The 57,671-nt window shown below is 35.3% G+C and carries 47 protein-coding genes (2 of these 47 running past the window's edge); 23 read left to right on the top strand and 24 right to left on the bottom strand.

Annotated elements, in window-relative coordinates; all coding sequences use genetic code 11:
- The 5 genes from J2Y60_RS04525 to ade form a co-directional block, all read right to left on the bottom strand.
- Positions 1–741 carry the 5' end (the start) of a GMC family oxidoreductase gene (locus J2Y60_RS04525; protein WP_309913907.1) on the bottom strand. It extends 975 nt beyond the left edge of the window, so only the first 741 of its 1,716 coding nucleotides appear in the window; the start codon lies at positions 739–741; its stop codon lies off the left edge, out of view.
- Positions 742–843: 102 nt separating this feature from the next.
- The gene (locus J2Y60_RS04520) at positions 844–1,701 is read right to left on the bottom strand and encodes a BT_3044 domain-containing protein (RefSeq protein WP_309913904.1); all 858 of its coding nucleotides are present in this window, start codon (positions 1,699–1,701) and stop codon (positions 844–846) included.
- A 74-nt stretch (positions 1,702–1,775) separates the two neighbouring features.
- On the bottom strand, positions 1,776–3,245 hold the full coding sequence (locus tag J2Y60_RS04515) for a SusD/RagB family nutrient-binding outer membrane lipoprotein (RefSeq protein WP_309913900.1): 1,470 nt from the start codon (positions 3,243–3,245) through the stop codon (positions 1,776–1,778).
- A gap of 64 nt (positions 3,246–3,309) precedes the next feature.
- On the bottom strand, positions 3,310–6,480 hold the full coding sequence (locus J2Y60_RS04510) for a SusC/RagA family TonB-linked outer membrane protein (protein WP_309913897.1): 3,171 nt from the start codon (positions 6,478–6,480) through the stop codon (positions 3,310–3,312).
- 233 nt (positions 6,481–6,713) lie between these two features.
- Positions 6,714–8,363 (bottom strand): adenine deaminase, encoded by a 1,650-nt coding sequence (gene ade, locus J2Y60_RS04505; RefSeq protein ID WP_309913894.1) that lies wholly within the window; start codon positions 8,361–8,363, stop codon positions 6,714–6,716.
- Positions 8,364–8,570: 207 nt separating this feature from the next.
- Between ade and cmk the strand changes: the two genes are divergently transcribed.
- The 4 genes from cmk to J2Y60_RS04485 all read left to right on the top strand — a co-directional run bounded on the left by cmk (position 8,571) and on the right by J2Y60_RS04485 (position 15,372).
- Positions 8,571–9,254, top strand: coding sequence for a (d)CMP kinase (gene cmk, locus J2Y60_RS04500; RefSeq protein WP_309913892.1), 684 nt, complete (start codon positions 8,571–8,573; stop codon positions 9,252–9,254).
- A gap of 31 nt (positions 9,255–9,285) precedes the next feature.
- The gene (locus J2Y60_RS04495) at positions 9,286–10,344 is read left to right on the top strand and encodes an FAD-binding oxidoreductase (RefSeq protein ID WP_309913889.1); all 1,059 of its coding nucleotides are present in this window, start codon (positions 9,286–9,288) and stop codon (positions 10,342–10,344) included.
- Between the two features lie 106 nt (positions 10,345–10,450).
- Entirely contained in the window at positions 10,451–13,705 is a 3,255-nt protein-coding gene (locus J2Y60_RS04490) for a hypothetical protein (RefSeq protein WP_309913887.1), read from the top strand.
- A gap of 17 nt (positions 13,706–13,722) precedes the next feature.
- Positions 13,723–15,372, top strand: a complete 1,650-nt coding sequence (locus tag J2Y60_RS04485; RefSeq protein ID WP_309913884.1) for a CotH kinase family protein — start codon at positions 13,723–13,725, stop codon at positions 15,370–15,372.
- A gap of 10 nt (positions 15,373–15,382) precedes the next feature.
- Here the strand turns inward: J2Y60_RS04485 and J2Y60_RS04480 are convergent, their stop codons facing one another.
- The 4 genes from J2Y60_RS04480 to J2Y60_RS04465 form a co-directional block, all read right to left on the bottom strand.
- Positions 15,383–15,895, bottom strand: a complete 513-nt coding sequence (locus J2Y60_RS04480) for a hypothetical protein (protein ID WP_309913880.1) — start codon at positions 15,893–15,895, stop codon at positions 15,383–15,385.
- A gap of 76 nt (positions 15,896–15,971) precedes the next feature.
- A complete protein-coding gene (locus J2Y60_RS04475) occupies positions 15,972–16,709 on the bottom strand; it encodes an intradiol ring-cleavage dioxygenase (RefSeq protein ID WP_309913877.1) in 738 nt (245 codons plus the stop codon).
- A gap of 71 nt (positions 16,710–16,780) precedes the next feature.
- On the bottom strand, positions 16,781–17,482 hold the full coding sequence (locus tag J2Y60_RS04470; protein ID WP_309913873.1) for a hypothetical protein: 702 nt from the start codon (positions 17,480–17,482) through the stop codon (positions 16,781–16,783).
- A gap of 89 nt (positions 17,483–17,571) precedes the next feature.
- The gene (locus J2Y60_RS04465) at positions 17,572–17,994 is read right to left on the bottom strand and encodes a (4Fe-4S)-binding protein (RefSeq protein ID WP_309913870.1); all 423 of its coding nucleotides are present in this window, start codon (positions 17,992–17,994) and stop codon (positions 17,572–17,574) included.
- Positions 17,995–18,092: 98 nt separating this feature from the next.
- On the opposite strand from J2Y60_RS04465, the gene J2Y60_RS04460 reads away from it, so the two are divergent.
- From J2Y60_RS04460 to J2Y60_RS04405, 12 genes are all read left to right on the top strand, one after another.
- Positions 18,093–19,367: a glutamate-5-semialdehyde dehydrogenase gene (locus tag J2Y60_RS04460; RefSeq protein ID WP_309913868.1), complete on the top strand. Its 1,275-nt coding sequence runs from the start codon at positions 18,093–18,095 to the stop codon at positions 19,365–19,367.
- 71 nt (positions 19,368–19,438) lie between these two features.
- On the top strand, positions 19,439–20,218 hold the full coding sequence (locus tag J2Y60_RS04455; protein ID WP_309913864.1) for an RMD1 family protein: 780 nt from the start codon (positions 19,439–19,441) through the stop codon (positions 20,216–20,218).
- A 168-nt stretch (positions 20,219–20,386) separates the two neighbouring features.
- Positions 20,387–21,010: a porin family protein gene (locus J2Y60_RS04450; RefSeq protein ID WP_309913861.1), complete on the top strand. Its 624-nt coding sequence runs from the start codon at positions 20,387–20,389 to the stop codon at positions 21,008–21,010.
- 104 nt (positions 21,011–21,114) lie between these two features.
- Entirely contained in the window at positions 21,115–21,702 is a 588-nt protein-coding gene (locus tag J2Y60_RS04445) for a porin family protein (protein WP_309913859.1), read from the top strand.
- Between the two features lie 179 nt (positions 21,703–21,881).
- The gene (locus tag J2Y60_RS04440) at positions 21,882–23,603 is read left to right on the top strand and encodes a DNA polymerase III subunit gamma/tau (protein WP_309913856.1); all 1,722 of its coding nucleotides are present in this window, start codon (positions 21,882–21,884) and stop codon (positions 23,601–23,603) included.
- A 60-nt stretch (positions 23,604–23,663) separates the two neighbouring features.
- Entirely contained in the window at positions 23,664–24,752 is a 1,089-nt protein-coding gene (locus J2Y60_RS04435) for an MBL fold metallo-hydrolase (protein WP_309913852.1), read from the top strand.
- Between the two features lie 133 nt (positions 24,753–24,885).
- Positions 24,886–25,269: a BlaI/MecI/CopY family transcriptional regulator gene (locus J2Y60_RS04430; protein ID WP_309913847.1), complete on the top strand. Its 384-nt coding sequence runs from the start codon at positions 24,886–24,888 to the stop codon at positions 25,267–25,269.
- Between the two features lie 177 nt (positions 25,270–25,446).
- Positions 25,447–25,941, top strand: a complete 495-nt coding sequence (locus J2Y60_RS04425; protein WP_309913844.1) for a biopolymer transporter ExbD — start codon at positions 25,447–25,449, stop codon at positions 25,939–25,941.
- Between the two features lie 52 nt (positions 25,942–25,993).
- Complete coding sequence (locus tag J2Y60_RS04420; RefSeq protein WP_309913842.1) at positions 25,994–27,646, top strand: TonB family protein; 1,653 nt, start codon at positions 25,994–25,996, stop codon at positions 27,644–27,646.
- 98 nt (positions 27,647–27,744) lie between these two features.
- Positions 27,745–28,353 (top strand): energy transducer TonB, encoded by a 609-nt coding sequence (locus J2Y60_RS04415; protein WP_309913840.1) that lies wholly within the window; start codon positions 27,745–27,747, stop codon positions 28,351–28,353.
- 87 nt (positions 28,354–28,440) lie between these two features.
- The gene (locus tag J2Y60_RS04410; RefSeq protein ID WP_309913837.1) at positions 28,441–29,277 is read left to right on the top strand and encodes an energy transducer TonB; all 837 of its coding nucleotides are present in this window, start codon (positions 28,441–28,443) and stop codon (positions 29,275–29,277) included.
- Positions 29,278–29,505: 228 nt separating this feature from the next.
- Positions 29,506–29,808: an isoamylase early set domain-containing protein gene (locus J2Y60_RS04405; protein ID WP_309913835.1), complete on the top strand. Its 303-nt coding sequence runs from the start codon at positions 29,506–29,508 to the stop codon at positions 29,806–29,808.
- A gap of 208 nt (positions 29,809–30,016) precedes the next feature.
- Here the strand turns inward: J2Y60_RS04405 and J2Y60_RS04400 are convergent, their stop codons facing one another.
- Together J2Y60_RS04400 and J2Y60_RS04395 are read right to left on the bottom strand one after the other, a co-directional pair.
- The gene (locus J2Y60_RS04400; protein WP_309913833.1) at positions 30,017–31,126 is read right to left on the bottom strand and encodes a heparan-alpha-glucosaminide N-acetyltransferase domain-containing protein; all 1,110 of its coding nucleotides are present in this window, start codon (positions 31,124–31,126) and stop codon (positions 30,017–30,019) included.
- Positions 31,127–31,161: 35 nt separating this feature from the next.
- Positions 31,162–32,118 carry an alpha/beta fold hydrolase gene (locus J2Y60_RS04395; RefSeq protein WP_309913830.1) on the bottom strand — a complete coding sequence of 319 codons (957 nt, stop codon included), beginning with the start codon at positions 32,116–32,118 and terminating at the stop codon, positions 31,162–31,164.
- 280 nt (positions 32,119–32,398) lie between these two features.
- On the opposite strand from J2Y60_RS04395, the gene J2Y60_RS04390 reads away from it, so the two are divergent.
- Both J2Y60_RS04390 and J2Y60_RS04385 read left to right on the top strand, forming a co-directional pair.
- Positions 32,399–33,118, top strand: a complete 720-nt coding sequence (locus J2Y60_RS04390; RefSeq protein ID WP_309913827.1) for a methyltransferase — start codon at positions 32,399–32,401, stop codon at positions 33,116–33,118.
- A gap of 50 nt (positions 33,119–33,168) precedes the next feature.
- Positions 33,169–34,119 (top strand): glycosyltransferase family 2 protein, encoded by a 951-nt coding sequence (locus J2Y60_RS04385; protein ID WP_309913824.1) that lies wholly within the window; start codon positions 33,169–33,171, stop codon positions 34,117–34,119.
- Between the two features lie 467 nt (positions 34,120–34,586).
- Here the strand turns inward: J2Y60_RS04385 and J2Y60_RS04380 are convergent, their stop codons facing one another.
- Entirely contained in the window at positions 34,587–34,811 is a 225-nt protein-coding gene (locus J2Y60_RS04380) for a helix-turn-helix transcriptional regulator (RefSeq protein WP_309913822.1), read from the bottom strand.
- Between the two features lie 858 nt (positions 34,812–35,669).
- On the opposite strand from J2Y60_RS04380, the gene J2Y60_RS04375 reads away from it, so the two are divergent.
- The gene (locus J2Y60_RS04375) at positions 35,670–36,353 is read left to right on the top strand and encodes a PAS domain-containing protein (protein WP_309913820.1); all 684 of its coding nucleotides are present in this window, start codon (positions 35,670–35,672) and stop codon (positions 36,351–36,353) included.
- 65 nt (positions 36,354–36,418) lie between these two features.
- Here the strand turns inward: J2Y60_RS04375 and J2Y60_RS04370 are convergent, their stop codons facing one another.
- From J2Y60_RS04370 to J2Y60_RS04320, 11 genes are all read right to left on the bottom strand, one after another.
- The gene (locus J2Y60_RS04370; RefSeq protein WP_309913817.1) at positions 36,419–37,222 is read right to left on the bottom strand and encodes a polysaccharide deacetylase family protein; all 804 of its coding nucleotides are present in this window, start codon (positions 37,220–37,222) and stop codon (positions 36,419–36,421) included.
- 74 nt (positions 37,223–37,296) lie between these two features.
- The gene (locus tag J2Y60_RS04365) at positions 37,297–38,136 is read right to left on the bottom strand and encodes a hypothetical protein (RefSeq protein ID WP_309913813.1); all 840 of its coding nucleotides are present in this window, start codon (positions 38,134–38,136) and stop codon (positions 37,297–37,299) included.
- 114 nt (positions 38,137–38,250) lie between these two features.
- Complete coding sequence (locus J2Y60_RS04360) at positions 38,251–38,688, bottom strand: GNAT family N-acetyltransferase (RefSeq protein WP_309913811.1); 438 nt, start codon at positions 38,686–38,688, stop codon at positions 38,251–38,253.
- 216 nt (positions 38,689–38,904) lie between these two features.
- Positions 38,905–39,693, bottom strand: coding sequence for a hypothetical protein (locus tag J2Y60_RS04355; RefSeq protein WP_309913808.1), 789 nt, complete (start codon positions 39,691–39,693; stop codon positions 38,905–38,907).
- Between the two features lie 426 nt (positions 39,694–40,119).
- The gene (locus J2Y60_RS04350; protein ID WP_309913805.1) at positions 40,120–41,700 is read right to left on the bottom strand and encodes a DUF1501 domain-containing protein; all 1,581 of its coding nucleotides are present in this window, start codon (positions 41,698–41,700) and stop codon (positions 40,120–40,122) included.
- 65 nt (positions 41,701–41,765) lie between these two features.
- Positions 41,766–43,328 carry a DUF1800 domain-containing protein gene (locus J2Y60_RS04345; RefSeq protein ID WP_309913802.1) on the bottom strand — a complete coding sequence of 521 codons (1,563 nt, stop codon included), beginning with the start codon at positions 43,326–43,328 and terminating at the stop codon, positions 41,766–41,768.
- Between the two features lie 320 nt (positions 43,329–43,648).
- A complete protein-coding gene (locus J2Y60_RS04340; RefSeq protein ID WP_309913799.1) occupies positions 43,649–44,497 on the bottom strand; it encodes a prephenate dehydrogenase in 849 nt (282 codons plus the stop codon).
- Positions 44,498–44,647: 150 nt separating this feature from the next.
- Positions 44,648–45,820 (bottom strand): aminotransferase class I/II-fold pyridoxal phosphate-dependent enzyme, encoded by a 1,173-nt coding sequence (locus J2Y60_RS04335; protein ID WP_309913796.1) that lies wholly within the window; start codon positions 45,818–45,820, stop codon positions 44,648–44,650.
- A 263-nt stretch (positions 45,821–46,083) separates the two neighbouring features.
- A complete protein-coding gene (locus tag J2Y60_RS04330) occupies positions 46,084–47,097 on the bottom strand; it encodes a hypothetical protein (RefSeq protein ID WP_309913793.1) in 1,014 nt (337 codons plus the stop codon).
- A 335-nt stretch (positions 47,098–47,432) separates the two neighbouring features.
- Complete coding sequence (locus tag J2Y60_RS04325; protein ID WP_309913790.1) at positions 47,433–47,882, bottom strand: regulatory protein RecX; 450 nt, start codon at positions 47,880–47,882, stop codon at positions 47,433–47,435.
- A gap of 141 nt (positions 47,883–48,023) precedes the next feature.
- Entirely contained in the window at positions 48,024–48,233 is a 210-nt protein-coding gene (locus J2Y60_RS04320; RefSeq protein ID WP_309913787.1) for a hypothetical protein, read from the bottom strand.
- A 164-nt stretch (positions 48,234–48,397) separates the two neighbouring features.
- On the opposite strand from J2Y60_RS04320, the gene J2Y60_RS04315 reads away from it, so the two are divergent.
- Positions 48,398–50,467 carry a S9 family peptidase gene (locus J2Y60_RS04315; RefSeq protein WP_309913784.1) on the top strand — a complete coding sequence of 690 codons (2,070 nt, stop codon included), beginning with the start codon at positions 48,398–48,400 and terminating at the stop codon, positions 50,465–50,467.
- A gap of 60 nt (positions 50,468–50,527) precedes the next feature.
- Positions 50,528–51,331 (top strand): SDR family oxidoreductase, encoded by an 804-nt coding sequence (locus tag J2Y60_RS04310; protein WP_309913781.1) that lies wholly within the window; start codon positions 50,528–50,530, stop codon positions 51,329–51,331.
- Positions 51,332–51,591: 260 nt separating this feature from the next.
- On the opposite strand, the gene J2Y60_RS04305 is transcribed toward J2Y60_RS04310, so the two are convergent.
- On the bottom strand, positions 51,592–52,923 hold the full coding sequence (locus J2Y60_RS04305; protein WP_409014207.1) for an amidohydrolase: 1,332 nt from the start codon (positions 52,921–52,923) through the stop codon (positions 51,592–51,594).
- 407 nt (positions 52,924–53,330) lie between these two features.
- Here J2Y60_RS04305 and J2Y60_RS04300 point away from each other — a divergent pair, with 407 nt between their 5' ends.
- Both J2Y60_RS04300 and J2Y60_RS04295 read left to right on the top strand, forming a co-directional pair.
- Entirely contained in the window at positions 53,331–56,384 is a 3,054-nt protein-coding gene (locus tag J2Y60_RS04300; RefSeq protein ID WP_309913779.1) for a TonB-dependent receptor, read from the top strand.
- Between the two features lie 50 nt (positions 56,385–56,434).
- Positions 56,435–57,671: the 5' portion of a RagB/SusD family nutrient uptake outer membrane protein gene (locus tag J2Y60_RS04295; protein WP_309913776.1), read on the top strand. Its footprint extends 191 nt past the window's final position; 1,237 of the gene's 1,428 nt are visible here — the first part of the coding sequence; its start codon is at positions 56,435–56,437; its stop codon lies beyond the right edge, outside the window.

Raw genomic sequence — 57,671 nt, 5'->3', positions numbered from 1 at the left:
AAAATATCCACCAAAAGGGCAACCACGATAACATAAATGTCGAGCCTGACATTGACCACGCCCTTGTGCCAAATGAATTGGATTGGGTTTAGTAAGATGTGCACAACGCCCAATAATTACTTGGCGATTAGTATAATTTTCTTTTACACTTTTCTGAATATGCTTCTCTAAACAATTTAATTCCCAAGCAGGTAGGAATTCACCATCAGGCAAGCTCTTGATGCCATCTTTATTGCCACTAATCCCTACAAATTTCTCCACTTTGCTATACCACGGAGCAATATCTTTATAACGAATAGGCCAATCTACAGCGAAACCATCACGAGCAGGTCCTTCAAATTCATAGTCACTCCAGCGTTGTGTTTGTCTTGCCCATAGCAAAGATTTTCCGCCTACTTGGTACCCTCTAATCCAGTCAAAAGGTTTTTCTTGGATATACGGATGCTCTTTATCTTTCACAAAGAAATGTTGAGTCGCTTCATCAAAAGCATAGCAACGGTCTGCGATAGGGTTTTCGCTGACCATTTCCTGAGTTAGTTTACCATGATGTGGTAAATCCCAAGGGTCAGTCATTGCAGTTGGGTAGTCTTGGATATGTTTTACATCTCGTCCACGTTCCAATACAAGCGTTTTCAAACCTGCCTCACACAATTCCTTTGCAGCATATCCACCGCTGATTCCAGAGCCAATTACTATGGCATCGTACGTTATTTTTTTTGAAGCTATTCCGTTTAGATACATTATAAGCTGGTTGATTTTATACGTCAATTTAGCATAAAAATGATGAAATGCCATAAAAAAAGGGTCGCTGTTGGGCGACCCTTTTTTGTAAAATACAAAAAATTATTTTTTCTTAATTACTTCAGATATGACACGTGTTCCAACATTATATTGATAATTCAATGTAAATGTTTTAGTTGTAGGGTCATATTTATTTACGCCTGTTTGCTCAAAAGGACCAGCCAAAGTAGCAGCAGTTCCTTGAGGAATAATTGTTACAGTGTTATCTTTATTCACTTTCAACCACATGGTATATCCTAAATCTGCAAATTCAGTTTCAGAAGTAGATTTATCAATAGTCTTTAAGGTTTTATCTCTGTCAATATCACGTGGTGATGATGGGTGAGAAAAATATCCTGTAGAGTGATAAGCACCATCATACTTGTTAGGAGTACCACCAACAAAGATGTTCATAAATCCTAAGTTTGAGCTGATTTTAACACCGCTTGCATCTGCAATACCAACTGGAATTACATATTCTTTAGAGAAATCAAGTGTTTTAGGAAGTTTCACTCGTACTTTTAACGTATCATCTCTTTTACCCGCTTTAATCACTACAGGGTTTACAAATGTGTAAGCAGAAGTAGGCAAAGCCTCGTAAGGGTCATCCCCAGCCGCTACTCTTTTAGCATTGGTTGATTTTAAGAAATCAGTTGCAGCGGTAGTAACTCCAATTGTTAATGATAAATCTTTATCTAAAGGATTAACAGAGCCTAAATTAACCAAGTATTTTACCTCAACTAATGTATCAATTTTAAATAGTCCTGTTTGTAAAGATCCACCTGCATTTCCAAAAATACTAACTATTGGTTCTGCTCCGACACCATTGATGATGTCTGTATAGCCTTTGTCCTCTAAACAACTGCTTAGCCCGATAATTGAAGCGAAAAGTATCAGACCTGTTTTTATTATTCTTTTCATTTTGTAATTGCTAATGTTATAATTGAGTAAATGTGACCACTTGAGTAATAATTCACTCAAATTTTCAAATTAATTTATTTCTTAGCCCAGAAGATTTTGTTATCAAATTGACTAGTAACATTTTGTGCTGCCACGTTATCTGCATTTGTTGCAATTTCAGAAGTTGGATAGAACAAACGAGCTGGAGCTTTCGCTTGTACAGCTTTAGTAGCCAAAGGTACTTTAGGGAAACCTGTTCTACGGAATTCACTCCATGCTTCAAAACCTGTCAAACTAAACATTGCAACCCATTTCTGAGTAATAATAGCCTCAATCTTATCTGGGGAATTAGCCCAGTTTGCATTTACAATGCTAGACCCATAATAACCCGCCGCATCAGCAGCTGTTAAACCAGCAGCAGTAAAGGCTTCAGTGATACCAGCTTCATAGGTAGCTTTAGCATCGCCAGTCATAAAACCTCTTTGAATAGCTTCTGCTTGTAAAAAGAAACTCTCGGCGGCCGTCATTAAAACCATTGGTTGATCAAACGACTTGATAATAGCCGGGCCAAACCATGAACGTTTAGGGAAAAGATTGGCATCGTTTCCATCTCCAAGTGGCACACCAACATAAATACCAGCATTGTTTTTAGCAGCCAAACGTGGTAAGCGTGGGTCTTTCAACACATCTTGAATAGTAGTAATAAAAAAGTCTGAACAAACATAAGCTTGTTTAGCACCAGCATCACTACCTGCAGCATTTTGCACGTAGTTTTCCCAGAATGGATTAAGCTTACCTGCTGTTTTCAAATAACCAGGCGTTGAAGTTACAGTAGCACCAGCACCTAGGAAACCAGCACCTTCAGCAACTACTTTTGCAATTTCAGTTTTTAAATCTTTGCCGGTTACATTGGTTTGACGCATTAAAATTCTCAATCTAAGCGTATTAGCAAATTTTCTCCATTTAGTCAAATCACCTTTAAAAACGATGTCTTGGCCAGCAGGGCTTGGGTTATCTCCAGAAATGGCTACTTTCAAATCAGTAGATGCGGCATCTAATAATGTAATTAAACCATTATAAACTGCTTGGGCATCATCATATTTCGGACGAATTGACGCAGTACCTTTCAAAGCATCGCTGAAAGGAATATTCCCATAAGCATCAACTAATATCTGATAGTTGTATGCCATCATTACTTTAGCAATTCCTGAAACAGCTTTCCATTTCTGAGCATCTGCTTTATCTACAATATACTTGTAGTCAGTTAAGTTATCATAGCAACTGTTCCAAACGCCTGTACCATAAGTAGCACCGTAGTCAAATTGACGTTCTTCAATAAACCCTGAATAACTACCCGACGGAGCCCAGTATCCTCCGAAGAAATTACCGATTTGGTTGTGCGTTAATCTACCAGCTGTCGTATTTAATGCGTTGGATAATACTAGTTCTGGTGTTGAAGATACCGCCTGATTTGGGTTATCGTTAATATCTAGATAATCACCTGTACAACCTCCTAAAAATAAAAGAGCCGTTGCGGTAAGGATTGAATATATTTTTCTTTTCATCTTGAATTTCTATTTAACGTAAAATATTTATCTGAATGACAAGTATTTAACTTAATATTTTGATTTAGAATCCTAAATTAACCGTAAAACCATAAGTACGAGTTGGAGGTGTCTGTCCTGTGTTATTCAAACCAACTGCATTTGTAGTTGTATTAGCAAATTCAGGGTCTGTGTAAACGTTTTCTTTAGGAAGCAAAGTAATTAAGTTACGACCTACTAAACCAACTGAAGCACTTTTAATAAATTTAGTACTTGCTAAGATGTTCTTTGGTACATCATAAGTTATAGCAATTTCACGAAGTTTCCAGAATGCAGCACTTGTTACGAAGTTTTCACCATAACGACGAAGGTTACTATCCCAAGCTCCTAAACCACCATCTTTTACAGTAACTGTAGTATTAGGTGTATATGAACCATCAGCATTTTGAATTACTGAGTTAGGGAATACAAAACGTTCGCGACCGTAAACTGCAGTAGCCTCAGCAACACCTGTAAACCACATTGTACTTGCTAAACCATGATACACATAGTTTCCGCCACGGTATTCAGCCACAGCATTAAATCCAAATCCTTTATATCTCAAACTTGTTGTTAATCCTAATCTGTATTTAGGGTTAGTCTGACCAATAGTTTTCAAACCAGTAGCAACTGATGGATAACCAGTTTCAGAGTTTACGATAACACGACCTTGTGGATCACGCTTATAAGCAATTGCTTTAATTAATGGATATTGCTCTCCTACTGTTGCAAATACTTGTCCTAAAGAAGCATCACTTGTTAAACCATAATAGTTAGAAAGATTCAATTCGTTAATACCTTGGTATAACTCAAGGACTTTGTTATCTACTTGGCTAAAGTTAATGTTGAAATCCCATTTGAAACCATTTGCCAATTTAATTGGAGTAGTTTTCAAATCTAATTCAAACCCTGTATTTTGCATTGTCCCAGCATTAATCAAAGCTCCGTTATAACCAGTAGCTTGTGAAGTAGAAATAGTAACTGTCTGACCTGTAGTTTTCTGAGTATAGTAAGCTACTTCTAAATTCACTCTATTATTTAAGAAACCAAATTCTCCACCTACTTCATATGAAGTTGTAAATTCAGGTGTTAAGTTCGGATCTGGCAATGTATTACCTACTGAATAACCAGCTAAGCTACCATAAGGGAAGTTACCTGTTCCAAATGTTGTTTGAAGTGCATAAGGACCAACATTGATACCCCCTACTTTAGTAGCAGCTCCTCTAAGTTTAGCAAAACTCAAGAATGTTAATTCTTTCATTGCTGGAATAGCTTCAGTTAATACTAAAGAAACGTCAGCACCTGGATAGAAGAATGAACGGTTTTGTTTGCTTAATAATGAAGACCAGTCGTTACGACCTGATACGTGTAATGAAAGGAAATTATTGTAAGTAATAGACAAATCACCATAAGCACCGAACAAACGGTTTTTAAAGTCACTTTCACCAGCACCTGCTTCACCAATACGGTTACCTACGTTATATAAACCTGGTACAACTAATGAATTGGCACCTGTACTTACGTTTTTGATAGTAGTTTCTTTATTATTGATACCAGCGATAAATACTCCAGAAAATTTACCTATTTTCTTATCAACCGTTAAGAAGAAGTCAGAGCTTAAACGCGTTTCGCTTGAATTATAATCAAAGGCATTTCCATTCAAATCATTTTGAGCTTCTGAGAAATCTGCTACGCTTTTAGCATAAGCACTATATTTGAATTTTTCTTGGTAATATTTACCGTTGTAATCTTTTTTGGTAATACCTACACGACCCAAGAAACTTAACCAAGAAGTAGCTTTATAAGCAAGTTCAACGTTACCTGTTAAGTTAGTATTAACTTCTTTTCTACGGTTTACATCTTTGAAGAAGAAAGGCGAGTAGAAATAAGCATTATAATAGTTATTTGGATTCGCATAGTTTAATGAACCATCTGCATTTTTAAAATCTCTCCAATTTCTATATTGATCAAGAGGTACTTGTCCACCTGTGTTTAAGATATTGTTATAAAAATCTGAAGTAGTGAAATCAATCGTGTTAGTAGTATAACCAATGTTGAAAGCACCTTTAAACTTACCGTACTCGTGCGAAGCATTTGTACGAATAGTAGTTTGATTTTTCACATCGCCCGGAACAATCGCTTTAGTATTGTTTTGTTGAGCAGAAATAAAGAAAGTACTTGATTTATCTCCCACAGAAAGAGATACTGCACTTTGAGTTGTAACACCTTTATCGTAAGATTTTAATTTTGAATCCTTTTTGTAAGAATAAGGAGTTTTTTGAATTGTTCCATCTTCTAAAGGCATACCTAAGTCAACACTTGTACCTGATTGCATACCACCTGGACTAACAAGTACTGAACCTGAAGTATATTCTGGGCCATAAGATTGGTTTTCAAAAGGGATATAAGTACGGCTATAAGATTCTGTACCACTACCAAATCTTTCTTGTAACTTAGGCATGAAGCTAATTTCTTCGATATAAGTAGTATTAGATACTGAAATTTTTGGAGCTCCAGCAGAACCTTTCTTTGTAGTAATAATTAAAGCACCGTTTGATGCATCAGAACCATAAAGAGCAGCAGCGTTAGCACCTTTCAATACAGTTACATCATCAATATCATTTGGGTTTAAGTAATTCAATACATCTGAAGGCGCAACTGTACCATCTACTACAATAAGTGCCTCGTTATTTCCTAATAATGAACGGTTACCACGCAAAACAACACGGTTTGAAGGGTTAACACCATTATTAACAGTATTGATTTGAAGACCTGACACCTTACCTTGTAAAGCACTTGCTACAGATACTGCTTTAGCTTGATTAAGCTCTCCACCTTTCACACTTGTTGTACTATAGCCTAAAGATTCTTTTTGACGAGAAACCCCTAAAGCAGTAATTACTACTTCTTGAAGTTGTGATGTATTTGCCCCTAGTGCAACATTAATAGTGGTTTGTCCACCCACAGCGACTGTTTTAGAGTCGAAACCTACAAAAGAAAAGGTTAGAGATGCTGTATTACTTACACTGATTTTAAAAACACCTTCAGCATTTGTAGTAGTACCTCTTGAAGTCCCTTTGACAGTAATGCTAACTCCTGGTAATGGAGAACCATCTTCTGTTGCTGTCACTTTTCCTGTAATTAACCTATCTTGAGCATAGGTTTGCCCGATTAAAGCCAACAGAAACACGGAGGTAATGAGTAGAAATTTTCTCATTTCTTTGATTAGTTTTGGTTGATTAAAAAATAAATATATTACAAACAAATATGTAATCGATTTCAATTTACCCTAAACATAATTGGGTATTTTTATGATACCTAAAAAAACGAGAAATGCTTGGAACATGGCATATTTTATTACCATTGATCCTTAAAAGAAGCAAAGAGAAATGTTTTTTTAGTTTTGGTTGATGATGCAATAACCTTAATTAGATTATTACAATGTTAAAATTAGTTAATTTTTTCAATAAACAAGCTAGTTAGTGAAAAATTTTCTCCATCGAATAATCCAATGTCTGATAATTTAATATTGGGTATCACTAAAAGTGCCATAAACGATAGACTCATAAAGGGTGAATTCAATGTACATCCTAAATCTTTTGCAAATTTGTCAATCGCAGAATATTCTTTGGCAACTAAATAACCATCTTCCCCTGTCATAATGCCCGCTATCGGCAATTTAAGTAACATTTTGGTCTTATTTTCGCTAATTGCGGCTACTCCCCCCTGTGCTTCAATAAGCATATTTACTACTGTTACAATCGACTCGTCGTCTACTCCTACTACTATAATATTATGAGAGTCATGAGCCACAGAAGATCCTATTGCACCTTGTTTTAATCCAAAATTTTTAATAAATCCAATGGCTGGAGGAGCATCATGATAACGATTAACAACTGTAATTTTTAAAATATCATTTATTAAATCTGACACAACCATATCGTCTTTGACCATAGCTGGGTATTCAGACTTCAAAGTAATCAATTGTCCATCCAATACTTCTATTACTTTAATAGTTTCCGTTTTAGCCTTTACTTGAAATTGTTCAATTGTTTTAAAGTTGCAATCAAAGTGATTTACAATATTACTGGGTAAATCAGGAATCTTTGAAAAACCATTTTCTGCAACAATTTCTCCAGAAATGTACGTTGCTAGTACCTTAAAACTCTCTAGGTTTTCTACTACCACAAAATCGGCATTATCGCCTTCTTGTAATAAGCCCACTGGTAAATTATAATGTTTTACAGGATTCACACAAGCCACCTGTAAAATTTCAAATAATAGTGTGGGGAATTTCTGCAAGGCTCTTAACACAAGTAAATTAATATGTCCCTCCACTAAATTATCAGGATGTTTATCATCCGAACAAAACATTAGTTCATTATAATACTCGGGCAGTAGTTCGATTAAGGCATCAAAGTTTTTTGCTGCAGAGCCTTCTCTTATTAGTATTTTCATACCATATTTTAGCTTGTCCAAGGCTTCATCTGCCGTAAAGCACTCATGGTCTGTCTGGCAACCAGCTTCAATGTATTTCTTGGCAGCCTCGCCCCTCAAACCTGGTGCATGCCCATCTACGGGCTTGTGATAGGCTTTTGCTAAGGCAATTTTAGCGAGCATATCTGCATCTCCATTCAATACTCCCGGAAAGTTCATTACTTCTGCTAAGTAGCCTATTTCTTCATATTGTTGAAAGAGTTCTTCTATATCGGTTGGTGTGATGGTTGCCCCTGCTGTTTCAAAAACCGTTGCAGGTACACAAGATGGTGCACCAAAGCAAAATTTGAAGGGCGTTTGTCTTGCATTGTGAATCATGTATTCTACACCAGCTTTACCCAACACGTTGCCAATTTCATGTGGGTCTGAAACAGTTGAAACTGTTCCATGAACTACTGCCAATCGGGCAAATTGTACGGGTGTAAGCATCGAACTTTCTACATGAACATGGGCATCTACAAAACCAGGCAAAATATATGGAGCATTATCGTCTATGTTCTCTGCTAGTATTTCTATTTTATTAATGTTGCCATTTTGCACTTCGATACTTCCATATTTTATCGTTTTATCAAAAATGTTGATGATATTTCCTTTTACTTGCATGATTTATATTTTTTTGAAAGTCAATTGTTTAACCTAAAATGAATTTTATTCGAAATTTTAATCTATATATTTAAACATTCAGAAGCCATCTGTACTGCCCATTTAAGTATCTTTGTTTATATTTAAATGTTGTTCTATTGAATTTTTCTAGCGAATAAAGCTATTTATATTATCATTTTATTGTTTTATCCTCAAAATTATCTTTCAATGAAAAAAGTTATTATTGCTCTTGATGGGCATTCGAGCTGTGGAAAAAGTACCACTGCAAAGCGAGTTGCTGCTAAATTAGGGTATGCTTTTATTGATACAGGGGCGATGTACCGTGCAGTTAGTCTTTATTTTCATGAAAATCATGTTACGTTAACTAATCCAAAAGAAGTAGAAAAGGCACTTGCTGATATTCATATTAGTTTTCAATTTAATGAACATAGAGGTGCAAGTGATGTTTATCTGAATGGCTTGAATGTTGAGGAGGAAATCAGGAAAATGTATATTTCTGAAATGGTATCAGAAACCAGTGCGATTACTTTAGTAAGAAAAGCAATGGTGGCTCAACAACAACAAATGGCTAAGCATCGTGGTGTAGTAATGGATGGAAGAGACATTGGCACTAAAGTCTTCCCTGATGCTGAAGTAAAAGTATTCATGACAGCCGACCCTGTAATTCGTGCGGAAAGAAGACAAAAAGAATTGCTTGATAAAGGAGAATTGGTTGATTTGGATGAAATCATTGATAATTTAAAGAAAAGAGATATTCTGGATTCTACCCGTGCCGAAGGGCCATTGGTGCAAGCTGAAGATGCTGTGTTGATGGATACTTCTTTTATGACATTGGAAGAACAAGTGAATTTTGTATTACAATTACACCAAAACGTATTAGAAAGGCTTTAAGTTAGTTGCCCGTTCAATACTATTATATCTTATGAGTAAAGAATCCGCTGAAACAGATTTTATAATTGTTGGACAAGGTCTGGCAGGCTCTTTATTAGCTTACTTACTTCTTCAAAGAGGGAAAAAAGTGCAGATTTTTGATGCACCCGAAATTCCATCTTCGTCAAGGGTGGCCGCTGGTATTTTCAACCCTGTTACTGGTAGAAAATTAGTTAAAACTTGGATGGCGGATGAATTATTCCCATTTCTTGAACAATTTTATCTTGAATTAGAAGATGTCTTACAAGTAAAGTTTTTTCATCAGGTGCCTATTTATCGCCCATTTCCTAACGAAGAAGTACAAGAATATTTTAAGAGTGATAAAGTACCCGAAGATTTCGCTGATTTTGCTACTATTGAATTTGAAAACATCGCCTACCAAGACCTTGTCAATAGTCAGTTAGGAGGAGTAACTACCAAACAATCTGGCTGGGTAGATCTAAAAATATTATTAGATGCATTCAGAGATTTTTTTAGGCAAAAGGGTGTCCTTTTTCAAGAAAACTTTAATCCTGAAAGTGCATTGTCTAATAATTGTAAGACTATTTTTTGTGAAGGTTTTCAAGCCAGATCAAATCCTTATTTCAATTACCTTCCTTTCAATCCCGTAAAAGGCGAAGTGTTAGAAGTAACCATTGAAGATATAACATTAGATAACATTATTAATCAAGGGGCTTTTGTGGTTCCTTTATCACAAAATACGTTCAGGCTCGGAGCAACTTATAGCTGGCACGAGCTTGATTTTATACCAACACATCAAGGTAAAGAAGATTTGTTAATGAAGTATCATAAACTAATGAAGCCAAATTTAGAAGTAATCGGTCATTTGGCGGGTGTACGTCCTGCTACTAAAGACCGTCGCCCATTTATAGGAATCCATCCAGATTTTCCACAAATAGGGATTTTCAATGGTTTAGGCTCAAAAGGGGTATCACTTGCGCCCTATTTTGCTACCCAGTTTACAGAATTTTTACTCTTTGGAAAAGAACTTTCTCCAGAAGTCAATATAAATCGTTTTACTTCGTTATATTTAAGAGCTGGGAATTCGTGATTGCTTATTCGTTGTTTATTAGGGAATTGGCTTAAAATGCATTTCCCTCTTTCATATAGCAGTGGTTAATATACGAAGAAACGCCCTTTAACTTCGTCCTAAAACAATGAGAAAACTATTACCAATAATATTTATTCTGACTACTTTTTGTTCATTAGCTCAGAATTTTTTACCTACACAAGAACCTTTCGGTAAAAACCGTATTCAATACCGTCCGTTCAAATGGAAGGTACTGGCTTCGCAAAATTTTGAAATTTATTTTTACGAAGGGGGGCAGCAGACCGCTACTTTGGCCGTTCAATTGGCTGAATCAGAATTCGATAGAATTACTGAAATTCTAGGCTATTCGCCATTTACAAAAACAAAGATTTTTGTGTATAATGCCACACAAGACCTCAATCAAAGTAACGTGGGGCTAAACCTTTCAAGCGAAAGAGAGATTCGTGAGGAAAATTTGGCAAAATCGAGAATCGAAATCGCGTATTCTGGCAATGCCGAGAGCTTCAAAAAGCATATTACCAAAGAAGTAGCCCATGTTTTTGTCCATGATATGCTATATGGTGGAAGTATCAAAGAATCTTTACAAAACTCTTTGTTGCTAAGTGTGCCTGAATGGTATATGAGTGGCATTACAGCCTATATTTCTGAAGGATGGAATACCGAAGTAGACACTTATATGCGTGATGCTATCAACAATAAATATTTAAAAAGACCCAACTTAGCGAGTGGCAGAGAGGCTGAACTAGTAGGACAGTCTATCTGGACTTATATTGCTGAAAAATATGGAAAGGATAATATTGCCAATATTCTGAACTTAACCAGAATCATTAGGAATGAACAAACATCGATTTCTAGTACTATTGGTGTTCCTTTTTCTAGATTTTTGAAAGATTGGCGTGAATATTATTCAGTGATGAATGATGCTATCAATAATAGTAACTATCAGGCGCTGAAATACGATTTAAAAATAGACGAAAGCAAATTCAATAGTTTTGATAAAATCAGCAAGTTCAAGATAAGCCCAGACGGCGCTTTTATTGCTTATTCAAGAAATGAGCTGGGCAAATCGAGTATAGAAATACTGGATGTAAAAACTAAAAAGAAAGCCTTGTTGCTTACGGCGGGCTATAAAACACTTAAGCAGTCTGTAGATTATAATACGCCTTTGCTTTCATGGACAAAAGGCGGGTCGTTGGCTGTTATTTATGAGAACCAAGGCGATGTGGTACTAAGTGTATTTACAGATATTACAGAGAAAGATTTGACAGGTAAGTTTTTTACCAGAAAAGTATTGAGTGATTTTGACCAAGTTCAAGATTTTGATATTTCTGATAATGGTAGCACTGTAGTACTTAGTGCCATCAGTAAAGGACAAAACGATTTGTTCCTTTATGACATTCCGAGAGGGAAAGTACAGCAATTAACAAATGACTTGTATGATGATTTAAGTCCACAATTTGTAGGCAATGCGGGTAAGATTATTTTTACCTCAAACCGATTGAAAGATTCTTTAGATATTGATAAGGGAACCTATAAGCAAGTTAATAATCATTTCAACTTATTTTTACACGAAGGCAAGCCAAAGCAAGAAACGGTAAAGCGTTTGGTTGATTCACTAGGAACGATTACCAGACCTATCGTATCAGACGGAAGTACGGTGTATTTCTTAAGTGATGAGCGTGGTATCAAAAATATTTATCGTTTAACTGCTGGAGATTCTACCGTAACGCAAGTAAGTAATTTCAGAAATAACATTGAAGATTTCGACTATACAGCAAGCACTAATAGCTTGATATACAAATTTTTAGAAAAAAATCAGGATATTATCGCCTATCAGGCACAAGCTGATTTTAGTCCTAAAACTAATGTTCCATACACGCTTAGAAATGTAAGGCTTTATGGCATCAATCAGGCGGCTTATAATCCTGTAAAACCCGCTACGCCATCATCAACACCAACTACTGAAACAGCAAATACTGCTGTTAAAACTCCGAAATTAATACTTGATAAAGGAGAAATAGATACAAACGATTATACGTTTGATATTACTTCTGTTCCAAAAAATTCAGGACAAAATAGTACTGAGGCACCGAAAAATGATAAAAGAAATAAGGTAGAGAAAATCATTTTAGCGAAGCAAAATCGTAAAGAAAATATTAAAATAAAGGCTCCGACAGATTATAACAACCCTTTTGTTGTTAATAATACCGACCTTGACTTTATGGTTGACCCGCTTCCGCAAAGAGGCTTTGGATTGAAAGGAACCATCAATATGAATGACTTGCTTGAAAACCACCATCTTCAAGGAGGGATATTTATTACGCCAAATTTGAAAAACTCTGATTTATGGGGTGAATATTCGTATTTAGCGAATAGAATAGATTATAGTGTAAGATTTGACCGTCGTTCAATTTCAGAAGAAACATCAACGACTATTAATAAATATCATTTTAATAGAATTTCAGTAGCAGCTTCCTATCCTATTAATACTAATACCCGCATTACGGCAACGCCTTCATTTACCACAAACAGGTTTTTGAATTTGGCAGATTTGACGACTCCCGATGGTTTCTCTTCTTATTTAGGCGGTAAAATTGAACTTGTTTACGACAATACCATCAGTCACGGCGTAAATATGTTGGAAGGAACTAGGTTTAGAGCCCGAATTGAACATTATACTGGTCTAGCCAATTCTATGGATGGGTATAATAGAATCTATCTCGATTTACGTCATTATCTAAAACTAGGGAAAGGCACTATTATCGCTGCAAGATTGTCGGGAGGACATTCTTTTGGAAACTCTCCGAAACAAACTGTAATGGGAGGTATGGATAACTGGCTTGGTATTCAGTATCAAGATAGAAGTGGTGATACTAAAAATCCTTTTAATCCTTTAACTGCCAATACAAAAGAGCCACAAATCGATAATAAAGATATATTTTTATTAGACTATGCTACTTCATTGCGTGGCTTTAACATCAACAAGTTATCAGGAACAAGTCACTTATTATTTAATTTTGAGGTAAGATTACCTATTGCTAAATATTTATACAGTGGACCGATTTATAATAATTTCTTCAAAAATCTTCAGTTAACTGGCTTCACTGATGTGGGTTCAGCTTGGACAGGTGCTAGTCCATTCTCTAGAAGAAATGGTTTTAATACCATCGTAAAAGGGCCTTCTACTAACCCATTTCAAGCAACAGTAACGGATTTTCGTAATCCATTCTTGGTTGGCTATGGTGTAGGTGCAAGAACTACCATACTAGGATATTTTGTAAAGTATGACTTGGGCTGGGGGTTAGATAATAAAGAGATACAAAGTCCAATTTCTTATATAACTTTGGGATATGATTTTTAAAATATCCTAAAGTTTATATGAATAAGTCAATTTGTGTATTATCTATTTTATTATCGTTTAGTTTCTATTCAGGGAATAGTCAAATTTTGACTACTTCAAATCTTCCTATTTTAAAAGTCAATACCAAAGGAAGAAATATTGTTGACGAACCCAAAATATTAGCGACAATGCAGCTAATTCATAATGACAAAGGGGGGGAAAACAATGTAAATGATATTCCTAATGTTTACAACGGACTTATTGGTATCGAACTAAGGGGGTCTTCTTCTCAAGACCTTTTCCCTAAAAAACCTTATGGCTTTGAAACTTGGGCGGATACCACTGGCAAAAGTCGTAAAATTAGTTTTCTCAATTTTCCCGAAGAATCAGATTGGGTGCTTAACGCCACTTATAATGATAAGACGTTGATGCGTGATGTATTGACGTATGACTTAGTCAATAAAATGGGTAGATATGCTACACGTACTCGTTACTGCGAAATGCTGGTGAATAATGACTATCAAGGTTTGTACATTTTGATGGAAAAAATCAAAAGAGATAAAAATCGGGTTGATATTTCTAGCTTAAAAATAACCGATAATACTGGCGACGATGTGACGGGAGGCTATATTTTGAAATTAGATAAAACTTCTGGCTCTCCTTCTAAAAACTGGACTAACAATACTACCACTCCTTTCGGGAACTACAAAACATTCTTTCAGGTAGAATATCCAAAATATGCGGATATTAGCCAACCTCAATTCGACTATATCCAAAAATATGTCAATGATTTTGAAGCAGCTTTGCTAGCACCAGATTTTAAGAGTCCACAAGCAAAATGGCGTGAAATGTGCGATTTAGATACGTTTATCGACTATTTCTTGATTACTGAATTTGTCAAAAATGTAGATGGATACAGATTAAGCACATTTTTCTATAAAGAAAAAATCACAAAAGGTGGTAAATTGAAAATGGGACCTGCGTGGGACTACAATCTAGCCTTTGGCAATGCTGATTATTATGATGGCTATAAATCTACGGGCTGGCAATACAAGGTTAACGAAATCGCTTTGCCCAAAGGTGATATATACCCTGCTCCCTTTTGGTGGCAACAATTAGCGCAGGATTCTATCTTCAAAACCAAAACAGTAAAACGTTGGGAAGCACTTCGTAAAACTACCTTCAATACTGAAAACATTAATAAATGGATTGATTCTACTGCCAGTGGGTTAGAGCCAGCCATGAAAAGAAATTTCAATAAATGGCCTAATGTTTTGGGTAAGTATGTATGGCCCAATTATTACGTAGGTTCTACTTATCAGGATGAAGTCAATTGGCTAAAAGAATGGATTAGAATACGGACTATGTGGTTGGATACACAATTTCAAACATTTGCCTTGACATTAGGCAATGAAAATATGGCAGAAAGAGAGCAACCTATTAGAGTATTCCCCAATCCGATAGAAAGTCAAACGACGATTGATTATCAGGTATTTAAGAAAGGGAATGTTTCAATCATTTTGTATGACATCAACGGTAAAACAATAAAAACCTTAGTAAATGAAATACAGACAAGTAATACTTATCAGCTATCGGTGAGCTTAGAAAACCTTTCTGCTGGCACTTATATATTGAATTATTTAATAGACGGCATCCCTGTTGAAAGAGTGAAATTGTTAAAAAAATAAACAGTTACTTTTAACTTGGCTTATAAAAAGCGACTGATAAACGAGGTTGTAATTTAAACAACATGGTAGATAGTCCTTCGCTAATATTTTGAAGATTTTCATCTAAAGAAATCAAATAGTGACCATCCCAAATATCAATTAAAGAAACCAAAGGAGTATAAAACGTGATGCCTATTTCATGCGCCTTGATGTCTTTAATACTGGAATCGATAATATCCATTTGGTAGTTATTGAAGGGCATAAAGTTATTACCAAGGTTATCAGCCAAGTGATATATTTTACCCTTCCATTGTAGGATATAGGGATGCGCTGCCATGCTTACCAAAAAATGTAGTTTTTCAGCACTTTCGTCTTTACTAAGTATTTCTTTGAAGGTAAGTAGCGGCTCATTTTTATTATTATAAAGCTGAGATTGCATCAAAAATTCTTGATAGGTACTTTCCCAAACATATTTTTCCCATGCAGTACGCGAATGTTGATTAATAACAATTCTAAACGCAAATCTTACTTGTCCTTGTGGCATTATATGTTATAATTTAAAAAAGAGGTCTGGAAAGTATTATCCAAAACCTCTTTCATGAATATGAATAGTTGATTGCCTAAGCCTTTACATAAATCGTATGAACCAATACATATCCATCTGCTACACTGCCTGTCACTGTTGACATTTCATTAGTAAAACCATCTCCAAAAACATTATCTGTAGCATTTTTAGTATCAGCTTGTCCATGACTGGCATAAACGCCTTGTGCATATACTACTGCACTAATATTCTCAGGAAATGCAATTTGTGTAACCAATAATGATGTACCCGATGCATTATATACATGGACATGAATATGTGGCGCTCTTCCTGAATACCAGCCCGGATAGATACTTTTGAAACTAGCCACACCTGTACTATCAGTGGTTTGTCTTCCTCTTAAAAAATGTACAGAAGTATAATTCGTTTTTTGCATACCCGTTCCTCCGTATTCTGAATACTCACCTGCGGCATCACAATGCCAAATATCTGTAATAGCGTTGGCTAAAATATTACAGCTATTGTTTACATTTCTGATGACAATATTGATGGTCAGGGGGGTACCTGTTCTGTCCGAAGTAATGTCTTTAGTAACTAGCGTAGCAGGAGACTTTGTAGGAAAAGGGCCTTCTGTCTCAGAGTTTGTGACTGAACAACTTGACGGTGTAACAGTAGTATCTACAGTACCACTTGTGGTTGTAGTAGTTGTATTAGCAACTATATCATCTTCTTTACAGGCTGTTATTAAGGGAACGGCTATCGCTACGGCACCTAAAGAGCCAAAGCTTTTTCTTAAAAAATCTATTCTTTTCATTTGATCAACATTTTAGGGGGTTCATCACAGAATACACCATTTAAGAAAGCTTTATTGGCTAGCCTAAAAAATTAATTTAATCGGACTTCCATCAATAAGATAATTGCATTGTTTGAAAGAGCCTCAAATTCTATCTTGGTATCAATAGCTAAGTTCCATAAAGCCAGTCCATCTTTCTTTTCTAAAAGCCTGTTTTGTACTTCAAAAGCACCTTCAATTACGAAAGCAAACAAGCCATTGCTAGGATTTTCCAATTGATAAACTCCCTCATTGCGTCCATCATATTGACCAATGGACATTGGGATAGTGGTAGACCCAAAACTTAATAATTGATTTTTATTTTCAAGCGAAAGATTAATAATATCATTTGTATTAGCTAGTGAATCAATATTGCTAATGCTTATTTGTAGTTGTAAAAAATTGATTGATTGATCAGGATAAGGGTTATCAAGGATAACTACATCGCCCATCTTTCTTGTAAGTATCATCACTTGCCCAGCAACAATATATTCTGTCTCTTGATGACCTCTGATAGCTAAGCCACCAACAATAGGAAGAAGGATTAAGACAGCATCTTCTTTTGGAAAGAAAATAAAATCCGTCTGTTCTGGCTCAAGCACTTCATCATTCAATACTTTTAAGTTTCCAAAAGGAATGCTACCTTTCTCAGCATACGGCTCATCATTGAACGTATGAAATCTTCTGAAATTTGTTCCAATCGTAAGTCCTCTTTTTTCTGCAAGAAATATCCTAGCTTCGTTTTGTTCTAGCATGATTAATGAAACGTTATTTATCTTTCTTCAACAGAGAATACATCAAACTTGACACGCATATTGCTTTTGAAATGATACGTCTTGTTTAACTAACCTTCAAAAGCAATTTTCGCATGTGCACCATCACAATAAGGCTTATTGCTCGACCCTCCACAACGACAAAAGGCAGTTGTTTGGCTTTTCATGGATTCATTGCCCTCGTTATCTTTTACGGTTAAGTTTCCATAAACTAACAATGGTCCGTTTGGTAGTACTTCTACTAACGTAGTTACTGTAGATTGGTTTTCTTGTTTACCTTCATCATTCATAAAGTAGCTTAAAGCACTCGAAGGGCAAGCTTTTACTTGTTCAACAATAGTATTAGTATCTTCATTTTCTAATGTTACCCACGGACGTTTCCTAGGATTAAAAACAGTAGGCAAGCTTTTGAAGCAAATGGTAGAATGGATACATTTTGAAGGTTGCCAAACCACGGTTACTTCTCCATTTGAATATTTCTTCTTGATTTCCATGAATATATTGGGCTTTGTTCAAACGATATTACAAAAAATCCTGATACATTCTAAAAACTTTGCGAACTTTACACAGAATTTTGTTAATCAGAAAAACAATGGAACTTGAAACTTTAGCCCTTCCAAAAACAATCATTCCGATTTTAGAGAAAACCCATGCGGCATCTGGAGAAATGAGACGTTTGACGGATGAAAAGAAAAAAGCAATTCTGGAGCGTTTGGCAGTGGTTTTATTAGAAAACAAAGCTCAAATCATCGCTGAAAACTTAAAAGATTTAATCCGTATGGATTTATCTGACCCTAAGTATGACCGACTGGTATTAAACGAAAGTCGTATTGAAGCCTTGTCAGAAAGCATAAGAGAAATAGCGGTACTCCCCGACCCTTCAGGTGCAACTTTATTAGAAAAAACCTTAGATAACGGTTTAAAAATCAAAAAAATAGCTGTTCCGATGGGTGTAATCGGAGTTATTTATGAAGCACGCCCTAATGTAACGGTTGATGTAACGGCACTGTGTATTCGTTCTGGGAATGCGGTGGTATTACGTGGCGGTTCAGATGCTTTTGATACTAATTCATACTTGTTGAGCTTAATTCATCAAGTTTTAAAAGAATTTAATATCAATCCAGCTTGTATTACGCTCTTACCAACCGACAGAGAATTGGTAAAAGAATTATTGACAGCTACTCGTTTTGTGGATTTAATTATTCCGCGAGGTTCAGCCTCTTTGATTCAATTTGTGCGTAAAAATTCGTTAGTACCTACCATCGAAACGGGTGCGGGTGTTTGTCATACTTATGTAGAAAGCTCGGCAGATTTAGCAAAAGCCAAAGAAATTGTAGCCAATGCTAAAATATCAAGACCATCGGTTTGTAATTCATTAGAGACCATTATTATTGATGAAGCCATCGCTCCTACTTTTCTACCTTTAATTGTTCAGGATTTTGCTAAAGCTGAAGTAGAGATTTTTGCAGATGAAGTATCTTTCGAAGTATTGTCAAAAAGCAATTATCCTTATTTACAAAAAGCCCAAGACGATGATTTTGGGAAAGAATTTACTGATTTTAAATGCTCTATCAAAACTGTAAAAAATATTGAGGAGGCATTAATCCATATTCGTAAACATTCTACGCGCCATTCAGAGGCTATTCTAACTACTAATGAAAAGCTTGCTGAACTATTTACTACTGAAGTAGATGCCGCTGCGGTTTACACCAATGCATCTACCCGTTTTACTGATGGCGGACAGTTTGGATTGGGTGCTGAAATTGGAATCTCAACTCAAAAATTACATGCTCGTGGGCCGTTTGCTTTAGAAAAATTAGTGACTGAGAAATGGGTGATTACAGGTGACGGACAAGTAAGATGGTAGTGTTTATATAAATTGGTATTTCGAAGAAAATAAATAAAGGGGTGGCTCGTCCATCCCATCTCGTTATCATTATGAAAATTGAAGCCTACCAAGTATCAGAAGTAATCAATTTAAAAAAGTTTAGAAACGAATATACCAACGAACCTTTGTTGTTTAATAATTCTGAACTTTTTTATAAACAAGAAGAAAATAAATACTGCTATTTACTAAGTTATGGTGTGGTTGTATTTGGCGGATTTAATGATTTAGAGAAAAGTGCGTTTCTGAAATTTGTAAAAACTTTTGCCGAAGACCTTGTCACCGCAAAGTTTGAAGAAAACTTTCACCTTCAAATGGAGGCTCAAACAGCCCTTATTCTTCGTCATAATTCTATTACTATTCCCGAAATTACCGAAGATTCAATTAGAATTGTAATGCTTAATATCGGGCAATCTGTAGCCTTAGATTATTATGAATTTTTGACGTTAGAAATCTTTCAGGATTCACAAAAATTCACTGATGAGCTTGAACAAACGGGTACGTTCAGTCATTCAAAAAAGGATTTATTGAAATTTATCGGCAGAACACTCAACATTAAGAATAGTATTATCGATAATCTCTACATTTTTGATGCGCCAGATATTGTGTGGGAAAATGAAGATTTAGAACGTATAGACAAGGGGTTAAAAAGAAATCTTGATTTAAAAATGCGTTATCAAGATATTGACTACAAACTAAAGATTGTTCAGGAAAACCTAAAGCTCTTCACAGATTTATTACAAAACCGAGAAAGCACGCGATTAGAATGGATTGTAATCATCTTGATTCTGATAGAAGTTTTTGACATTTTGGTAAAAAAGTTTTTTGATTGAGTTACCGTATAATAAAAAACAAGCGAAATAATACACTAATAATCAACTTGTTAAGAAAAATAATTACTTTTTTACAACGTAATTTATTTGTAGATTACTTTTTCTACTTTACCTTTGTACAGTATTATAAATTATTTTACACTCGTACATTTAAAATAACCCACACAAATGAAAAAAACGTTTCTACTCATCCTAAGCTTAATCGCTTTCTCTTACGCCTCTAAAGCTCAAACTCGTTTTGGTATTAAAGCCGGTGGTAATTTAGCTAATGCTTCAGTTTCTTCTAGAGGTGTTTCATTCGATTCAAAGTCAATCACATCTTTTCATGTTGGAGCTGTTATAGAAGCTCAATTAGCTGATAGATTATTTCTTGAACCTAACTTGTTATTTTCTCAAAAAGGCTTTAATCTAGATATAGCAGGATTGGTATCTCAAAAAGCTACATATAGTTACCTTGAACTTCCTATAAATGTAGTATATGAAGTCGTAGATTATTTAACGATTGGTGCTGGTCCATATTTAGGGTATGGATTAAGTGGTACAGCTGTTGTAACGGATAAAACTACTAATCCTAATGAAGTAAACTCACAAGATATAAAATTTGGAGAAAATGGTGATTTGAAACACTTAGATTATGGTCTAAATTTCACTGCTGGTTATGAAGTAATTGATGGTTTAAGAATAAGCGCTAATTACTCATTAGGTCTTAACAACATTGATAACACCAATTCTTTAAATATAAAAAATAATGTAATTGGTATTTCAGTTACTAAGTTTTTCGGAACTAGATAATTCTAATAATTTTATATTCGAAAAGCTCAGCAAATTTGATTTTGCTGAGCTTTTTGAATATAAAGGCATTAATTATTTTTAAATCCTCTCAATTAATCATTATAATGATCAATAAATTTTTATTAATAATACTTCTTATTACCTGCATATTTACTTCAAAAGCCCAAACCAGAATCGGTATTAAAGGCGGAGCTAATATAGCCAATGTTTACGTGACTTCAGGAAATGAATCAAGCTCTGGAGACGCTATCACTACTTTTCATATTGGTGCTTTATTAGAAAGTAGATTTACTGATAAAATTCTTTTTCAGCCTAATCTTTTATTTTCACAGAAAGGTTTTTCTGAAAAGCCAACTACCGATAAAGCTACTGTAAATTATATTGAACTTCCAGTAAATCTCTTGTATGAAATAAGTAGGAATCTCACTTTTGGAGGTGGAATATATGGTGCCTATGCTATCAATGGAAAAGGAACATTAAATGGTAAAAGCTATGATTATGATTTTAGTAAAGGCAAAGCAAACCGTTTTGATTTAGGCATAAACCTAATCGTTGGTTATGAAGTAATAGAGGGAATAAGGCTCAATGTAAATTATACACATGGCTTTGCCAATACTGTTGATAACGTAAATCTAAATATTACTAACAGAGTTTTGGGGGTTTCAGTAATAGCACTTTGGGGAGAAAGATAAACCATCATACTTTATAAGTTTTAATTGCCCTGCAAAATTGATTTTGTAGGGCAATTTTATTTACTGACGGCATGACTTGGAGGCATAACCATCAGTATGCTATGCTAAAACTAAATCCATAAAATCGACATCCTCTTATTCCTATTTGAAATATCGTACGCTTGTACTTACATTTGTATATGGAAAACTTTGTCGTTTCAGCCCGAAAATATCGCCCGCAATTATTTGATTCCGTCGTTGGTCAGTCGCACATTACCACTACGCTCAAAAATGCTATCCGTACCAACCACTTAGCGCAAGCTTTCTTGTTTTGTGGTCCTCGTGGAGTAGGAAAAACTACTTGTGCCAGAATTTTAGCTAAAACTATTAATTGCCAGAACCTTAGCGAAGAAGCAGAAGCTTGTGGCGAATGCGAATCATGCCGTTCATTTCAGAATAATGCCTCTTTTAATATTCATGAACTAGATGCTGCCTCAAACAATTCTGTTGATGACATCCGTAGCTTGATTGATCAAGTGCGTTACCCTCCGCAATCTGGTAAATACAAGATTTATATCATCGATGAGGTGCACATGCTTTCAACGAGTGCATTCAATGCCTTCTTGAAAACATTAGAAGAACCGCCTTCATATGCAATTTTTATTTTAGCTACCACCGAAAAGCATAAAATATTACCGACGATTCTTTCACGTTGTCAGATATTTGATTTTAATAGAATTCAAATTCATGATATGACACAGCATTTATCTAAAATTGCTGTGCAAGAAGGCATAGAAGCTGATAATGATGCCTTGGAATTAATTGCCCAAAAGGCAGATGGTGGCTTGAGAGATGCCCTTTCGATGTTTGATTTGAATGTTACTTTTTCAAAAGATAACATTTTGAGGTATTCGGAAGTACTGGATAATTTGCATATTCTGGATTATGATTACTATTTCAGAATGACGGAGGCTTTACTGAATAGTAATATCTCTGAGTCATTCTTACTTTTTGACGAAATTTTGAAAAAAGGGTTTGATGGTCATCAGTTTACTGTAGGTTTACTAGAGCATTTCCGTAATTTATTAGTTTGCAAAGACCCTATTACAGTCAGATTATTGCAAGTATCCGAATCAGTACAAGCCAAGTATTTGGCACAATCGGCTAAAGCTCCTTATTCGTTTTTAGCGTCTGCTCTAAGCATCGGCTCTGCTTGTGACTTAAACTATAAAGCGGCTAAAAATCAAAAGCTACATGTTGAGATTTGCTTATTGAAACTAGCCAATATTTCAAAAGTATTGAACTTAGCCACCTTACCAGCTACGGAGGGCGAAGGCCTGGGAAAGGATTTAGGGAGTAAGGAAAACGAAACTAAGGCAAATGAAGTTGTTGCAAGTACCACTGTACAAACTTCTAACCCAATAAGTGTTCCCCAAACCCAAACTATCGCTCCGCCAATTGGTAAATTAAGAAGTACAGCTACGCTCGGTAAGCCTATTAATGCGGCTCAGGAACCTGTCAATACGATAGCACAGCCTGCTGCTATTCAGCAAAATAAGGCTTTTACATTTGAAGAATTACAAACAGCATGGAATGCTTTGGTTAAGCATTTAGAAGAAAAAGAACGTTTTAGCGAATTCGTAATTTTAAACAGACCTTTTACACTAAAAGGGACGACTATTCACATAGAAGTAGATAATGATATTCAAGTAGATTTATTAACGACTACTTTACGGACAGAAATTCTTAATCATCTAAGAAAGGTTCTTCATAATACGACGATTCATCTGGAAGTAGTAGTGGCTGAGGTAGAAAACAAAACATTGATTTATACCCAAGCAGATAAATTTAGGTTTTTGGCAGAGAAAAATCCTGCGCTGAATGAATTAAGAAATACATTAGGATTGGATTATGATTATTAATACATTGCTTTAAGCATCAAGCAACAAGTTGTAGGCTATGCTTGAATTTCGAAGAAAAGTATGAAACGCAGAAAGTTCATTCATAAAATTTTTACCCTCGCTACGATGTCACAATCTGGCGGGGGTATTCTTTTTACACAAGTTGAAAAAAAACAAGTCATGAAAACTCGTACAAATAATCCTGATTTAAAAACCATTCTGGACTCATGGGAAGGCACTCCAGTCGACGATGAAGGACGGTTTATGAACCATGAATTTCCTTTTATTCCTACATTTGGGAGCGTCTTTAAATGGATGACCACTAAGAATCCACAGAAACAATTCAAAAAAGAAGATACTTGGCGGTTACCCGTCATAAAAGATAATGCTTTTTTGAAGGACACACAAGATATGATTGTCTGGCTTGGTCATGCTTCGTTTTTTATTCGATTGAATGGCAAGCAAATCTTGATTGACCCTGTACTTGGTAAAATACCTGCTACAAAACGCCATTCTGAATTACCAATTTCCCCAGAAAAACTTACCAAGATTGACTACATTTTGATTTCTCATGCCCATTACGACCATTGTGATAAAAGCAGTTTGAAATTATTACAAAGCCAAAATCCAAAAGCAATTGTTTTGACGGGTCTAAGAATGACTTCTTTGCTCAGTAAGTGGATGCCTAATAACAAAATCCAAGAAGCTGGTTGGTATCAGCAATATCAAACCCATGATGATTTAGCCTTTTATTTCTTACCTTCCAGACATTGGTCAAATCGTTCTTTAGGCGATGCCAACAAAAGACTTTGGGGAGCATTTGTGATAAAAAGTGGCGATAAAACTATTTACTTTGGTGGAGACTCTGGTTATGGAAGCCATTTTAAAGAAGTAGCTACCTTATTTCCTAACATTGATGTAGCCATGATTGGCGCAGGTGCTTATTCGCCACGTTGGTTTATGTCTCCTAACCATCAAGACCCTGAGCATGCTGTTCAAGCGTTTAACGAAACACAAGCCAAAGTAATGGTTCCATTTCATTATGGCACTTTCGACCAAGCCGATGAGCCCCTATCAGAACCAGAAAAAATTTTAACGCAATTGGAAAGCGAAGGACAAATTAATCAAACACTAAAAATCTTGAAAGTTGGTGAAGTCCTTCCTGTATAAAAGAGCTTCTTTTTTACATTTGCTGAAAAAAATTAACAAAAACTAAGAAAATAGTTTGTAAACTAAAAAATTAGTTTTATATTTATATCAAGAATTCAAAGAGGTATCTATCATAAATAAATTCATAGAAAAAATGCAATCAGTAGAAAGAGAATTAACCAAAGCTGAAGAACAAATTATGCAAGTACTTTGGCAGATAGAAAAAGGTTTTGTTAAAGACGTTTTGGATGAGTTGCCAGAACCTAAGCCAGCTTATAACACAGTATCAACCATTATCAGAATTTTACAAGAAAAAGGGTTTGTGAGTCATAACTCTTATGGAAAATCACACGAGTATTTTCCAATTATTAGCAAAGAAAGTTATAGCTCGTTTGCCACTGAAAAGTTAGTAGAAGGCTATTTTGAAAATTCGTTTTCTAGTTTGTTTTCATTCTTTTCTAAAAAAGGGAAAATTGATGTAAAAGATGCAGATGAAATTCTGAGTATGATTAATAAAATGAAAGAAGAAGGGCAGTAAAATGCTTTAAGTAAGTGTCATTAAGTAAGTTCCAAAATACATCTATTAAATATTAAACGTACCGAGTTCTACAATATTAGTTGATAAGTATGATGAAACAAAAACACGATAATTCTACACCTTATAATTTTAACTTTTGAAAATTAACGTTCTATCAATCAAAACACAATTAATACAATGGCTGAAATATCTGCATCCGAAAACAATGGTTCAAAAAAGAGAAGTCATAAATTATCTACCAAGATTGATATGACACCTATGGTAGATTTAGGTTTTCTACTCATTACTTTTTTTATGTTAACCACTACCCTCGCTAAGCCAGTAGTTATGCAATTGAATATGCCTGATCAAGACGGTCAGAAATCGGAGGTTCGTTGTTCAGAATCTTTGACAGTTGTACTAGATGACCAAAATAGGATTTTTTATTATCAAGGCCTAGCTTGTGACCCAAAAGTTAGAAGTACTGATTTTTCTGACCGAGGAATCAGACAAGTACTCTTTGACTACAAACGCAAGATTGGAGACAATTTTACGGTAGTAATAAAGTCTACTAATAAAGCAAAATATCGAAACATGATTGATTTATTAGATGAAATGAAAATCACTAATAATAGACGATATGCCATCGTTAATATTACATCTGAAGACGAAAAACTATTGAGTATTAAATAATTGCAACAATCTCTTTAATCATTAAGCTATCCGAAAACCAAAATGTATCGCTATGAATTGGCTAAGCTATCTCCTTCAAGTAAATCTGTATTTAGTACTTTTTTACGGTTTCTATCGATTATTATTAAAAACAGAGACATTTTTCAACCTCAATCGAGGCTACTTGGTGGCATCGGCTGCATTGGCCTTTTTTATACCGTTGATGCAGTCGGAATGGGTAAGAGGCTGGTTCGTTACCGAGCAAGTATCACAAACCTTTAGTACATTTTATTCACCAGAGGTTTTTTACATTCCTACTCAAAAGATGCCAAAGGGTAGCTTAACAGTGGGTGATATGCTTGCGCTCTCCTACATTATAGGTATTATTTTGGGCATTTGTCGCTTCGCAGGCAACTTGGCATACTTAGGCAAAATGATGAAAAGAAAGATTGTTGGGGATAAAAATCAAAGAGCCTTCTCTTTTTTCAATGTAGTATTTGTTAGTAGAGAGTTGAAAAATCGCTCTACTATTATGAAACACGAGTTTGTTCATATCCGACAATTACACTCTGCCGATATTATGCTGTTTGAGCTCATTGCTATTTTCAACTGGTTCAACCCTATTGTGTATCTCTACAAAAGTTCAATAAAACAAATACATGAATTTATAGCCGACGAAGTGGCTAGTCGCCATGAAGCATCCAAAGCTGATTATGCTATGCTACTTTTTCAGGAACAATTTGGTGTTCAAGCGATTCCTTTAACTAATAATTTTTTCAATAATTCACTTCTAAAACTACGCATTGATATGTTACAAAAACAACGTTCAACTAGCACAGCATTATTAAAATATGGTTTGACGGCACCCTTATTTATGGCAATGATAGTAGTTTCATCAGCTACTTTGGCTAGTAAATCTATCACTAAGATTGATGATAAAATTGCTGAAGTAAGCAAACAGGATTTAAAAGAGATTGAAAAAATCAAACTCGATACTCCACCAACAAAATCTGCTAAACAAGTATTGTTAGAGTCTGGTATTGATGTTTCAGATGCTTTAATAATAAGTCCGGCTTTAGCAAAAGAGCTCAAAAAAGATAAGGAGTTTAAAACAGATACCAATCAGGTGTTTACCGCGGTTGAACAACAAGCTGAATTTCCCGGCGGAATGATAGCTTTTGCAAAATACCTTCAGAATAATTTAAAATACCCTGAAGCTGCTAAAAAAGCAAATGCCACAGGCAAAGTATATGTACAGTTTACTGTTAACCAAGATGGCTCAACTTCAAATTTTGAGATTCTTAAATCTGCTGGTTATGGCATGGATGAAGAAGCCGTCAGAGTTCTGAAAAGTGTTCCTAAATGGGAAGCAGGGGAACAATCAGGTAAAAAAGTAAATAGTAAATTTACAGTTCCAATCCATTTTGCATTAAACAGTGAACATGAGAATCCTACTATTACATTATCTAATAAAGGACAAGGTACTGTTCAGTTGAAAGGGAAAACGAATGGTATTTCTCTTACTTTAGCTAAAGAAGACGGAGGTACATCTACTATCAAACCTGCTCCTCTTTATATTTTAAATGGTAAAGAAATATCTGCTATTAATGAAATAGACCCTAATACTATTGAAAAAATAGACGTTTTAAAAGACAAAACTGCCACTGAAAAATACGGCGAAAAAGCCAAAAATGGGGTAATTGTGATAACCTCTAAGAAAAAGTAGTGAGTAGAACTATATATCGTATCGTTTAAAGAGTTTGGCTGATTATTAGTATGGTATTAAGACATGGGTTATATCTACTCCTATTTATATTAATCATTGTGGTTAATACCACGACTTTTGCCAACATTCCTATCTTCAAAATAGAAGATAGGATACCAAGAAGTCGTCAAGGCATTTCTGCATTTGAAAATGACAGTACAGAAATATTTACGGCGGTAGAACAACCGGCAGAATTTCCAGGAGGAATGAGTGCTTTTGCGAAATACTTACAACGTAATTTAACGGTTAAACTATCTACACTAAACTTCGTAGGAAAAATCTATTTGCAATTTATAGTAAACACAGACGGCTCAATTTCAGAGCTTAAAATGTTAAAAAGTATTTCTGATACAATTAATGAAAAATCGATAAGATTAATAACAGACATGCCTAATTGGAAACCTGCTTATCAATCTGAAAAAGCTGTAAGAAGCCGATTAACTATTCCTATTACTTTTGAAATGTTTGAAGAAGAACAAAGTAATGTTCAAAACAGGCTAGCTTTCCTATATACATTAGATGGAAAAGAAATTTCAAGGAGTATCTTTGAAAAGCTTGCTCCTAATCAGATAGAACAAATAGAAATTCTTGAAGAGAAACAAGCTGTTATGAAATACGGTGAAAGGGGTAAAAATGGCGTGATTGTGATAACATCTAAGAAAAAGTAAATATCTAAAAAACCTCAATCTAGTGTTGAGGTTTTTTAAAAATCAAATCAACTAAAAAATTAGTTTAACATCCAAACACAAACAATCATGGAAAATCAAACAGTATTACACGAAGAAGACGAAACATTGGAAGACATTGTTTTCCAAAACCGCAACAAAGCTTATGGTGCTTATCTTTTACGCACTGGATACCATAAATCAATCAAAATTGCACTTGGTATTGGTATTGGATTATTTTGTTTAGCGATAGCTGCCCCTATGATTTTAGCTAATATTAAGCATGAAGAAAGAACTGAAGTGATAGCAGATGTTATTGCTTGCCAACTTTCAGAACCACCTAAAGATATCCCTATTGAGCCAGAACAAACGCCTCCTCCACCCGAAAAAACAGTTGTACACAAAACAATTGCTTTCATGGCCCCTGTAATCGTAGAAGACGATAAAGTAACAGAACTCCCTCCTGATCAAGAAACACTTAATAATACAGATGCTAAGATTGGTTCAGTAACGCAAGATGGAGATACAGGTGAAATACCTGTAGATGACCCTGACAAATTTAAAACTGGTGAAGGTACTGCCCCTGTAGAAGTAAAAGCTGAAGTAGAAACAGAATTTTTATCTGTTGAAGTAATGCCAGAATATGCAGGAGGAAACGCTGCCTTGGCTAAATTTCTTCAGAAGAACTTACGCTATCCTCGAAATGCCTCAGATGCTGGTATTGGTGGTAAAGTATATGTACAGTTTGTGGTTGGTAAAGATGGAAACATTTCAAACATTGATATTCTGAAAGGCTTAGGGTTTGGATGTGATGAAGAAGCCCAGAGAGTAATAAAACTTATGCCACGCTGGAATCCTGGTAAACAGTCGGGTAGAAATGTTACTGTAAAATTTACGTTACCAATTGTTTTTCAGCTTGACCAATAAAGTAAGTGCTAATACTTAGGAGATATAAGAAAATAAAATTTGTTTTAGTAAAAAGTATTGTTAAAATATAATTATTTCAACTTTATTATATTTTAATCATTTGGTAGTTAGGATATTATAAAATATTTTTTTGAATATTTGTGTTAACTTTGGTAATAATAACATCAAAGTATCGACCTGAATTATTTCATAAAATAAAAATATTAATCTTAAAACCCAATTACGATTATGGCTTTAACGAAACAGTATTCAAAAAGTAAACCAGTTTGTAAAGTAACTTTTGCTCTTCCAGCAGAAACTGTAAATGGTGCAAAACAAGTAAGTGTATTAGGTGATTTTAACGAATGGAATCCTACAGCTTTGAAAAAACAAAAAGATGGTACATTTAAAGCATCAGTTGAATTAGAAGTAGGCAAAGAATTTGCCTTCCGCTATTTAGTTGATAACGACATTTGGTTGAATGATGCAGAAGCAGATAAATTTGTTCCAAATGGTGTTTCTTACGACGAAAACTCTGTTGTAGTACTTTAGTAGGAGTTGTAAATTGTGAGTGATGAATTGTGAATCGTTTATTTAATACTGACTATTAATTAAAAGACGGTAGAAAATTAGAGTATTTTGCTCAACTTAATTTTCTACCGTATTGTAAACATACAACACTTTTGTACTGAACTTGGGGTAATTTAGGTTATTGCTAGTCTTAATCCTTAGTTTTTGATTTCTCCTCGGATGCTTCTATTTATACTTTCACTATCATTTTCTTCTCGTACATAATCCACAAGATTCCCAACCAAATCAGTACAAAAGTGATTGCTCCTGCCAAAGAAGCATTTTTTGGTTCACTAAAAAAAGGAACTATGAATGATTTATACAGCCACGTAATGGAGCTTACCTTTTCGCCATCGGGCATCGCTATTTTTATCATGTTCATGATGCGTGGAATTAAGCCTGATAAAAAGAACACTGTGATAGCATTGACACCATATACCACAAAAGGTGTTGTCCAGAAAGTATATTTTTTGACATCTATCAACCAGTAAAAGCTAGCCAGAAAAATCATCGCCAAGCCAATCGTCCAAAGGGCATAAGAACTTGTCCAGAGCGACTTGTTAATCGGAAAACCTGCGGCATCCCAAGCCCATGCTAGCGCTAAAGAAATACTTGCGTAGAAATAGACATACATCAACTTCTCGGTTACTTCTTTATCTTTTCTTTGCAACCAAGTACCTACTAATACGCCAGCTAGTCCATTGGCAATAGCGGGAATTGTGCTTAATATTCCTTCAGGGTCCCACACCTTTACGGCCTTGTATAAATGAGGAACACCCAAAATTAGTCTGTCTAAATACGCCCCTAGGTTATGTTCTGGTTCTAGGTTGGCTGCACCAGCATCAGGCACAGGTACGAAGGTCATCAGTAACCAATAGCCTATCAGTAGCGACGCAAAGATGATTTGTTGCGTTCTATTTTTAGTGGTTAAAAATACAATAGAGCTTATTAAAAACACCAAAGCTATTCTTTGTAAAACACCGGGAATTCTGACTACTGAAAAATCAAATTTTGGAAAAAGTGAAAGAAAAAGCCCTAATCCGAAAAGCTTGGCACTTCTTTCAATAATCTTTAGAATCGTTTTACGGTCGGCTGTTTTTCCTTGAAAGGCAAATGAGATGGAGACGCCTACAATAAACAGAAAAAAGGGAAAGACTAAGTCTGTGGGGGTACAGCCATTCCATTCGGCGTGTTCTAGTGGTGCATAAATATGTCCCCAATCGCCTGGGTTATTGACAAGAATCATCATGGCGACCGTCATTCCACGAAATACATCCAAAGAAAGTAAGCGTTGTTTCATATATATATGTTGATGAATAAGTTTTCTCTAATTTATCATTTCTTCACAAATTCTACAATCCCTTCTACTAAACCTTTTGAAAGTGGTAAATCTGGATTGCTGTATGTTTTCAAATTCTCTTCTCTATCCATAGGTGCATCTTTTAAAGTATGGTTCATACCCGCAAGAATTAACAACTTGGCTTTCGGATTAGCTTCTGCCAATAGCTTTGCTTCTTTTTCCTCTACCTGAATATCTGTTGTTCCTTGTATGATAAGTGTCTTTGCTTTTATTTTTTTAATTTCCTCAGAAGGTACATATTTCAACCAAGAAATCATATAAGGTTGAATACTGGGTCTAAAAAGTGAAAAGATATAGAAAACCTGCATCAATTTTGGTAGCTTCTGTCCGCTTTTTAACACAGAAAAATCTCTCTTCACTTCATTTTTAACAGAATCTGGCAAAGTTTGTTTTTCTGTTTGTTCAATGATGATATCATCTATTCCTCTGGCAGGCCCAGCCACAGAAATATAACCATCTACGGTTAATCGCTGTGATGCGACCATCCCTATTAAAGAACCTTCTGAATGGCCCAAGACAATTATTTTCGAAAAACGATTACTTTTCTTTAATGTATCAATCCACTGTTCAGCATCCTGTATATAGGTTTCAAAGGTTAAATCACTTTCTTTCATCATGGCACCCATACTTTTGCCTACGCCTCTTTTGTCATACCGAAGCGACGCAATTCCATTATTGGCTAAACCTTCTGCTAAAAACTGGTAAGAATTGGCTTTTATATTTAGTATACTGTTGCCATTTCTATCCGTAGGCCCTGAACCTGCGATGATTAATACGACTGGTATTTTTTTCTTTGTGTTTTGGGGTAACAACAATGTTCCATCTAAAACGCCTTTGGGTTGTTTTAAGACGATGTTTTCTTCTTGATTTTGGGCAAAAGCATGATTGAGTAACCCTAAGCAAGCAAGGAAAATGATAAGAATAGACTTCATGAGAATGATTTTTAGTGATATTAAATCAATGAAGCAGTTTAAACTTTCCATTTCTGAGGTGAAAGTATTGTATTTTTGAATTGATTTTTTCAAAATTTACGAAGTATAGCATCGCTACGTTGAGAAAATTTTGGAACAAGCTATTCTAAAAGACTTAGTTTAATCCGAAAGGGAAAGCTTAAACAGCTTCAATACTTTAAAAGCATAATGACTAATATCAGTACTTAATTTATTGTAATTTTGAAACTGTTTCAAAGATGCAAATTATCCACAATATTCAATGTCAAAAAGTATAAACGGCTTTCAGTTTAAACAATTTACGGTTCACCACCAAAATACTGCCATGAAAGTAACCACTGATGCCTGTATTTTAGGAGCTTATACCGATGTAGCGGAAGCTAAAAATATTTTGGATATTGGTACGGGTACGGGCTTACTTTCATTGATGTTGGCACAACGAACGAATGCTAAGATTACGGCAGTGGAGGTTGATGACAATGCGTATCAACAAGCCTTAGAAAATGTTCAAGATAGTATTTTCAAAGAGCAAATAGCGGTTTTTCATCAAAGTATTCAGGATTTTACAGCACGCAATAAAGGTTTATCTTTTGAGTTAATTATTAGCAATCCTCCTTTTTTTCAGAACCACTTAAAGTCTCAACAAGAAAAAAGGAATATGGCTTTGCATACTGATACGCTTTCTTTTGAAGATTTAATAGCATCCGTTATTCAATTATTAGCACCAGCGGGTCAATTTGTGGTTTTACTTCCTGCCTATGAAAGTAGTGTTTTAGAGATATTGGCTTTAGAGAAAGGACTTTATCCCCAGAAAAAATTACTGATAAGACATAGAAAGGAATCGAAAATATTAAGAATTATTACGACCTTTGGGCTTGCTAAAAAAGAGCTTGCCCAAGAAGAATTAATTATTCGTAATCTTGACGAAAGCTATACTGCTCAATTTGAAACGCTGCTAAAAGCGTATTATTTAATTTTTTAGAAATACAACGGAGAACATTCCGTTAGTTATCCCGAAATCGTATTCACAATATGTTAGATATTTCTGTTATTATTCCGCTATATAACGAAGAAGAATCATTACCTGAACTTTGCAATTGGATAGAAAAAGTGATGAAAGAACATCATTTTAGCTATGAAATCATTTTTGTAAATGATGGAAGTCGTGATAATTCTTGGCAAGTTATAAAGGGTTTGTCTGAGCACAACAGTTTTGTAAAAGGTATTTCCTTTAGTAGAAACTACGGAAAATCGGCGGCTTTGCATGTTGGTTTTAAAGAAGCTTCTGGTAGAGTAGTCATCACAATGGATGCTGATTTACAGGATAGTCCTGAGGAAATCCCTGAGCTATATCGCATGATTACAGAAGATAATTACGATTTAGTCTCGGGCTGGAAACAAAAACGTTTTGACCCTATTACTAAAACCATTCCTACAAAACTATACAATGCGGCTACTCGCTCGATGTCGGGTGTATATTTGAATGATTTTAATTGCGGGCTAAAAGCTTATAAAAACGAAGTAATTAAATCTATCACGCTTTATGGCGAAATGCACCGCTATATTCCTGTACAGGCAAAATGGAATGGTTATGATAAAATCGGAGAGAAAGTAGTGCAACATCAATCTAGAAAGTATGGAACGACCAAATTTGGTATTGAAAGGTTTCTATATGGTTTCTTAGATTTACTATCAATTACTTTTGTTCAGAAGTTTGGCAAAAGACCCATGCACCTTTTTGGTGGGTTTGGTATTTTGTTCTTTATGATTGGTAGTTTTATTACTGTTTATTTGATTGGCGATAAGGTCTATGCTATTGCTAACCACCTAAAATTCAGAAACGTAACCGACAATCCCCTTTTCTTCATGGCATTGGTTTCCATCATCATAGGTGTGCAGTTGTTTGTGGCGGGTTTTATTGGTGAATTAATGACAAGAAACTCGGAGAAGACTACTGATTACCAGATTCGAGAGAAGGTGTAGTTTGAACGATAAATATCTTTATTTACAGATGGCATGGCTTTGAGAAGTCATGCCATCTGTGTTTTTATGTACGCCATTGCTAATCACCTAAAATTTTGGAATGTCATTTAAACCAGATGAATGGCTTGTTCAAGACATAGGCATAGCTTCATTTATCAAAGTTTAGCACTAGATGATTTATTTTTCACTTCTGTGAATTGTGTTATCTCACTTTAGACTAATTATGGATAATATCTAATCATATCTTGCTAAGATATGATTAGATGTCCCTTCGTTTTATAATTACCTTTACGGGTATCTTCAAGTAATTGGGGTGTATTAAGACTTAATACTGTTGCCCAAAGACAGGTACAAAGTATATTAACATATACGCTATACCTGTTGGATTGAACAAGATTTGTTTGAATTATAAAAACAAAAATAATTTAAGAATATTTGCCCTTCCTAATAGTATGGTTTTACGTAAACTATTTGTCAATATTAATAATAATTCGTTCCAAAGAAATTCCTAAACCTTCAGATATTTCAAAAAGATAGTATAACGTTGGATTAATATTTCCAGCTTCAAGTCGCTGAATAGATTGTTGATCCTTCCCAACCGAATGGGCAAGTTGTGTCTGGGTGATTGACTTTTCCTTTCTAATCTCCCTTATTCTAACACCAAGTTTATTTAAGAAATCCTCTTTTTTCATTTAAGAGTAAAGGAATGAGAGAAAACAAGAAAATTATACAACGTATCCGTTGTATTTTTATTTATTTTATATAATTTAGCGATATAATAAACAATTTTCATAAAATACATCCTTACATACTTTAACCAATAGTTTCAAGCACCATTCATTACTGCTATCTAGTTGATTGTAAAGCGTGTAAAGGAAAATGTATTGATATTTTTTTTATTTTTTATCAGTATTTTTATTTACAACCTAATTAGACGAACACAAGATGTTCTAATTATTACTAACACACCAACAAAATGTATAGTTTTTTTTTAACCCCTTACTTACTCGCAGGAGTAAGCCTACTAATTTCGTGCCAAATTTTTATTGTCTTATATTATTTGATTCGAAAAACCAACACGAACAAATGCCCAAGCTGTGGAAATAAACTGAGTGGAGTTAGGATAAGCAGACCCTTTATTATTAAAGTATTTTTGTCACCTTTCGTCCGCAATATAAGATATTATAAGTGTCTTAGCTGTTACCGCAATTTCTTCATTGTTCATGATGAATCACAGAAAGAGACAAATGAATATAATGAAAATTCTAAATCCGTTAGTAACGGTTAGGACTATTCTACACCTCGATTTACGCAAATAAAATAATTATTCGAAAGTCCACTTCATTATAAATTTCACTTTTTACCACTACCTAACCACTTGCATTTCAGGACAGTTATATACTGTCCTTGAAATAATTCAGGAAATATCAAAGTATTTTACCTCTAGCTGAATAAGTATTTTACATGTTTATCTAATATATGAGTAAATATTAATTAAATATCAATGCGTGAACTTTAATAAACTTATTTAAAATACCTACATTAATAAGATGGAAAAAACAAAGTTCTTTAATCTCGAAACTGATATCAAAAGTAAAATTATAAATCGTCTTCTGTATAGTATGCCATTAGCCATTTCACTATTTGACATCCAAAAGAGACAGAATATATTTACCAACGAACAGTATTATAAAGGGATTGGTTACACTGCTGATGAGTTTGACCCACTTGACAAAGATTGTTTTAATAAACTAGTACATCCTGATGACCTTCCAGGTTTACATAAATTTCTTGATGTACTCACAAATTCTCCCAACGATGGTTTTCATATTTTAGTTAATAGATGTATTTGCAAAAATGGAGAATTCAAATGGTTCAAAAACTATATTACTATTGTAGAAAGGGAATCGTCTGGTGCACCTAGCCTTTTGTTAGCCCTTGCTCATGATATTACAAGCCAAATAGATTCTAGGCAAAAGTTTTTGGAACAGATAAATAATATGGAAAAAGTATCCTTTACGCTATCACACGAACTTCGTCATGAACATAGCAAAATACTCAGTATTCTAGATATTTCAAAAGATAGCGACATGATAGAAATTGGAGATCTTCAATGGCTTGCTAATACCATTTATACAAGTGCTGAAAGCATTGATAAATCTATCCATAGTATTTCTCAACAATTACTATCAATAAAAACTAAATTCATTAAGCTTAACTCTACTGAATTGTAAATTAAATAATATTACTGATGGCATAATTTTGAGTCATGCCATCAGCATTTCCTTATAAGTTTCTTTTACTTCTTCGCTTGCAATTCTTTAATATGTTCTGCTACATCCAACATCGGTGCTACCCAAATATCTTTTTCATTTTGCTTTAGATAATTTAATAATTCTCGATGGGCTTTTAGCGAAACGTCTATGTTATGCTCCCCGCCTACTCCATGAAATAATAAAACTAAAAGTTTGCCTGATGTTACTGCTCTTTTTACTAAGTCAATCATCTGCTCACCAGTCTGTCCATTGATGGCATAACAATCTGTGGCATATAAGTCTACTTCCTGTAAATTATGCATATCTGACCTTACACCTCTGGCAGCTACAAAATCATTCTTTAAATCGTTCATGAAGTAGGTATCACCAATTTTCATATCGCCACAGGTATAAGCGAAAGTACGTTTTGATTTTCCATCTAACGTTTTTAGCAATATATTGTTCATCTTGATTTCATCAATCATCCTCCTGACAGAATATTTACTCATGTCTTTTTCAGGACTCACCCATTCTCTACCTTTTAAAGACGCATCACAAGGATGAAAGAGGGTATGATTGCCCATTTCATGACCATTTTTAGCCGCGATTTTCCAATCTTCAATACGGTTTTTAAATCCATCTGCATAGCCTATTAAGTAAAATGTTGCTTTGAAACCTAGAGAATCTAATAGAGGAATGGCATTATCTAAATGTACATTTAGCGCATCGTCATAAGTCAATACTACAGCACATTTTTTACCATTCCAAACTTGTTGAGAGCTTTGAGCTAAAGAAATAGAGAACTTAATAAGTATAAAGAATAGAGAGAGTATAGCTTTCAATTTCATATTTGTGGATAATTATTTTGAGATGTTTTTTGATGGCAAGACTCAAAGTAATGCCATCAATTGATTTGGACAAACTATTGACGAACAATTTTAAATTTAACTTTATTGATTTTCGAAGTCCCCTCCTCCTCATTATCAATCGTAGTGTATAAATAAGTAGTATCGTTTACTATTTTAAAAGCAAATTGGGTAGGCCTACCAGTAGCAAGGTTAAAACTTATCAAATCAAGATTATTATTGGGTTCACCCATAAAGTCTGTAAAAATATGGAATGTCTTAAACGTAGGATGTCCAGTTAAACTACCGTCAGGATTAAAATTAAGTTTTGAAGCATGATTCTCAGTATCAATCAATAAATTACTCCCTGTAAATAATTTATCATTTACCATGTATTGAAGCCCCCATGCTACATCTTTCTTGTTATCTGACAAATCAGCTACTTTAGAGAATTGTGTTTTCTCTAAGAGTTCATTCGTTTTGTTAAAATGATACAAAAATAGAAAAGCCTCTTTATCGATAAACTCATAGCCAAGCTCATAATAGTTTGACTTATCTTGATAATCTACGATATTGGTCTTAAAGGTCTTTTTGTTCTGCTTATTTAGATATACATAGAAATTAAGCTCTTCATGATTATTCCAACTTGCCTGAACTTCCAAGCTATCGCCTTTTACATTTCCCCCAATAATTATGGCAACAACTCCTTCAAGTTTATTGGATGATTTTACAGGAGATTTAGTTTTTTCTATCTCATTGATATAGTCTGTTAAAACCCAATTACCATTAAAATCTGATGGAAATTTTTGAGATAAACTGTCAACCAGAACAGGCGTCTTTTCAATCGCCTGTTTCTTTTCATTTGAACAACTTGTCAAAAAGAAGCCTATTATCAGTATAAAAATTAATATCCTCATGGTTAATCTTTTATAGTTAAATTGATATTACAAGAAGATAAAATTTTCATACCAACAACATATAATAATCATGCAAAAAATTGGTCTCCGATAAAAACGAGATGAAATCTCGTTCTACAGTTGTTTTTTCATTTTCCAATGCTGTATTTCTCCAAAGAGTAAATATGAATCTGCATAGATTTCATAGCCGATAGCTTTATAAAAATCAAGGGCATTGATGCGGGCATCGAGTATAATTTCTTCTAAGCCTTTTGATTTCCCTAAATTTTCTAAATATTTCATCAAGAATTTACCGACCCCTTTACCTTGGGCATTTTTAGCCACCGCCACACATCGTACTTGTCCTTGCGTAGCTGAATTCATTTGTAAACGAGCTACTCCTAGCAGTTCATCTGTTTCACTATCAATCGCCATCACATGGTCTGCTTCGTTTTCATCTGCTAATACTTCGCTCCCTTTTTTCTGATGCCAAGGTTCACGCAATACTACGAACCGTAAATCATAATATTTTTCCCATTCTGATGGCGTACTTGGTATTTTGGCAATAAGCATTTTTTTTTGAGCTGTAAGCTTTAAGCAATGAGCTTTGAGCTTTTTTTAGTTTTTAAATAATGAAGTTAACTTAATGTTGTCATAAATTACTGATAGCTTAAACTAAAGAAATAACTATGTTTTTTTAGCTGTAAGTTTTGAGCAATGAGCTTATTTTAGTTTTTTACTTCGTACTATCATAAAAGCTCAAGGCTGATAGCTCACAGCTCAAAGCTGTTATAATTCCTTTACTTCACCAGAAACGCCTAATTCTGAAAAAAGGCGTTGCCAATAGGTAGAAATCGCAGGATTGTTAAGCTTTCTAGAAGCAGTGGGTTCAAAAGGTTTAGCAATAAAAATTTCTGCCATGCTAATATTGGGTAAAACACTTTGCAAACGAGCAGCATCTTCCCTAGCCCAACCTACCGCAGAAGCATCATCCACGGGTGGTGTTTTGTGGAAATCTCTGCGATTAGTACCCGACATACTTTCTACCATATCAGAAAGGAAATATGCCTTTACTTTAAATCCTTTACCAATTTCATGGTCAATCAAGGGTAATGCAGCCTGAATATCAGTGTTGTTTTTACTTGTAGAAGTGTTTTGAGAGGTTAAGTGGTTGATAACTACTTTCTTGAATATGCTTCGTTCTTTACCTATTTCCATCGCAAATGCTGTCTTTTGTGCTTCCGCATCTGTGGCACTAGTTCCTTCTGAAATTTCCATTTCTGAACGTGCAACCAATTCAGCTACTTTAGCTTTTGCTGTATTTTCATGGATAAAAAATACTTCTATTTTATCGCCTTTTACTTTGATATTTTCATCAATCAATTCATTAATAATCTTAGTATATTTTTCATAAATGAACTGCTTACTTGGATTTACGCTAACTGATTTATCGATAAAAATCATTGAGCAAGTCTTACTTTCGTCGACAGCATTTTCATATTTTGTAGCGGGACTAGAACAGCAAAACAATATGGTACTAGCAATAACAAACAAAAAATATTTTATTTTTTTTCTCATGGTTTTTCAAGGGTTATTATATATTGTGAAGGCCGTTAAAAGGTTGGTTTACTGCTTAGTAATTCAAAACTTTTGCAAAATAATCAGATTTGCTTTAGAATCCATCATTACGACAAACTTATCGTTTATCAATATGTTATTATCTTTGAAGCATTATTTAATTTTGACGACTCATGAACAAAAATCAAAAAATATTTCGCTGGGTTTTTATCATTTTCACACTATTGATGGCTGGATTAGCCATACAAATGGGCATGAATACCACCGCTCCGTGGAACAAGAACAAGAATAAGGCAAAGATTGAAATCGGCAAGATAATATATAGACCGTAAATAAATAAAGCTTTGTGCTGGGCCATACTGACAAAAAGTGCCATTGCTCTATATTTTGGCTATGGCACTTTTTAAAACCCCAAATGATAAGTTATTATCTTTGAACCATAAGTGCTTTTACGATAGGTTCTTTATCGGTTTCTACTTTTACAAAATATTTACCCATTGGCATATTATCGACGTTCAAGCGTATTTTGGTACGAGAAAGTCTTTCTGGATGAGTGTAAAAACTACGTCCGTACACATCTGTAACTACTAATTCCATATTTTTAGCGAATGCCTCCGAATCCAAAAAGGTTTCACTTTGTGCTGGATTAGGATATATATTTAGTTCATAATGCCCTATTTCTTCTTCGTTTGCCAATACAGCAGGTGCTCTAAAAATAGGAAGTGGAGCTGGGTCTACCCCTAACAAAACATTTTTTACCGAACTTTCGCTTGCTCCCATCCAATCTTGTAATACAGCGGCATAAACTTTTCTGAAGTCGTTTTGCAATGTAATATTACCACTTTGTAAGGCTTTTAAATCTGGATTTTTGCCAATCATTTGTTGTTTTACCCCATTGCCAAAAATCAAAAGTGGTGATGCCCAGCCATGGTCTGTACCATAACTACCATTGGCGGCAGCTCTTCTCCCAAATTCAGAGAATGTCATTCCAGCTACTTTGTCTTGTGTGCCTTGTGCCTTTAAATCATCCATAAATGCTTTGATGCCCTCAGAAAGTCTGCCCATCAGTGTAGCATGAGTCCCCGTTGTGGTATCACTTGCCACTACTTGTGACGCATGGGTATCAAATCCGCCTAATGATACAAAATAGATTTTGGTTTGTAAGCCTCCGTGAATCATTCTAGCTACAATTTTTAATTGATCTGCCAACGTATTTGAGGTAGGATAGGAAACCAAATTTTTGCCTTTTTCAGCGGCAATTTTCAAGGACGAAGCATAAGCAACTGATGAAATTTGCTGTTGGCGAACAAAAGCAGTGTATTTACCTGCTGGTGTATTCGGCAATGACCCCGGAATTACGCTAGGCTTGTCACCAATAATTTTGTAAAAAGTATCAGGGTCTTGAATAGCCAATGCTGATGAAACAGAACTTGTATTGAATACTGTCGATGAAATAGAAGCTATTTGAACAGCCAAAGGGTCTGGGTTAGCCGTATTCGGGTAATCGTCCGCAAAATTAGGGTATTTACCTTCAATATACCGCCCAAGCCAACCCGAAGTAGAGAATTGATTAGCATTTGTAGCTGTAAACCATATATCACTCGCTCTGAAATGTGAAAAGCTTGGATTGTCATATCCTGCTGCTTGTATAATAGATAGTTTACCTTCATTGAATAGCGTTTGTAATCCCTTCATAGAAGGGTGCAAACCAGTTGCTTGATAGCCATTTAATGATAATACCTTAGCCTCTGGAATAGCAATACTTCCTCTGAAATTACTGGCAGTATAGGTAGAATATTGGTCTAATGGTAATACCATATTGAGTCCATCATTGCCTCCAGCTAATTGAATTACTACTAAAATACGCTCGTTCACATCTGCAACCTTTAGCATTTCCTGCATAAAAGGGGTAGTTGCTTCCGTATGTGCTTTGGCTCCGAAACCATCTAGCAAAAATGGCAACAACAAAGACGAACCAGTATATTGAATAAAATCTCTACGTTTCATCACTCAAAATCAGGATACTGTGGATAATGTTTTTTAGTAGTTTCTCTAATTATTTAGCTATCAACTTAACCCATCTGAAATTCCGCTAATCGGAGTAAGTAGGTAAACAGCCTATCTAAACGACTTTTTACGGCAGTCTTTTTATTATTATTATTAGGGTCATCAATATGGTCTGTCCAGATTGTAATCCATTCGTAGTAAGGTTGACCAGCCATCAATACTTCTTCTACTAAATATTTATTTTGTTCGTCGCTAAGGACAACAGCGAAAAGTGGCTGTGTTAATGCTTTCACTAAGCCATAAGGCTCTTTTGGATTACTGGTGTTTTTAGCAAGAGCAATGGAATCAAAAGTTAGTTTCAGAGAAGTTGAACCCTTTACGATGATATCGGTAAATGAACCTTTTAAAGCAAGCGTTGTTGAATTTATCCAAATTTCGTAGAAATCGGTATCATAATATGGTCGCCAGCCAAATACGCTAGGTTGTTCCAATACTTCCATTTGCTGTTCGCGTGCCCTAGTAAAAAAATAAGTAGTAGCATTATCGAAAGTCAAGCGGTCTGTTAAGGGGTCGGGTAGTTGATAATTAAACGTTCGTAGTGTTCCAATGACCAAATCTAAAGGGGATTTTATTTGCGAACCCAACAGATTTATATCGAAAAAATGCTGACTTTTCAACAATGTTTCAATGACAGGTTTAATTTCATAATTTTTCCGAAATATGGTTGCTAAGGGCTCTATTACTTCTTTTTCTATTTGTTCGGAAATCTCTGCTTGTACAAACCAGCGATAGAACTTACGCACGATAAACAACGCTGTTGCCTTTTGGGCAAGGATTAAATCAATAAATTCTGTCAATTCTTCGTCTCCAGCGGTGGCCGTGGTACGTCCCTTAATGGTTTTATTTTGATAGAATGTTGAAAACACTTTGTCTTTAGTATCGTGCTGACTAATTCTAAATTCTGTTCCAATATCTGGCTTAGTAATATCTCTGTAACCGATAGTACGCCAACCAGTTAACACCCTCGCAGCAGCTTTCACATCGTCTTCATTATAATTCCCAATACCAATCGTAAATAATTCTTGGAGTTCACGAGCGTAGTTTTCATTAGATTTTGCTGCTGTATTTTGGTCATTATCTAGGTATTTCAGCATTGCAGGGTCTTTGCTTACCTCAATGACGAATTGCCTGAAATTGCCTAAAGCATATTTACGCATCAACTGTAAATAGCTATACATAAATCGGGCATCTGAAGCTTCGGTGGTTGTTGAAACAAAATGATTTTGCCAAAAAAGTGTCATTTTCTCAATGATTGAAACAGGTTGTTTAATCATTAATCCAATCCACCAATACTTTAATTGTTTGCGTGCATTGCTATCGTAAGTATTCCTATCAGCATCTGTTGCAGCATTATTTCCCCATGATAAATTATGAAAAGTTGTACCATCTTTAAGGGTAGGATGTGTTGGTGTTGGCTGACTTGCTAAAAGTTGAATAACGATTTCGTCAACTTTCTTTCCTGTCCATTCTTTTAATTGAGCTGGCGTGGCTCCAAAGGTAGTTCTACGCAGTAAATGGGCAACCTGCTCACTAGAAAGAGGTTGAGAATAAGTATCAATTAATGCCATGTGATAGCTTAACTTTCAAAACGTTTATAAAGAGAGTTTGAAAGTTAGACAAATATGACATTAAATAGTTTAATTTGGACAAAAAAATCTTTTTCAACTATTTTTAATAGCTACAAGTATTAGCAAATAAGCTAATAGACTTTATGATAATTGCTTACAAAAATAGCTACCCTCAGTATTAAAATTTTGGGGTAGCTAAGTAAGAGTTGTGAATTGAGAGTGATGAGTTGTCTTTGCATCCGAGGTTAAAACATTGATATACAACACTTTAATTCATACACTAACGCTGTTTATTTTACATAGAGTACTATAAGTACAAATTATTTATTCAATATTCGTTTGATATCGTTTGCCTGTGTAAGGTACTCTCCGAACTTCTCGTAGCTGTCTGAAATCATCAGCCCTTTGAATTTCAATAAGGTAGTAATATAAGCATCTAGCACATCGATGATGTTTTCTTGGTTTTGTCTGAAAATTGGTATCCAAGTTTCAGGGCTTGACTTAGCCAAACGAACCGTTGATTCAAAACCAGTACTTGCCAAATTGAAAATACTTTCTTCATCTTTTTCTTTGGCTAACACTGTTGATGCCAACGCAAAAGAACAAATATGCGAAATATGTGAAATATAGGCAGTATGTATATCGTGAGCAGTAGAATCCAAATAAGTAATTCTCATTTTTAATCCTTCTACATACATTTTCTTGATTAACTCGACCAATTCTGGTTTAGAATCTTCAATATCACAAAGCACGCAGTTTTTATGATCAAACAGGTTTCTGATAGCAGCTTCTGGTCCTGAGAACTCAGTACCAGCCATTGGGTGAGTAGCTACAAAGTTCGCCCTATTGAGATGATTCTTTACTGCATCAATTACCGCTTTTTTAGTAGACCCTACTTCTATCACCACTTGGTTTTCAGTAATCTGATTTAATACCTCTGGCAATAAAGTAAGCAAGGCATCTACAGGAACAGCCAAAATAATAATATCCGACTGCTTAATGGCATCTTGCAAAAGTGCGATACGGTCTATTAGTTTTAATTCTAATGCCTTAATAATGTGTTCAGTTTTGTTATCAACACCTATGATGGTATCAGCAAAACCATTTTCTTTTAAACTCAAAGCCATTGAACCACCAATAAGCCCAAGTCCAACTACTGAAATAGTCATAATTTTGTATTTGGCTTTGAGCTTCAAGCTTTGAGCAATGAGCTTTAAGCTTTGAGCGATGAGCCTTTATTTTTAAAAATCTTTTTTCTTAATAATCTTTTACGCTAAAAAGCTTTCAAGTCTTCTATCTTAGGTCTTGAGTCTTTTATCCTAAAGTCCTGAAGTCTTATAGTCTTTTATCTTTGAAATCGCCTCCTCAAAAACTGAAACCTCTGCACATAAAGAAGTACGAATGTAGCCATCTCCTGCTGAGCCAAAGATTCCCCCCGGAGTAATAAATACGCCTGTTTTCGCTAGAATTTCATCAGATAATTCATATCCCGTTTGATAGTTAGCAGGAATTTTAGCCCATACAAACATTCCTGCTTGATTATGGTCGTATTCACAGTTTAGTAAATCCATCAATTCAAAAACCTTCTTCTGGCGTTCTTTATAGACAGCATTTAGTTCCTCAAACCAAGCAGGTGGATTTTCTAATGCTTTTACTGCTGCCATTTGCAAAGGCAAAAACATACCAGAATCCATGTTAGATTTGAAGCGTAATACTGGATTAATAAACTCAGCTTTCCCCACTAAAACACCTAAACGCCAGCCAGCCATATTATGAGACTTCGACAATGAGTTTAATTCTAGGGCTACTTCTTTCATTCCTTCTACGGCCAACATACTTTGTGGGTCGTCGTTTAGGATAAAGCTGTATGGATTGTCGTTTATGATTAAGATATTATTGGCCAAAGCAAAATCCCTAAGCTCTTCAAAAAAGGCGTTATTCGCTTTTGCTCCCGTTGGCATATGTGGATAGTTCACCCACATCAATTTCACTTTTGATAAGTCTTGTTCTGCTAGCTTTTTCAAATCGGGCAACCATCCGTTTTCTTCCGAAAGGTCATAAGCCACTACCGTTGCACCCGTCAACAATGAAGCAGCACGATAGGTTGGATACCCAGGGTTTGGCACTAAAACTTCGTCGCCAGCTTCCAAATAGGCCATAGAAATGTGCATAACACCTTCTTTTGAGCCTATTAAAGGCAATACTTCATTGACAGGATTTACATTTACTCCATAAGCATTTTGGTAAAAGGTAGCGAAACCTTCACGCAAAGCAGGAATACCTACATAGCTTTGATAGGCATGGTTTTTAGGATTTTGAGCAGCCGTTGCCAATGCTGAAATAGTCTCAGCAGAGGGTGGTAAGTCGGGACTACCGATGCCCAAATTCAATACGTCAATACCTGAGGCACGCATTTCTGCGATTTGTTTTAGCTTGGTCGAGAAGTAATACTCCTGTACCAAATCCATTCGGGAAGCTGGTTTTACATTCATTGGTTAAAAACCTCATCGAACTTGCGAAAAGGCACAAAAAAAACCGACTTTTTCAAGTCGGTTTGTGTATATGTATTTTTTGAATTTCAAAAAGATTAGTCAAAACACAACCGACTGCTACTGCGCGTAGTAGTAATAATAAGTACGGTATGTGTTCGCTGCATTATTCATGACTTCAAAGGTAATGTGATTTTTTTATTTTGACAAGTGTTTATGATGAGAATCAAAAATTTGATTCTTTATAGTCGCTCAATAGCTAAGAATTATCTATTTCTAAAACGATTAATCGTTTTCACCAATACTCTTTTAGTACTTACTTTAATAGTATTAATGGCTGATAGCACTTTTGTCTTTGGCTTCGGTTTTAAAGAAACATTATAGTTTTCTAATAAATGTTTCTTGGCTAATTCTTCTGAATTCCAATAAATATCTGAGTTAGAATACGCACTGATGCCATTTCCTAATGAGTTAAAGGGCGAATGTGTTGCAAAATCTTCTAGCCTATGATGCTTAAAAACATAACCTTGATTTACCATCTGGTGAAACCAAACTGTACCCCAGTCATTTCCGCCCCAGCCTGCAGCGAACGTAACATTATTACCTTTGGGCAAGGAGCTTTCACGATAAATAGCTGTACTAATTAAAGCGGCATGTTCATTTAAACGACATTCTGGTAATGGATGAATTTTATCTTCATGGATTAATCGCATCGTTACTTCCCTTCTTGGAATAGCATGGCGATTCATCATTTCAATTAATTCATTCTTTGTAGGCTTATACTGATCGAAAGTACTAGACTTACATTTGTTCTCAAAAGCAGCAGGACATACCCAACACTGACCAATCGCTCCTGTACCAGCTAATTTTTCAGTCCCCTTTTCAAATGTTGCTAACATTTGTCCTACAGCGTCATCATGAAAAAGGCAATCGTTATGAATAACCAATACATAGTCTTGTGTAGAGTTTTCAAAAACATATTGATAAGGAATTTGATAACGATACTGGGCATCTTTTCGAGTTCTTTCAAAATCCAGTTCCCCCAAATTATAAAAATACTTAGGTTTAAAGTATACTATTGGCTCATCTTTTAAAACTTGCTTCAATAGGTACATCCCATTTGAATCTTTTTGTGGTTGGTTCTTTTCTACTGTAACATAGATTTTGTTAATATGCTCTCTACTATATTTCAACAAACTTTTAATGGCTAGAATTGTATGGAAAGGCTTACCATATAAGCAAACACTTACATCGACTTTCTTTTTTGAACGGTTACTCATAAAAATTATAATCTTAGTGGTATGTATGGTTTTAATAAATAATGGGCATGTCCAATCACCTCACAATTCTAGTAGTATAAAATGGAGATAATAAAATTAGCAGAGCTAGGCTTAGTAGTATAAGTAATAGTGGTAATTACTTATTTCTGAGCACATGTCTTAGATTGTAATCTTTCCTGAAGTCAGGTAAAATGATATGATTTTAGTCACAAAGTTTTCTATTCATGTAGATACAAACAGTATAGAACATCTGCTATTAAATCGTTAGGTCGAAATTAATATTGATTTTAATATTTATGAACTAATAAGACATTTATTTTCGAAGATTAAATACTTTACGAAATTTCCTTAACTAAGTCAAATACCAAATCAGATTCAAAACCCTTACTTAATGCATAGCTTACTAGCTTCTGTTTCCGTTTTAGGGGATTACTTTCTTTAATTTCTTTAGATTTCTTTTCAAGGATTTCAGCTAGTGTCTGGATATAATCTTCATCATCTATTTCGCTCATGCCTGCTTTCAAGCAATATTCAGATACGCCTCGCATTTTTAATTCTTGGCGAATTTTTAACCTTCCCCAACGTTTCTGGCGGAATTTGCTTCCTGCAAATATTCTGGCGAAGCGTTCTTCATTAAGATAATTATTCTCAATCAACCATACAATCATCTCTTCGGCTTCGTCGCCTATTACTTCCAATTCTGATAACCTTTTACGTACTTCCTGTTGGGTGCGTTCTTGATAGGCACAAAAATTGGCGACTTTCACGAGGGCTTCTTTATTCATACTATTATTTAATAAGGAGGCTTTTTTAGATAGAGTTGTGAATTGCGAGTGTTGAATTGTGAGTTGTCCGCTCTCAGGATTAAAACACTAATGCACAGCACCTTAATACAAACAATAACTTGCTTATTTTACCCAGACTATTTATCTCCGCAATTTATCTTTTTTGTAAGAATCTATTGCGACAAAAATTACTCTACCAATTAATCCAAAACAAATAATGCCTCCGGGAATAATAATAATAAAATGTTGACCAAGAACAAGTTGAGCAATAGCAAGCTGTATTAAAAAAAACAGTAAGGCTATCAGCATTAGTCCTCCAACAACCAATAGTATATAGGCTATCGTTTTCATTTCTTTCGTTAAGATTTAATTTGTGTTTTATGTAAGACTGATAACTTTCTTACAAAGATGAAAGTTTCATAGATAAAAGTCTCATTTATCTATGAAAAACTTATCTTTGAGCATTGGCGTTTCCACTTTGAGGGTAAGTTGATTGAAAGTAAAAAATTAAAATAATGAATCCAGATGTAATGCAAGCTCCTGTGGCAGCGATAAAGCCACATCCCATGACGCTACACGGCGACACTCGTCAAGATAATTATTATTGGTTGAATGAACCCGAAAATCCAGAAGTTATTGAATACCTTAATGCAGAAAATTCCTATACAGATGCCGTAATGGCACCTACTAAGCCCTTACAAGAAGCCCTTTTCAATGAAATGAAGGGCAGAGTAAAGGAAAACGACGAGTCTGTTCCAGTAAAAGATGGCAATTATTACTACTATTCTAGGTATATTGAAGGCGGAGAATATCCTTTGTATTGTAGAAAAAAGGGTTCTTTAGATGCAGAAGAACAGATTATGTTAGATGGAAACATAATGGCAGAAGGATTGTCTTACTTCAGTATTGGCGGTTATGAAATATCAGATAATGAACAAATATTAGCGTATGGAATAGATACCGTTAGTAGAAGAAACTATACCTTGAAGTTTAAGGATTTAACAACAGGTGAAATATTAGCTGACGAAATTCCTAATACAGAAGGTGGAGCTTATGCTTGGGCGACTGATAATAAAACGATATTTTATATGGTGCGTGACCAACAGACTTTGCTGGCATCAAAAGTATATCGCCATGAAATAGGCACGCCAATAGCATCAGACGTTTTGGTTTATACCGAAGAAGATGCTCAGTTTTATATGGGCTTGGGTAGAATGAAATCTAAGAAATACATCATTTCGGTTTCAGAACAAAATGGCGTTTCTACAGAATACCGTTTGTTAGAGGCCTCCAACCCAACAGGACAATTTGTTCCTTTCTATCCACGAGAAGAGGGCTTAGAATATTCTATCGAGCATTTTGAAGATAAGTTTTATATCAGAACAAACGTGGATGATGCTATTAACTTCAAATTAATGGAAGTATCGGAAGGCCAAAGTGCAGGTATAACCAATTGGAAAGAGGTAGTTCCACATCGTGAAGATACTTATCTGGATGGCATGGAGGTTTTTAAAAACCATTTGGTTTTACAGGAACGACGCAATGCTTTGATACATATTCGTATTATCAATCAAGCTACGCAGGCAGAACATTATATTCAATTTAATGAAACGGCCTATGATGCTGGGGTTTCTTCAAACCCAGATTTTGAAACGAATATTCTTCGGTACTCATATACTTCGCTGTCGACGCCCTCTTCTGTGTATGATTATGATATGGATCATCAAACTCAAACCCTGATGAAAGAACAAACTGTTTTGGGCGATTTTGATAAAGATGATTATGTCAGCGAACGCCTGTATGCTACTGCTAGGGATGGTATTAAAATACCAATTTCTATTGTGTATAAAAAAGGATTTAAAAGGGATGGCTCTCAACCTTTGCTTCAATACGCTTATGGTTCATATGGTTATTCTATAGACCCATATTTTTCTGCTGCCCGACTTAGCTTGCTAAATCGTGGCTTTGCTTTTGCTATTGCGCATATCCGTGGAGGACAGGAAATGGGGAGGCAATGGTATGAAGATGGCAAGTTGTTAAAGAAGCTAAACACTTTCAATGATTTCATCGATGTTTCGGAATATTTGATAGCAGAGCAATGGACATCCAAAGATAAGCTTTTTGCCAATGGTGGCTCTGCGGGCGGTTTATTGATGGGCGCTGTAACCAATATGCGTCCAGATTTATACAAAGGTATTTTGGCGGCAGTGCCTTTTGTAGATGTAGTAACAACCATGCTCGACGAAAGTATTCCTTTGACTACTGGTGAATGGGAAGAATGGGGAAATCCTAAACAAAAAGAATATTACGATTATATGAAATCGTATTCGCCTGTTGATAATGTAGAAGCAAAGGATTATCCGAATATGTTGGTCACTACAGGCTTACACGATTCACAAGTACAGTATTTTGAACCTGCCAAATGGGTAGCGAAATTACGTGCTTTAAAAACCAACAATAATCTATTGTTGATGCACACAGATATGGAAGCAGGTCATGGTGGAGCATCGGGTAGATTTAAGCGTTTTCATGATATAGCGTTGGAGTATGCTTTTATGTTGAATTTGATGGGAATCTATGCTTGAGTGATGAGTTTGGAGTTTGGAATGAGGAGTTGTTTTTACTGATAACAAGATTACCATATCATGAATAAATTCCATAACAAAATAGTCTGGATTACAGGGGCTTCGTCAGGAATTGGCGAAGCTCTTGCTTATCAATTTGCTAAGGAAGGAGCAAAACTGGTGCTTTCAGCTAGACGAGAACAGGAATTACAAAGGGTAGCTAACACGACAGGCTTAACCCCTGAAAACGTTTTGGTTTTACCAATGGATATGCTACGATTTGAGCTATTTCCTGAAAAAGTAAATACTGTGTTGGCTTATTTTGGACAAATTGATGTGGTTGTTCAAAATGCGGGCATTACCCAACGTTCATTTGTAAAAGATACTGATTTCAAAGTTTACAGAGATATTATGGAATTGGACTTTTTCAGTACTGTAGCATTGACAAAAGCTATTCTTCCACATTTTAGTGAAAGAAAAACAGGTCATTTTGTAGCGATTAGCAGCGTAGCAGGAAAAATTGGGACACCTCTTAGAAGTGGTTATTGTGCAGCCAAACATGCTTTAATTGCCTTTTTTGATTCATTAAGAGCGGAGACTTGGCAAGAGAACATACAGGTAACAGTAGTTTGTCCGGGATATATCAATACGCCTATTTCACTGCATGCCTTAGATGGAAAAGGAAATGTTCATGGCAAAATGGATAGCAACCAAAGTCGTGGTATGAGTCCCGAAACTTGTGCGAAAAGAATTGTTAAAGCTGTTAAGCATAACAAAAAAGAAGTATATATAGGTGGAATGTTTGAAGTAATGGCTGTATACTTAAAACGATATTTCCCTGCCATCGTCTATAAAATGGTTCAGAAAGTAAATACTGCTAAATAATTTGAAGATTTGAGAATTTGAAGATTTGAAAATGGGTTAATATTATTGAATAGCCCCAAATAAAACAATTGAAGATTTGAAATTGAATTAATATTATTGAATTAGACTCCAATAAAATAATTGAAGATTTGAGAATGGGTTAATATTATTAAATAGCCCCAAATAAAACAATTGAAGATTTGAAATTGAGCAATATTATTTGATAAGTTCAAGTAATATAATTTCCCCATTTTCAAATCTTCAAATTCTCAAATTAACTCCTATTTCCCCACACTAATCTTCCCCACAGGATTCATTTCCATGTAATCAACTACCAAACTAGCCATTGATTTCATCCCTAATACAAAGCCACCCTCGTCAATATAAAAATCAGGCGTATGGTGTGCCGGAGTCTGTGCTGGCGATTTTCCTTTAGGTGCTCCTCCTAAAAAGAAGAAAAAGCCCGGCACCTTTTGTTGATAGAAAGCAAAATCTTCAGCACCTGTAACGGCAGCAGTGATTGAAACGTTTTCTTTCCCTGCTACTCCATCCAAAGTAGGAATCATTCTTTCAGTCAAAGGAATATCATTATACGTAACAGGGCACATTCTAGTAATGCTTACTTCGGCTGTTGCACCTGCACTTTCTGCAATGTTGGTGGCAATCTGTGAAATACGAGCATGAATCATATCTTGTACGCCTGTATCCAAGGCACGAATAGTACCGTTCATATTTACCTCCTCAGGAATAATATTACTTCTGACACCACCATTAATTTGCCCTACTGTAACTACCGCAGCCGATTCTGTCACAGGTGCATTTCTACTTACGATGGTTTGTAAACCCATAATCACTTGCGAAGCCGTCACAATTGGGTCAATACTTGACCAAGGATAGGCACCATGCGATTGCTTGCCTTTGATTTTGATTTTAAACCAGTCAGAACTAGCCATTGTACCGCCGGGACGATATTTTATTTTCCCGATTTCTGTTTGCGAATTAATATGTAACCCAAAAATAGCATCTACTTTAGGATTTTCTAACACGCCTTCTTTAATCATTAAAGCGGCTCCTCCTTCTTCGCCTTCAGGAGCTCCCTCTTCAGCAGGTTGGAAGATAAATTTTACTGTACCTTTTAATTCACTTTTCATCGAGGCTAAAATTTCTGCTGTTCCCATCAGAATAGCCACGTGTGTATCGTGCCCGCAAGCATGCATGATGCTTACTGGTTGTCCGTTATATTCGCCTGTAGCTTTTGAAGCAAAAGGAATATCTACTCTTTCCTTTACAGGTAAGCCATCCATATCCGCACGTAAGGCTACTACTGGACCAGGTTTACCGCCCTTTAATACCCCTACTACTCCCGTTTTACCTACGCCTGTTTTTACTTCTATTCCTAAGGCACGTAAATGCGTTGCTACTTTTTCAGCCGTTTTAAATTCTCGGTTTCCTAATTCTGGATTTTGGTGAAAATCTCTTCTCCAAGTAACCACTTTAGCTTCTAGCGATTCTGCCTTTTGCGCAATTTTAGATTTTAAAGCAACTGCACCTTGCCCAAATGATGTTGATAAAGAAAATATCAACAACGCCATAGGCATAATTATCTTTTTCATATAATAATAGTTTGGTTTTAAGATGAAATGAATTTTAACTAAATCTACTATTTTAAAAACCATCTGCCAAATGTTTAATACCTATTTAACTATTTTTACTCCGTAAAATATGGCATATTTAAGTTTAATGATAGGTTTTACTCATATTATCACTAATTAGCCCAATTATCTTATTAAAGGTTATTTTCAAGCAATAACGCGATAGCTTTAAAATGTATATCTACTATTTCTACCAAACTTTTATCTTCAATTTTATGATTTAACCCAACAAAATATTGTTTATTAGCCCTCTTTGTTTAAATAATTATTGTTTAAACAAATAAAAATTTGGGAACGCAATATATTTCCTATTATTTTTGTTGTAATAAAAAATTAACAATTTTTAACATTCATACAAACTAAAAAAAATGAACAAAAAACTACTACTTAGTTTTGTGTTTTTGCTTGCACTTGTATTTCGAGTAGCGGCTCAAGACAGAACTGTCACAGGGAAAGTTACATCTGCCGAAGATGGCTCTGCACTTCCAGGAGTAAGTGTTGGTGTAAAAGGTTCAACAAGAGGTACCGTTTCAGCTGCTGACGGTTCTTACAAAATCAATGTTTCAGGTAATGCTACACTTACATTTACATTTGTAGGTTTTAAAAAAGCAGAAATTCCTGCTGGAACAAAATCAATTGTCAATGTTTCTTTATCATCAGACGTTTCAGATCTTGAAGAAGTTGTAGTTGTTGGTTATGGCACTCAGTCACGTCGTACATTAACAGGTTCACAAGCATCTGTAAAAGGTTCTGATATTGCGAGTATTCCAGTTCAAACTTTTGACCGTGCTTTACAAGGACGTGCTGCTGGTGTTCAAATCAGTGGTTCAAATGGTGTTCCGGGTGGTCAAGTTCAAGTGCGTATCCGTGGTGTAGGTTCAATCAAAGGTGGTACAGACCCTCTTTATGTGGTAGATGGTGTACAAATTAACACTACTAGTAGCTCTGTTTATGCTTCTACAAACCCTTTATCATACCTTAACCCGAATGATATTGAGAATATCGAAATCTTGAAAGATGCGGCTTCTGCTGCTATTTATGGTGCTGCTGCTGCGAATGGTGTTGTATTAGTAACGACTAAAAAAGGTAAAGCTGGTAAAACAAGCATTACATTAGATTATAATACTGGATATGTAGAACCAACTAAGTATTTAGATGTTTTGAATACACAAGAATGGATTAAACTTCGTACAGAAGCTATCATGAACCAAACTGGTTCTACTGAAGCATCTGCTAGAACAAGTGCATTAACTGGTGTAAGATTAAGCGGAACGCTTTCTGATGCTGAAATTGCTGCCCTTCCTACTTACGACTGGCAAAAAGAAGCTTATCAAAGCGGTAAAACTAACAACTATAATTTCTCAATGAATGGTGGTAACGACAAAACTACTTTCTTTTTGTCGGGTGCTTATAACCAGTCTGATGCGAATGTTAGAAATATCGACTATAAAGGTGGCAACTTTAGTGCTAAAATCAACAATAAAGTAAGTTCTCATGTAAGTGTTGATGCTTCGATTAACTTGAGCTCATTCAACCAAAGAGGTACTTTTGGTGGTCCAAACGGAGGTAGTTTCTTAGGTTCTCCTTCTTTCTCATCTCCTTTGATTTTGCCAATGAACCGTATTTATAATGATGATGGTTCATATTTCGGGACACCAGCAGACGGTGGTATAGCAGGAGTTTTAAACCAAAACGTTTTGATGGTAAGTGATTTGAATAAAATCAATTCAAGAACAAACCAGTTGATTTCTTCATTAGGATTAACATTCAAAATCATTGATGGTTTAACATTCAGACCTTATGCAAGTTTAGACTATCGTACTATCAACGGATATAACTTCCAAGATCCACGTACTGCTGATGCATTCAACGTGAAAGGTCGTATTGCTAGTCAACAATTTGAGTTAATCAACTTCTTGACAAATGCTACTGTAATGTATGATAAGGTGATTAAAAACGATCATAAAATTGGTGCATTAGTAGGGGTTGAATATCGTCAGAATACACAAGAGAACTATCAGGCTACTGCTGAAGGTATTCCAACACCACAGTTTACTACACAGTCGTCTGCGGCAAACCCTATTTCGGTATTTAGTTCTTGGACAGGCTTCAAAAAAGCTGGGGTTTTCACTCGTTTGAGCTATGATTATAAGAATAAGTATTTCTTAGGACTTACTGCACGTTATGATGGTTCTTCTCGTTTCGGTGCTGACAATCTATATGGTTTCTTCCCAGGAGTTTCTGCAGGTTGGGATATTTCTGGAGAAGATTTCTTGAAAAACAATGCTTCAGTTTCTCAATTAAAACTAAGAGCTAGTTACGGTACTTTGGGTAATGATCAAATCGGAAACTTTGACTCAAGAGGTTTGTATGGTGGAGGTGCTAACTATAATGGACTTTCAGGTATTTCTCCTTCAAGCTTAAGTAATGCTTCTTTAAGATGGGAACGTAATACCACTTCTAACTTTGCTTTAGACTATGGTTTCTTCAATAGTCGTGTTCAAGGTTCTATCGAATACTTCGTTCGTACAAGTAGCGATTTATTGTTAGATCAACCTGTTCCTCAAACGAGTGGTTTCAGTACAATCTCTAATAACTTAGGAGAGTTACAAAACAAAGGTCTTGAATTCAGTATTAAAACTATCAACGTTGACAGAGGAGGCTTTAAATGGACTACTGATTTTAACATTACTAAAATCAACAACAAAATCACAAAGTTATACGATACTTTGACTACTTTACCAGGACGTGCAGTTGACGAGCAAATTAAAATCGGACAACCTTTGAACTCGATTTACGTTGCTCAATATGCAGGTGTTAACCCTGCTACTGGTCGTGCAATGTGGTATGACAACGCTGGTAATATCATTTATCGTCTTGCTGGTAGTGTAGATTCATATTCAAAAATTATCGGTAGCCAAATTCCAAACTTGTATGGTGGTTTTACCAATGATTTTTCTTACAAAGGATTTGACTTGAACATATTATTTACTTACGAATATGGTCGTACAGCATTTAATAACCAGTCATCATTCATGTTTGAAAATGGAGGACGTACTTTCAATACCTTGCGTTCTGTATATGAAAGTAGATGGACAACTCCTGGACAGATTACAAGTACTCCAAGACCAATCAACGGTAACGCTGAAACACTTGGGTCAGGTATTACTGCTGGTTCAAGAGTATATGAAGATGCCTCTTATATTCGTTTAAAAACTGTTTCTCTAGGTTACAACATTCCAAAAACAGCTTTAAGCAAATTTGGTTTAGCTTCTGCTAGAGTTTACGTACAAGGTTATAACTTATATACTTGGACTAAATGGTCTGGTTTTGATGCAGAATGGACAAACTTAGGTAGTGGAAACACAGGTATCGTTCCACAACCACGTGTGGTAACTGCAGGTGTGAAATTAGGATTCTAATCATTTATCAGAAAACCTGTGTTTAGAAACATTAAAAGAGAAAAAATCAAATGAAACTAAAAAATATATTTAAACCGCTTGCACTTGGTCTAGTACTAGTGGCAAGTTCATGTAGCAATCTTTTGGATGTGCAACCACGTCAATCCATTGATTCTGCTACTGCCCTTACAAGTGAAGACGCTATCCGTGCTGCCGTAAATGGTGTGTATGATGTGTTGCAGTCGACTAACTTGTATGGTCGTGATTTAATTGCTATTCCTGAAGCACTAGCTGATAATGGTAGAGCAACAAACAAATCTGGTCGTTTAAATGCAGAATATTTGAACCAAGTTAATGCACACTTCATTATCTGGGAAAGAGCTTATTTTGCAATTAACGAAATAAACTTAATTTTAGAGGCACTTCCTAAAGCAACTGCAGTGCCTGTAGCTACTAGAGATTCTTTTGAAGGACAAGTTGCAATGCTAAGGGCTTTACTTTATTTTGAATTAGCTCGTTGTTATGGTTATGAACCAAAAGTAGCTATTGCACAGTCTGACAGAGGAACGATTCCTCTTCACAAAAAAGGTGTACTTGACCTTTCACAAATTGAAAGATTACCACGTGCAACTATTGCTGAAACGTATGATTTTATTTATGCTGACTTAACAAACGCAGTAGCAAAATTATCAACTGTTACTCTTGGAACAGCTTATGCTAACAAAGGTGCTGCTAATGCTCTTTTCTCAAGAGTAGCTTTGTATCGTGGAGATTACGAAAATGCTATCAAATATGCTAATGCTGCTTTGGCTTCTGGTATTGGTAAATTCCAAACGAAAGATGCTTACGTAGGGGCTTGGCGTGTGGCTAATCACCCTGAGTCTATGTTTGAAATCGTTTATCAAACAAATGAGAACATTGGTGTAAATTTATCTCTTCAAACTACTTACACTACTTTATCTCAACTAGGTAATACTACTACAACTGCTGGTTTTGGTGACTTAGTTCCTACAGCGGCTTTGTTAAATGCATTTGAAACTGGAGATGTAAGACGTAGCTTATACGAAAGAGGAACTGCTGGTAGAGGAACTGCTGAAATTGAATGTACTAAATTCTTCGGTAGAAGTGGTGCAGTAAACTTAGATAATATTCCAGTGATTCGTATTTCTGAAATGTATTTAAATCGTGCTGAAGCTTATGCATTAACAGGCAAAGTAACTGAAGCATTAGCAGATGTTAATACTATCCGTACTCGTGCAGGGTTAGACGCTAAAGTAGGATTAACTGGTCAAGCATTAATTGATGAAA

Source organism: Arcicella sp. BE140 (assembly GCF_031456255.1).
GTDB classification, from domain to species: Bacteria; Bacteroidota; Bacteroidia; order Cytophagales; family Spirosomataceae; genus Arcicella; species Arcicella aquatica.
Note: the sequence above shows the minus strand (reverse complement) of the source record. Positions and strands in the feature narration are given on the sequence as shown.

Coding starts and splice junctions, on each gene's coding strand:
- J2Y60_RS04300 (WP_309913779.1), top strand. CDS start 53,331: ATGAACAAAAAACTACTACTTAGTTTTGTGTTTTTGCTTGCACTTGTA.
- J2Y60_RS04435 (WP_309913852.1), top strand. CDS start 23,664: ATGAAACGCAGAAAGTTCATTCATAAAATTTTTACCCTCGCTACGATG.
- J2Y60_RS04485 (WP_309913884.1), top strand. CDS start 13,723: ATGAATAAGTCAATTTGTGTATTATCTATTTTATTATCGTTTAGTTTC.
- J2Y60_RS04470 (WP_309913873.1), bottom strand. CDS start 17,482: ATGCTAGAACAAAACGAAGCTAGGATATTTCTTGCAGAAAAAAGAGGA.
- J2Y60_RS04455 (WP_309913864.1), top strand. CDS start 19,439: ATGAAAATTGAAGCCTACCAAGTATCAGAAGTAATCAATTTAAAAAAG.
- J2Y60_RS04385 (WP_309913824.1), top strand. CDS start 33,169: ATGTTAGATATTTCTGTTATTATTCCGCTATATAACGAAGAAGAATCA.
- J2Y60_RS04335 (WP_309913796.1), bottom strand. CDS start 45,820: ATGAATGTAAAACCAGCTTCCCGAATGGATTTGGTACAGGAGTATTAC.
- J2Y60_RS04365 (WP_309913813.1), bottom strand. CDS start 38,136: ATGAGGATATTAATTTTTATACTGATAATAGGCTTCTTTTTGACAAGT.
- J2Y60_RS04480 (WP_309913880.1), bottom strand. CDS start 15,895: ATGCCACAAGGACAAGTAAGATTTGCGTTTAGAATTGTTATTAATCAA.
- J2Y60_RS04315 (WP_309913784.1), top strand. CDS start 48,398: ATGAATCCAGATGTAATGCAAGCTCCTGTGGCAGCGATAAAGCCACAT.
- J2Y60_RS04375 (WP_309913820.1), top strand. CDS start 35,670: ATGGAAAAAACAAAGTTCTTTAATCTCGAAACTGATATCAAAAGTAAA.
- J2Y60_RS04510 (WP_309913897.1), bottom strand. CDS start 6,480: ATGAGAAAATTTCTACTCATTACCTCCGTGTTTCTGTTGGCTTTAATC.
- J2Y60_RS04465 (WP_309913870.1), bottom strand. CDS start 17,994: ATGGAAATCAAGAAGAAATATTCAAATGGAGAAGTAACCGTGGTTTGG.
- J2Y60_RS04355 (WP_309913808.1), bottom strand. CDS start 39,693: ATGAGAAAAAAAATAAAATATTTTTTGTTTGTTATTGCTAGTACCATA.
- J2Y60_RS04475 (WP_309913877.1), bottom strand. CDS start 16,709: ATGAAAAGAATAGATTTTTTAAGAAAAAGCTTTGGCTCTTTAGGTGCC.
- J2Y60_RS04320 (WP_309913787.1), bottom strand. CDS start 48,233: ATGAAAACGATAGCCTATATACTATTGGTTGTTGGAGGACTAATGCTG.
- J2Y60_RS04350 (WP_309913805.1), bottom strand. CDS start 41,700: ATGAAACGTAGAGATTTTATTCAATATACTGGTTCGTCTTTGTTGTTG.
- cmk (WP_309913892.1), top strand. CDS start 8,571: ATGAAAAAAGTTATTATTGCTCTTGATGGGCATTCGAGCTGTGGAAAA.
- J2Y60_RS04330 (WP_309913793.1), bottom strand. CDS start 47,097: ATGAGTAACCGTTCAAAAAAGAAAGTCGATGTAAGTGTTTGCTTATAT.
- J2Y60_RS04425 (WP_309913844.1), top strand. CDS start 25,447: ATGGCTGAAATATCTGCATCCGAAAACAATGGTTCAAAAAAGAGAAGT.
- J2Y60_RS04440 (WP_309913856.1), top strand. CDS start 21,882: ATGGAAAACTTTGTCGTTTCAGCCCGAAAATATCGCCCGCAATTATTT.
- J2Y60_RS04345 (WP_309913802.1), bottom strand. CDS start 43,328: ATGGCATTAATTGATACTTATTCTCAACCTCTTTCTAGTGAGCAGGTT.
- J2Y60_RS04420 (WP_309913842.1), top strand. CDS start 25,994: ATGAATTGGCTAAGCTATCTCCTTCAAGTAAATCTGTATTTAGTACTT.
- J2Y60_RS04410 (WP_309913837.1), top strand. CDS start 28,441: ATGGAAAATCAAACAGTATTACACGAAGAAGACGAAACATTGGAAGAC.
- J2Y60_RS04430 (WP_309913847.1), top strand. CDS start 24,886: ATGCAATCAGTAGAAAGAGAATTAACCAAAGCTGAAGAACAAATTATG.
- J2Y60_RS04380 (WP_309913822.1), bottom strand. CDS start 34,811: ATGAAAAAAGAGGATTTCTTAAATAAACTTGGTGTTAGAATAAGGGAG.
- J2Y60_RS04495 (WP_309913889.1), top strand. CDS start 9,286: ATGAGTAAAGAATCCGCTGAAACAGATTTTATAATTGTTGGACAAGGT.
- J2Y60_RS04490 (WP_309913887.1), top strand. CDS start 10,451: ATGAGAAAACTATTACCAATAATATTTATTCTGACTACTTTTTGTTCA.
- J2Y60_RS04340 (WP_309913799.1), bottom strand. CDS start 44,497: ATGACTATTTCAGTAGTTGGACTTGGGCTTATTGGTGGTTCAATGGCT.
- J2Y60_RS04395 (WP_309913830.1), bottom strand. CDS start 32,118: ATGAAGTCTATTCTTATCATTTTCCTTGCTTGCTTAGGGTTACTCAAT.
- J2Y60_RS04520 (WP_309913904.1), bottom strand. CDS start 1,701: ATGAAAAGAATAATAAAAACAGGTCTGATACTTTTCGCTTCAATTATC.
- ade (WP_309913894.1), bottom strand. CDS start 8,363: ATGCAAGTAAAAGGAAATATCATCAACATTTTTGATAAAACGATAAAA.
- J2Y60_RS04445 (WP_309913859.1), top strand. CDS start 21,115: ATGATCAATAAATTTTTATTAATAATACTTCTTATTACCTGCATATTT.
- J2Y60_RS04450 (WP_309913861.1), top strand. CDS start 20,387: ATGAAAAAAACGTTTCTACTCATCCTAAGCTTAATCGCTTTCTCTTAC.
- J2Y60_RS04400 (WP_309913833.1), bottom strand. CDS start 31,126: ATGAAACAACGCTTACTTTCTTTGGATGTATTTCGTGGAATGACGGTC.
- J2Y60_RS04325 (WP_309913790.1), bottom strand. CDS start 47,882: ATGAATAAAGAAGCCCTCGTGAAAGTCGCCAATTTTTGTGCCTATCAA.
- J2Y60_RS04305 (WP_409014207.1), bottom strand. CDS start 52,923: ATGAAAAAGATAATTATGCCTATGGCGTTGTTGATATTTTCTTTATCA.
- J2Y60_RS04460 (WP_309913868.1), top strand. CDS start 18,093: ATGGAACTTGAAACTTTAGCCCTTCCAAAAACAATCATTCCGATTTTA.
- J2Y60_RS04310 (WP_309913781.1), top strand. CDS start 50,528: ATGAATAAATTCCATAACAAAATAGTCTGGATTACAGGGGCTTCGTCA.
- J2Y60_RS04390 (WP_309913827.1), top strand. CDS start 32,399: ATGTCAAAAAGTATAAACGGCTTTCAGTTTAAACAATTTACGGTTCAC.
- J2Y60_RS04360 (WP_309913811.1), bottom strand. CDS start 38,688: ATGCTTATTGCCAAAATACCAAGTACGCCATCAGAATGGGAAAAATAT.
- J2Y60_RS04370 (WP_309913817.1), bottom strand. CDS start 37,222: ATGAAATTGAAAGCTATACTCTCTCTATTCTTTATACTTATTAAGTTC.
- J2Y60_RS04515 (WP_309913900.1), bottom strand. CDS start 3,245: ATGAAAAGAAAAATATATTCAATCCTTACCGCAACGGCTCTTTTATTT.
- J2Y60_RS04405 (WP_309913835.1), top strand. CDS start 29,506: ATGGCTTTAACGAAACAGTATTCAAAAAGTAAACCAGTTTGTAAAGTA.